49 protein-coding genes and 1 pseudogene are annotated in these 51870 nt (G+C 39.0%); 31 read left to right on the top strand and 19 right to left on the bottom strand.

The window, feature by feature from the left end; translation table 11 throughout:
* Positions 1-248 precede the first annotated feature (248 nt).
* Positions 249-1172, top strand: a complete 924-nt coding sequence (gene glsB, locus GQR55_RS13300) for a glutaminase B (protein ID WP_166420982.1) — start codon at positions 249-251, stop codon at positions 1170-1172.
* Between the two features lie 37 nt (positions 1173-1209).
* Here the strand turns inward: glsB and GQR55_RS13295 are convergent, their stop codons facing one another.
* Entirely contained in the window at positions 1210-2514 is a 1305-nt protein-coding gene (locus tag GQR55_RS13295) for an inosine/guanosine kinase (RefSeq protein ID WP_166420981.1), read from the bottom strand.
* A 178-nt stretch (positions 2515-2692) separates the two neighbouring features.
* Between GQR55_RS13295 and tadA the strand changes: the two genes are divergently transcribed.
* Entirely contained in the window at positions 2693-3208 is a 516-nt protein-coding gene (gene tadA, locus GQR55_RS13290; protein ID WP_166420980.1) for a tRNA adenosine(34) deaminase TadA, read from the top strand.
* 1 nt (position 3209) lies between these two features.
* On the opposite strand, the gene GQR55_RS13285 is transcribed toward tadA, so the two are convergent.
* Positions 3210-3377 carry a hypothetical protein gene (locus tag GQR55_RS13285; RefSeq protein WP_007584688.1) on the bottom strand — a complete coding sequence of 56 codons (168 nt, stop codon included), beginning with the start codon at positions 3375-3377 and terminating at the stop codon, positions 3210-3212.
* A gap of 163 nt (positions 3378-3540) precedes the next feature.
* Positions 3541-5067, bottom strand: a complete 1527-nt coding sequence (mltF, locus tag GQR55_RS13280) for a membrane-bound lytic murein transglycosylase MltF (protein ID WP_166420979.1) — start codon at positions 5065-5067, stop codon at positions 3541-3543.
* A gap of 211 nt (positions 5068-5278) precedes the next feature.
* Here mltF and purL point away from each other — a divergent pair, with 211 nt between their 5' ends.
* From purL to GQR55_RS13260, 4 genes are all read left to right on the top strand, one after another.
* The gene (purL, locus tag GQR55_RS13275) at positions 5279-9169 is read left to right on the top strand and encodes a phosphoribosylformylglycinamidine synthase (protein ID WP_166420978.1); all 3891 of its coding nucleotides are present in this window, start codon (positions 5279-5281) and stop codon (positions 9167-9169) included.
* 128 nt (positions 9170-9297) lie between these two features.
* Complete coding sequence (locus GQR55_RS13270) at positions 9298-11748, top strand: YdbH domain-containing protein (protein ID WP_166420977.1); 2451 nt, start codon at positions 9298-9300, stop codon at positions 11746-11748.
* A gap of 2 nt (positions 11749-11750) precedes the next feature.
* Entirely contained in the window at positions 11751-11948 is a 198-nt protein-coding gene (locus tag GQR55_RS13265) for a YnbE family lipoprotein (RefSeq protein WP_165729381.1), read from the top strand.
* Positions 11949-11959: 11 nt separating this feature from the next.
* The gene (locus GQR55_RS13260; protein WP_166420976.1) at positions 11960-12289 is read left to right on the top strand and encodes a YdbL family protein; all 330 of its coding nucleotides are present in this window, start codon (positions 11960-11962) and stop codon (positions 12287-12289) included.
* Between the two features lie 61 nt (positions 12290-12350).
* Here GQR55_RS13260 and GQR55_RS13255 read toward each other — a convergent pair whose 3' ends face one another.
* Positions 12351-12899, bottom strand: coding sequence for a DUF1415 domain-containing protein (locus GQR55_RS13255; RefSeq protein WP_165729383.1), 549 nt, complete (start codon positions 12897-12899; stop codon positions 12351-12353).
* A complete protein-coding gene (gene waaA / locus GQR55_RS13250; RefSeq protein WP_166420975.1) occupies positions 12896-14224 on the bottom strand; it encodes a lipid IV(A) 3-deoxy-D-manno-octulosonic acid transferase in 1329 nt (442 codons plus the stop codon). The genes GQR55_RS13255 and waaA overlap by 4 nt, the downstream gene beginning before the upstream one ends.
* A 182-nt stretch (positions 14225-14406) precedes the next feature.
* Between waaA and GQR55_RS13245 the strand changes: the two genes are divergently transcribed.
* Both GQR55_RS13245 and hldE read left to right on the top strand, forming a co-directional pair.
* Positions 14407-14997 (top strand): SIS domain-containing protein, encoded by a 591-nt coding sequence (locus GQR55_RS13245; RefSeq protein WP_002961065.1) that lies wholly within the window; start codon positions 14407-14409, stop codon positions 14995-14997.
* The gene (hldE, locus tag GQR55_RS13240) at positions 14997-16436 is read left to right on the top strand and encodes a bifunctional D-glycero-beta-D-manno-heptose-7-phosphate kinase/D-glycero-beta-D-manno-heptose 1-phosphate adenylyltransferase HldE (protein WP_166420974.1); all 1440 of its coding nucleotides are present in this window, start codon (positions 14997-14999) and stop codon (positions 16434-16436) included. Before GQR55_RS13245 ends, hldE begins: the two co-directional genes overlap by 1 nt.
* Positions 16437-16520: 84 nt before the next feature.
* On the opposite strand, the gene GQR55_RS13235 is transcribed toward hldE, so the two are convergent.
* Positions 16521-18041 carry a capsule assembly Wzi family protein gene (locus GQR55_RS13235; RefSeq protein ID WP_166420983.1) on the bottom strand — a complete coding sequence of 507 codons (1521 nt, stop codon included), beginning with the start codon at positions 18039-18041 and terminating at the stop codon, positions 16521-16523.
* 211 nt (positions 18042-18252) lie between these two features.
* Between GQR55_RS13235 and GQR55_RS13230 the strand changes: the two genes are divergently transcribed.
* Positions 18253-19323: a glycosyltransferase family 1 protein gene (locus GQR55_RS13230; RefSeq protein ID WP_165739968.1), complete on the top strand. Its 1071-nt coding sequence runs from the start codon at positions 18253-18255 to the stop codon at positions 19321-19323.
* Positions 19323-20411 carry a glycosyltransferase gene (locus tag GQR55_RS13225; RefSeq protein WP_166420973.1) on the top strand — a complete coding sequence of 363 codons (1089 nt, stop codon included), beginning with the start codon at positions 19323-19325 and terminating at the stop codon, positions 20409-20411. The genes GQR55_RS13230 and GQR55_RS13225 overlap by 1 nt, the downstream gene beginning before the upstream one ends.
* Here GQR55_RS13225 and GQR55_RS13220 read toward each other — a convergent pair.
* On the bottom strand, positions 20401-21126 hold the full coding sequence (locus GQR55_RS13220; protein ID WP_165741388.1) for a 3-deoxy-D-manno-octulosonic acid kinase: 726 nt from the start codon (positions 21124-21126) through the stop codon (positions 20401-20403). The genes GQR55_RS13225 and GQR55_RS13220 overlap by 11 nt on opposite strands.
* A gap of 122 nt (positions 21127-21248) precedes the next feature.
* Here GQR55_RS13220 and GQR55_RS13215 point away from each other — a divergent pair, with 122 nt between their 5' ends.
* The 6 genes from GQR55_RS13215 to glpG all read left to right on the top strand — a co-directional run bounded on the left by GQR55_RS13215 (position 21249) and on the right by glpG (position 26510).
* On the top strand, positions 21249-22307 hold the full coding sequence (locus GQR55_RS13215) for a glycosyltransferase family 9 protein (protein ID WP_166420972.1): 1059 nt from the start codon (positions 21249-21251) through the stop codon (positions 22305-22307).
* Positions 22307-22870, top strand: a complete 564-nt coding sequence (gmhB, locus tag GQR55_RS13210; RefSeq protein ID WP_166420971.1) for a D-glycero-beta-D-manno-heptose 1,7-bisphosphate 7-phosphatase — start codon at positions 22307-22309, stop codon at positions 22868-22870. The genes GQR55_RS13215 and gmhB overlap by 1 nt, the downstream gene beginning before the upstream one ends.
* A gap of 169 nt (positions 22871-23039) precedes the next feature.
* Positions 23040-24233 carry a glycine C-acetyltransferase gene (locus tag GQR55_RS13205; protein ID WP_165741391.1) on the top strand — a complete coding sequence of 398 codons (1194 nt, stop codon included), beginning with the start codon at positions 23040-23042 and terminating at the stop codon, positions 24231-24233.
* 50 nt (positions 24234-24283) lie between these two features.
* Positions 24284-25309 carry an L-threonine 3-dehydrogenase gene (gene tdh, locus GQR55_RS13200; RefSeq protein WP_002961053.1) on the top strand — a complete coding sequence of 342 codons (1026 nt, stop codon included), beginning with the start codon at positions 24284-24286 and terminating at the stop codon, positions 25307-25309.
* Between the two features lie 68 nt (positions 25310-25377).
* Positions 25378-25695, top strand: a complete 318-nt coding sequence (gene glpE / locus GQR55_RS13195) for a thiosulfate sulfurtransferase GlpE (RefSeq protein WP_077537084.1) — start codon at positions 25378-25380, stop codon at positions 25693-25695.
* The gene (gene glpG, locus GQR55_RS13190) at positions 25692-26510 is read left to right on the top strand and encodes a rhomboid family intramembrane serine protease GlpG (RefSeq protein ID WP_166420970.1); all 819 of its coding nucleotides are present in this window, start codon (positions 25692-25694) and stop codon (positions 26508-26510) included. The genes glpE and glpG overlap by 4 nt, the downstream gene beginning before the upstream one ends.
* Positions 26511-26513: 3 nt before the next feature.
* Here glpG and GQR55_RS13185 read toward each other — a convergent pair whose 3' ends face one another.
* Positions 26514-26912: a flagellar basal body-associated protein FliL gene (locus GQR55_RS13185; protein WP_149594114.1), complete on the bottom strand. Its 399-nt coding sequence runs from the start codon at positions 26910-26912 to the stop codon at positions 26514-26516.
* Between the two features lie 167 nt (positions 26913-27079).
* On the opposite strand from GQR55_RS13185, the gene GQR55_RS13180 reads away from it, so the two are divergent.
* Both GQR55_RS13180 and ubiA read left to right on the top strand, forming a co-directional pair.
* On the top strand, positions 27080-27631 hold the full coding sequence (locus tag GQR55_RS13180) for a chorismate lyase (protein ID WP_166420969.1): 552 nt from the start codon (positions 27080-27082) through the stop codon (positions 27629-27631).
* Positions 27628-28506, top strand: a complete 879-nt coding sequence (gene ubiA, locus GQR55_RS13175; protein ID WP_166420968.1) for a 4-hydroxybenzoate octaprenyltransferase — start codon at positions 27628-27630, stop codon at positions 28504-28506. Before GQR55_RS13180 ends, ubiA begins: the two co-directional genes overlap by 4 nt.
* A 38-nt stretch (positions 28507-28544) precedes the next feature.
* On the opposite strand, the gene GQR55_RS13170 is transcribed toward ubiA, so the two are convergent.
* From GQR55_RS13170 to GQR55_RS13160, 3 genes are all read right to left on the bottom strand, one after another.
* Positions 28545-29165: a 2OG-Fe(II) oxygenase gene (locus GQR55_RS13170; protein WP_166420967.1), complete on the bottom strand. Its 621-nt coding sequence runs from the start codon at positions 29163-29165 to the stop codon at positions 28545-28547.
* Positions 29166-29256: 91 nt separating this feature from the next.
* Entirely contained in the window at positions 29257-30141 is an 885-nt protein-coding gene (locus tag GQR55_RS13165; protein ID WP_166420966.1) for a LysR substrate-binding domain-containing protein, read from the bottom strand.
* A 376-nt stretch (positions 30142-30517) separates the two neighbouring features.
* On the bottom strand, positions 30518-30940 hold the full coding sequence (locus GQR55_RS13160; RefSeq protein WP_010554403.1) for a DUF2721 domain-containing protein: 423 nt from the start codon (positions 30938-30940) through the stop codon (positions 30518-30520).
* 75 nt (positions 30941-31015) lie between these two features.
* Between GQR55_RS13160 and GQR55_RS13155 the strand changes: the two genes are divergently transcribed.
* Genes GQR55_RS13155 through tsaD form a run of 3 tightly spaced genes read left to right on the top strand, consistent with a single transcriptional unit; the run spans position 31016 to position 33005 of the window.
* A complete protein-coding gene (locus tag GQR55_RS13155; protein WP_166420965.1) occupies positions 31016-31369 on the top strand; it encodes a DUF2007 domain-containing protein in 354 nt (117 codons plus the stop codon).
* Positions 31362-31952 carry a YjaG family protein gene (locus GQR55_RS13150; RefSeq protein ID WP_166420964.1) on the top strand — a complete coding sequence of 197 codons (591 nt, stop codon included), beginning with the start codon at positions 31362-31364 and terminating at the stop codon, positions 31950-31952. Before GQR55_RS13155 ends, GQR55_RS13150 begins: the two co-directional genes overlap by 8 nt.
* A 39-nt stretch (positions 31953-31991) precedes the next feature.
* Entirely contained in the window at positions 31992-33005 is a 1014-nt protein-coding gene (tsaD, locus tag GQR55_RS13145; RefSeq protein WP_166420963.1) for a tRNA (adenosine(37)-N6)-threonylcarbamoyltransferase complex transferase subunit TsaD, read from the top strand.
* Positions 33006-33016: 11 nt separating this feature from the next.
* Here tsaD and plsY read toward each other — a convergent pair whose 3' ends face one another.
* The gene (plsY, locus tag GQR55_RS13140) at positions 33017-33628 is read right to left on the bottom strand and encodes a glycerol-3-phosphate 1-O-acyltransferase PlsY (RefSeq protein ID WP_166420962.1); all 612 of its coding nucleotides are present in this window, start codon (positions 33626-33628) and stop codon (positions 33017-33019) included.
* A gap of 392 nt (positions 33629-34020) precedes the next feature.
* Here plsY and folB point away from each other — a divergent pair, with 392 nt between their 5' ends.
* Genes folB through GQR55_RS13125 form a run of 3 tightly spaced genes read left to right on the top strand, consistent with a single transcriptional unit; the run spans position 34021 to position 35666 of the window.
* A complete protein-coding gene (gene folB, locus GQR55_RS13135; protein WP_166420961.1) occupies positions 34021-34380 on the top strand; it encodes a dihydroneopterin aldolase in 360 nt (119 codons plus the stop codon).
* Positions 34381-34869: a 2-amino-4-hydroxy-6-hydroxymethyldihydropteridine diphosphokinase gene (folK, locus tag GQR55_RS13130; RefSeq protein WP_166420960.1), complete on the top strand. Its 489-nt coding sequence runs from the start codon at positions 34381-34383 to the stop codon at positions 34867-34869.
* Positions 34866-35666, top strand: coding sequence for an undecaprenyl-diphosphate phosphatase (locus GQR55_RS13125; RefSeq protein ID WP_121954390.1), 801 nt, complete (start codon positions 34866-34868; stop codon positions 35664-35666). Before folK ends, GQR55_RS13125 begins: the two co-directional genes overlap by 4 nt.
* A gap of 62 nt (positions 35667-35728) precedes the next feature.
* On the opposite strand, the gene GQR55_RS13120 is transcribed toward GQR55_RS13125, so the two are convergent.
* Entirely contained in the window at positions 35729-36517 is a 789-nt protein-coding gene (locus tag GQR55_RS13120) for a hypothetical protein (protein ID WP_166420959.1), read from the bottom strand.
* A 251-nt stretch (positions 36518-36768) separates the two neighbouring features.
* Here GQR55_RS13120 and mpl point away from each other — a divergent pair, with 251 nt between their 5' ends.
* The 5 genes from mpl to GQR55_RS13095 are packed head-to-tail and all read left to right on the top strand — an operon-like array spanning position 36769 to position 41114.
* Complete coding sequence (mpl, locus tag GQR55_RS13115; RefSeq protein WP_166420958.1) at positions 36769-38124, top strand: UDP-N-acetylmuramate:L-alanyl-gamma-D-glutamyl-meso-diaminopimelate ligase; 1356 nt, start codon at positions 36769-36771, stop codon at positions 38122-38124.
* Position 38125: 1 nt separating this feature from the next.
* Entirely contained in the window at positions 38126-38746 is a 621-nt protein-coding gene (locus GQR55_RS13110; RefSeq protein WP_002961027.1) for a flavin prenyltransferase UbiX, read from the top strand.
* The gene (locus tag GQR55_RS13105) at positions 38746-39675 is read left to right on the top strand and encodes an ABC transporter ATP-binding protein (RefSeq protein WP_166420957.1); all 930 of its coding nucleotides are present in this window, start codon (positions 38746-38748) and stop codon (positions 39673-39675) included. The genes GQR55_RS13110 and GQR55_RS13105 overlap by 1 nt, the downstream gene beginning before the upstream one ends.
* Positions 39676-40443, top strand: a complete 768-nt coding sequence (locus GQR55_RS13100) for an ABC transporter permease (protein ID WP_165739646.1) — start codon at positions 39676-39678, stop codon at positions 40441-40443.
* Entirely contained in the window at positions 40443-41114 is a 672-nt protein-coding gene (locus GQR55_RS13095; protein ID WP_166420956.1) for an SAM-dependent methyltransferase, read from the top strand. The genes GQR55_RS13100 and GQR55_RS13095 overlap by 1 nt, the downstream gene beginning before the upstream one ends.
* Before the next feature lie 6 nt (positions 41115-41120).
* Here the strand turns inward: GQR55_RS13095 and GQR55_RS13090 are convergent.
* Positions 41121-42991: pseudogene (locus GQR55_RS13090) on the bottom strand (GGDEF domain-containing protein).
* 264 nt (positions 42992-43255) lie between these two features.
* Here GQR55_RS13090 and panP point away from each other — a divergent pair.
* Complete coding sequence (panP, locus tag GQR55_RS13085; RefSeq protein ID WP_166420955.1) at positions 43256-44881, top strand: pyridoxal-dependent aspartate 1-decarboxylase PanP; 1626 nt, start codon at positions 43256-43258, stop codon at positions 44879-44881.
* Between the two features lie 57 nt (positions 44882-44938).
* Here the strand turns inward: panP and serA are convergent, their stop codons facing one another.
* The 5 genes from serA to metK form a co-directional block, all read right to left on the bottom strand.
* Entirely contained in the window at positions 44939-46168 is a 1230-nt protein-coding gene (gene serA / locus GQR55_RS13080; RefSeq protein ID WP_166420954.1) for a phosphoglycerate dehydrogenase, read from the bottom strand.
* Positions 46169-46177: 9 nt separating this feature from the next.
* Positions 46178-46831: a ribose-5-phosphate isomerase RpiA gene (rpiA, locus tag GQR55_RS13075; RefSeq protein WP_024600598.1), complete on the bottom strand. Its 654-nt coding sequence runs from the start codon at positions 46829-46831 to the stop codon at positions 46178-46180.
* A gap of 53 nt (positions 46832-46884) precedes the next feature.
* Positions 46885-47481: a 5-formyltetrahydrofolate cyclo-ligase gene (locus tag GQR55_RS13070; protein ID WP_166420953.1), complete on the bottom strand. Its 597-nt coding sequence runs from the start codon at positions 47479-47481 to the stop codon at positions 46885-46887.
* 18 nt (positions 47482-47499) lie between these two features.
* Entirely contained in the window at positions 47500-48048 is a 549-nt protein-coding gene (locus tag GQR55_RS13065; RefSeq protein ID WP_166420952.1) for a hypothetical protein, read from the bottom strand.
* A 175-nt stretch (positions 48049-48223) separates the two neighbouring features.
* Complete coding sequence (gene metK, locus GQR55_RS13060) at positions 48224-49375, bottom strand: methionine adenosyltransferase (RefSeq protein WP_166420951.1); 1152 nt, start codon at positions 49373-49375, stop codon at positions 48224-48226.
* A 303-nt stretch (positions 49376-49678) separates the two neighbouring features.
* On the opposite strand from metK, the gene tkt reads away from it, so the two are divergent.
* Positions 49679-51670 carry a transketolase gene (gene tkt / locus GQR55_RS13055; protein ID WP_165739638.1) on the top strand — a complete coding sequence of 664 codons (1992 nt, stop codon included), beginning with the start codon at positions 49679-49681 and terminating at the stop codon, positions 51668-51670.
* Positions 51671-51870: the final 200 nt, after the last annotated feature.

Below are 51870 nucleotides of genomic sequence, written 5' to 3'. Positions count from 1 at the left end.
ACCTGCATAAATCTTTGATCAATTTAACGAATTAAATTGCACTATAACGTCGTTAAAAGTTTTTTATTTAGAACAACTAGATACAAAAATTCTTGCCTAGTTCTAGCGTAATTTTCTTAACGTTAAGTAGACCCCATATATAAGCAGATTGGTATAAAGCCCACCTATAAATTCAACAACAAAACTAGGTGCACCTAATAGTGCGTGCTAAAATCCAATTTTTATGAATGATGATATAGAGGTCTAGATTGCCTACAGCTGATTACCAAAAGGTGCTTGATGAAATAGCACATGAAGTGCGTCCTTTATTATCACAGGGGAAAGTAGCTGATTATATACCGGCGCTTGCCGAGGTGGATCCAGAGCAATTTTCTATCGCTATTTATACAACGGATGGTGAAACTGTGTGTGCAGGGGATTGTTCTCAACGCTTTACTATTCAATCAGTTTCTAAAGTTATGACACTTACTATGGCACTACAGCGTTATGGTGATGAACTTTGGCATAGAGTTGGTAAAGAACCTTCAGGTACAGCCTTTAACTCGCTTACACAGCTTGAGTTTGAAAAGGGGATTCCTCGTAACCCATTCATCAATGCAGGCGCAATTGTAACGTGTGATGCATTATACAGCCGCTTATCTGCGCCAATGCATTCTATGCTCGAAACCTTTAGGTTATTAGCTGGTAATAGAGGCATAGTAATTGATAAAAAAGTTGCTAATTCTGAGTATGAATTTAGGCATCGAAATGCTGCAATGGCGCATCTAATGAAGTCGTTTGGTAATTTTGAAAATGAAGTTGATGATGTTTTATGGTCTTACTTTAACTTTTGTTCTATTGAGCTTAATTGTATTGAATTAGCAAAAGCTTATAATTTTTTAGCTAATAAAGGTGTTGATAATCGTTCGGGAAATCGTGTTCTAAGTAGCCGTCAAAACAAGCAGCTAAATTCGCTTTTATTTACGAGTGGTTTATATGACGCTGCGGGTGATTTTGGTTACAGAGTTGGCATGCCAGGTAAGTCGGGAGTGTCAGGGACTGTTTTAGCTGTGTTACCAAATAAGTTTACTGTAGCTGTTTATTCGCCGGGGCTTAATTCGTTTGGTAATTCTGTTGCAGGAATCGCAGCGTTAGAGCTGTTATCTAAAAAACTCGATATTTCTATTTTTTAGCTAAACGAAAGGGAGCAGTAATTGCTCCCTTTATTATTTATTGTTCCCAATAAACCTGCTCTAAACAATCTTCGCGTTCAGGTAAGCCACGAGATAAACGTGGAGAATGCTGAACTAATACTTCATAGCTGGCTCGGTTAGCATATTTACTAATTTGCGATAGTGACGAATAAGTAATAGCTTGTTGTTGATGCTTAGCTGAGTTTGCCACATTAAGTTTATGATAAACATTCGCTGATAAATCATGAAGCACAGCTGCTAATGCACAATCACCCGCACCATTGGTGTTTTTGATTGAATCAGGTCCACCCATAAATGGCGCTGTATGGCTATATGCTCTGATAGGCTCATCACATTCATCTTTGCGCATTGCTCGTGAAAATTCGTAACGGTTAAAATCAGGTATTGCACCTGGTAATAACGGATATTCGGTTTCACGCTTTAAACTTTCGTCAACGTAGCCGGCCATAAACAAGCCTTTTTCGCCAGCGGTGCAAATAACTAAATCTACCCAATCAAGTGCTTTATCAGCAGCTAAAAGAGGATCTTCAAAACCCGTAATAGCTAAACCTTCTTCTTCGTTCATAGCAAGAATATCAACATGCTTTTCAACGAAGCTTGCCCACCAGGTAGGGTCTTGTTCAATTAAAAACTTAGTACCAAGTGTAAGCACAACTGGCACACCTGCATCATTAGCGTATTTAACGGCTTGCATGGTGGCTTCAGTCATCGTTTCGCTACCTTGAGTACGCATAAGATAGGCACTGATCACTAACGCTGATGAGTTTTCAATAAGGTCTTTATCGATAGATTCAGGACGTAAGTGATTCATTAAGCCTGCACTTATTGCAAAAGTACGCTCACCGGTTTCATCAATTAATGTAAAACAACGGCCTACAGGCCCATCAACTGGTTGAAGGTAGTTTAAGTCTACACGGCTTGAGGTATTACATAAAAAACGGTAAGCGTAGCTACCTATTTTTATATTTTCGCTCATTACGCCTAATAAAACTGAGCGATCATCTGCAAGTACAGAGTAGTTGTGCATAGTGTTACCAATGGTTCCACCGGCAAACTCAAAATCAACCATATCGTTTAATTTTAAACGATCGTATAAGGCGTTTGTTGTGTCGCTATCAATAACTTGCGACATACCCCTACGTAGTTGAAATTCGTCAAGGAAAGCTTGATCAACTTTTGCCTCTATATCAACAACGATTTGATCGATACCCGTAATATAACTACGTTGTAATCGCTCTGTTGCGTTAAGTTGATTGGTAAGTGGATCTTTGGCTTCCACTGGAAAATAATGTTTATGCCTGCGGCGTCCAGGAAATTTCATTTGCTACCCGTGTTGTGAGCTAAATAAAAAAAGCGTGCGATTATAACGTAAATCAGCACTATTGAGCCATGACAAACAGGTAAATAGTGTTTTATTTTTGCAATAAAGTAATGAATGGCGCACTTTAGAGTGGTAACTAGGTATAATTACAGCATAAAAAGTTATTAAAGTAGAAATAATGAACGAACCATTTGATGACTCCTACTGGATGGAGCAAGCGCTTTTGTATGCAAAGCAAGCAGAGCTGCTTGATGAAATTCCGGTTGGGGCGATTGTAGTAAAAGATAACCAGCTTATTTCAGTTGGATATAACCGTTCAATTACCGATAACGATCCATCTGCACATGCTGAAATGATTGCAGTTCGAGAAGCAGGAAAGCTACTTAACAACTATCGTTTAATTGATTGTACGTTGTATGTAACGCTTGAGCCGTGTTCTATGTGTGCGGGATTGTTAGTGCACAGCAGAATTAAGCGTTTAGTATTTGGTGCGCTCGATGCGAAAACAGGATCTGCAGGTTCAATTATGAACTTATTGCAAGAACCAAAGCTAAATCATCAAGTAGAGGTGTGTGGTGGTGTTTTGGCACAGCAGTGCGGTGATACTATTTCGGATTTTTTTAAACGAAGAAGGGCGCAAATTAAAGCAGCTAAAAAAGCTGCTCGTGATGATCAAGTAAATAAGGCTTGCTAAGTTAACTGGCTATTGGCTCTATTTCTGATTCAGCCATTTGCTGCATAGCAAACATTCGGCGACGCCAGATGATTTTTTTATGAAGCTTACGTAACATAACACGACGACGTGTGGCCGTTGAATAAATGACATTGCGTTTTAATCTTTGTGTGCGTCTACGTTTTAGCATGTTTTCTCCTAATGCAAGAGTGAGAAAGGCACGGGTACATCTTATAAAGTATTGATATACAATTAACACACATTAGTGATCATTTGATGACAAGTAAACAGATATTTAATTTACTTAAATTTTGCTTAACGACATGCTCTAAAAACGGACACCTATATTAATCTTAGTTATTATTTTCACTTGATTGTTTGGGCTCAATTATAGGTTGTTGTTTTTGTGTTGAAGCTTCATCTGCCTCATTTTTTATCGCACTCTTTACTTCATTTTTCTCGTTTAGCTTAGGCTCTGTATCATCATCAGTGCTAAGCTCTTTAATTGGTTCTGGTTCAGGCGTTACGGCAATGGCATCATTCTCATCTAACCAGACAAGCGCATCGTAATAACGGCGTATATTATCTACATACTTAACTGCCACATCCCCACGAGCATAACCGTAACGAGTTTTACGGTAATAGCGTTTTTTAATTAATAGTGGTAAACGTTTTTTTACATCAGCCCACTTATCAGGGCTTGCACCTTGTTGCTCGGTAATTATACGTGCGTCGTTAACATGCCCCCAACCTACATTATATCCGGCCAGAGCAAGCCATGTACGGTCGGGTTGCGGGATACGGTCAGGAATGCGTTTAATAAGCTTGCTTAAGTATTTAGCGCCACCACGAATATTTTGCTCCGGTTCCAGCCTATTTGTTACGCCTACTTGTTTAGCTGTGCTGCGAGTTAGCATCATGATGCCGCGCACACCTGTTGGTGATTTAGCGCGAGGATTCCACATAGATTCTTGATAGCTTAGTGCCGCTAATAATCGCCAGTCAAGGCTACCTGCATATTGTTCAAACCATGGCTGGTATGTTGGTAAGGTTTCTTTAATTGCTTCTATATAAGCAAGGGTATTTACATAATTAAATTGGCGTACGTGACCAAAATACTTTTCTTCGAGTACGTAGAGCTGGTTACTTTGCTTAACGTCACCAAAAAATGGCACCAATAACGCATATAAAGAGTCGTCATCTGATTTATTGAGTATCCATGCAATAGGGTCGTTATGGCTAACTGAAAAACCGATGCTTAAATTGGGGTGATAACGGCGAAACAACGATAATGTATGTGTATCGGCTAGGGTGTAATCTATCTCGCCATCAATAACCGCTTGAAGTAATTCTTCTTCATCAAACTCTTCGCTCTCTATCCAGGTAAGGTCTGGATTGTTCTTCTTCATTTTTTGTAGAGTAAGCGAGTGGCTACTTTTAGCTATAACAGTAAAGTTACCGTCTAAATCGTCAAACTCTCGAGGACGAACGCGACCTTGCTTATAAACTAATTTTTGGCTAATTGTTCTGTAAGTTGGCCCAAAGCGGTATTGCTCTGCACGGGTTTTATTATAGGTAAGTCCTGAGGCTATTAAGTCTAAATCACCGCTTTCAAGGCGTTCAAACATATCAGATAAGTTAAAGAAGGGGACTATTTCAAGCTCTACACCTAAATATTCGGCAAAAGCTTGAGATAACTCATATTCAAAACCTTGCTCGCCTTGTACCGCTTGATAATAGTTACTGGCGCTGGCAAGCGTGCCAACGCGTATTTTATTTTGTTCTTTTATTTGGGCGAGTTGAGTTGGCTGTTCTTGCATATCACATGCACATAACAGCATAACTAAAGTAATGATAATTATTAGTTTTTCTTTGAACATTGAGTGCCCCTTAAGCTCGCCAGCCACCGTTATAGCAAAACTAAGCCATCGCGTCACTTTACGTTTTATTTTATTGTCTAAAGTAGGCTATAAATAAAGCTAAAAAGTTAATTTTATGAAAAGCGCAATTTGGAGTTAAATCTGAACGCTAATTGGACTATAATGCGTGCCTAAAATATCGTTCAATCCCTAACCCCGGATGAAATTATCTATGTTGATCCTTCGTGGTGCACCAGCACTTTCAGAGTTCAGAGTTAATAAAATTTTAGCGCGTTGCAAACAATCGCAACTTCCTGTTACTAACGTATACGCAGAGTATGCTCATTTTGCCGATTTAACATCGCCTTTAGGTGTTGATGAGCAAACCAAGCTTGAAAAGCTATTAACTTATGGTCCAACTATTGCTGAGCATACCCCAGCTGGCAAACTTGTACTTGTTACACCTCGCCCAGGTACCATTTCGCCTTGGGCATCTAAAGCAACCGATATTGCCCACAACTGTGGTTTAAAGCAGGTTCATCGCGTTGAACGTGGTATTGCTTATTATGTTGAAGGTGACTTAAACGCAGAGCAACTAGCACAAGTAACTGCGTTATTACACGACCGTATGACTGAAGCAACACACAATCAATTTGAAGATGCTGCTCAATTATTTCGTACTGATGCACCACGCCAAATGTCGTCTGTTGATATTTTAGGTGGTGGACGCGAAGCATTAGCAATAGCTAATATTGAGCAAGGTTTTGCCCTTGCTGATGACGAAATAGACTACTTGGTAGAAAACTTTATAAAGTTAGGACGTAACCCTAACGACATCGAATTGTTTATGTTTGCACAGGCAAACTCAGAGCATTGTCGCCATAAAATATTTAATGCTGACTGGACAATCGATGGAAAAGAGCAGCCAAAATCGCTGTTTAAAATGATTAAAAATACCTTTGAGCTAAATCCTGAAAATGTATTGTCGGCGTATAAAGATAACGCGGCAGTAATGAAAGGCTCAAAAGCGGGTCGCTTCTTCCCAAATGCGCAAGGTGAATATGCGTATCATCAAGAAGACATTGAAATACTAATGAAAGTTGAAACTCATAACCATCCAACAGCTATTGCGCCATTCTCTGGTGCAGCTACAGGCTCTGGCGGTGAGATTCGCGATGAAGGCGCAACTGGTCGTGGCTCTAAGCCAAAAGCAGGTTTAGTTGGCTTTACTGTATCAAACTTACGTATTCCAGGTTACGAGCAACCATGGGAAAGCGATTTTGGTAAGCCGAGTCGCATTGTTAACGCACTTGATATAATGACAGAAGGCCCTCTGGGCGGCGCTGCATTTAATAATGAGTTTGGTCGTCCTAACTTATTAGGCTACTTTCGTACTTACGAAGAAAAAGTAACAAGCCATAACGGCGAAGAAGTACGTGGTTACCACAAGCCAATTATGCTTGCTGGCGGTTTAGGTAATATTCGCTCTGATCATGTTCAAAAAGGGGATATACCTGTTGGCGCTAAATTAATTGCGCTAGGCGGACCTGCAATGAACATTGGTTTAGGCGGTGGTGCTGCATCAAGTATGGCTTCAGGTCAATCAAACGAAGATTTAGATTTTGCTTCAGTACAGCGCGAAAATCCAGAAATGGAACGTCGTTGCCAAGAAGTTATCGATAAATGTTGGCAGCTAGGTGACGAAAACCCAATTGCATTCATCCACGATGTAGGTGCTGGCGGTTTATCAAATGCGTTTCCTGAGCTTGTTAACGATGGCGGACGTGGTGGTAAGTTCCAATTACGTAGTATCCCTAACGATGAACTAGGCATGGCACCACACGAAATTTGGTGTAATGAATCACAAGAACGCTATGTACTCGCTGTTGGTGTAGAGGATTTTGATCGCTTTGAAGCTATTTGTAAGCGTGAACGCGCTCAGTACGCTGTTATTGGTGAAGCAACCGCTGAACCTCACTTAACCGTGTCAGATAGCCATTTTGAAAATAACCCTGTTGATTTACCGCTGGACGTATTATTAGGTAAAGCACCTAAAATGCACCGCGATGTAACGTCAAAGCAAGTTGTTGGTAAAGCGCTTGATACTACATTAATAAGTGCAGCAGATGCAGCGCAGCGCTTAATGCGTTTACCAGCCATTGCAGAAAAAACATTCCTAATAACAATCGGCGATCGCTCAGTTACGGGTTTAGTAGCGCGCGATCAAATGGTCGGTCCTTGGCAAGTACCTGTTGCTAACTGTGCAGTAACTGCGGCAACGTATGATACTTACCACGGTGAAGCTATGTCACTCGGTGAACGTACTCCTGCAGCATTACTTAATTACGGTGCATCTGCTCGTTTAGCTGTAGCTGAGTCGTTAACTAATATTGCCTGTGCAAACATCGGTAGCCTTGAAAACATTAAGTTATCAGCAAACTGGATGGCAGCAGCGGGTCACCCGGGTGAAGATGCTGGTTTATACGAAGCGGTTAAAGCCGTAGGCGAAGAACTTTGCCCTGCGCTTGGTTTAACGATTCCAGTAGGTAAAGATTCTATGTCAATGAAAACGACATGGAAAGATGAAGGTGACTCACAAGAGAAGTCAGTAACATCGCCGCTTTCATTGGTTATAACGGCGTTTGGTCGTGTTGACGACGTACGTAAAACAGTAACTCCACAACTGCGCACAGATAAAGGCGATACATCGCTTATATTAGTTGATTTAGGTGCGGGTAAAAACCGCATGGGCGCATCAAGCCTTGCACAAGTTTATAAGCAATTGGGTGATGTAACACCTGATGTTGATAGCCCTGAGTTATTAAAAGGCTTTTATAACGCAATGCAAGCGCTAGTGGCTGATAGTAAGTTACTTGCTTATCATGACCGTTCAGACGGTGGTTTATTTACCACGGTTGCTGAAATGGCGTTTACGGGTCATACCGGTGTAACGGTTGATTTAGCGGGTTTAACAGGTTCAGATATTGAAGCGCTTTATAACGAAGAGCTAGGTGCAGTAATTCAAGTTGCAAATAGTGATTTAGATGCAGTAAATACTGTGTTTGAACAACATGGTATTGCAGCAATTACTCACAACATCGGTACACTTAACAGCGACGATACGATTATATTTAACCGTGGCGAAAACACGGTACTTAATCATACGCGTACTGAGCTTCGTACTATTTGGGCTGAAACAACGTATCAAATGCAAGCGCGTCGTGATAACCCCGAGTGTGCTAAGCAAGAGTTTGATGCAAAATTTGATGCAAAAGATCCAGGCTTAAATGTAAAACTAAACTTTGATTTAAACGAAGACATAGCAGCGCCATACATTGCAACCGGTGCTAAACCGCAAATGGCTATTTTACGTGAGCAGGGTGTTAACTCTCATTTAGAAATGGCAGCAGCGTTTAACCGTGCAGGTTTTGCAGCCGTTGATGTACACATGAGCGACATTTTAGAAGGTCGTTTAACACTAGAGCAATTTAAAGGTTTAGTGGCATGTGGTGGTTTCTCATACGGTGACGTACTTGGTGCGGGTGAAGGTTGGGCTAAGTCTATTTTGTTTAACGACATGGCACGCGATCAGTTCCAAAACTTCTTCCATCGTGAAGATACCTTTAGCTTAGGTGTATGTAACGGTTGCCAAATGTTATCAACGTTAAAAGAGTTGATCCCTGGCACTGAGTACTGGCCGCGTTTTGTAACTAATAAATCAGAGCGTTTTGAAGCTCGCTTTAGTTTAGTTGAAATACAAGAGAATCCATCTGTGTTCTTTAACGGAATGGCTGGCTCACGTATGCCAATTGCGGTTTCTCATGGTGAAGGTCATGCTGAGTTTGCAAACGATGCAGCTACTAAAGCGGCGCTTAATAGCGGCACTGTAGCGGTTAAGTTTGTAGATAACTATGGTAACCCTACAACGCAGTACCCAGCTAACCCGAATGGTTCTCCAGAAGGTATTACAGGTATCACGTCTACTGATGGTCGCGCCACTGTAATGATGCCGCATCCAGAACGCGTATTTAGAAGCGTTGCTAACTCTTGGCATCCTGATGAATGGATCGAGGATAGCCCGTGGATGCGTATGTTCCGTAATGCACGTAAAAATGTAGGTTAATTACATTTGCGTTTATACAAGTTAGATTCATAATCTAGCTGTAAAATAAAAAAGGCTGCATTGTGCAGCCTTTTTTGATTAGTATGCTTTTTGCACCAAGTTAAAAGCACAAAGCATGTAAGGATAGTATGTTTAAACGAGTTGGTTTAATTGTTGGGGCTATATTGCTAAGTATCTTGCTGCTTGGTTATGTATTTCGTTTACCTTTATTACAGTGGGCTATAGCGCCTGAGCTTAAAAAAGCAGGCATTACGTTAAGTTGTCTCGACTTTTCAATTACGTCTGAGCTAAATATCTATGCTGATAAAGTGTGTGTGAATTATCAAAATCAACAGTTACAACTTACTGGTATTACTGCAAATACAAAACGTATAGATATTAAAAATGCTGTGCTAACGGTTAATCCTTTCCCTAAAAACGATAATGCTAATCAACTTGCTAAAAATCTCGATTTAGCGCTTCCTTCAACCCGTCCATTAATCAGCATTAAACAGCTTGCAGTAAAAAGTGAACAGCTCAATAAGCCACTAAAAATAAGTATATTGGAACCCACACTAAATCAGTTTAATGTCACTGGTGATATAAACGCGAGTGCGACTTTGACTGCTGATAAAGTAAGTGGTCAGTTTGCAGTAAATGACACTCTTTTAAAGCAAGTTATAAACACTAAAAACACCTTAATAGCTGGCGTTAATTTTAATACTCAGCAAGCGTTTAGCTTTGACGGTATAGAGCTTAAATTAAATGGCGATATTAGTGCCCAGTTAGCTTATATTTATGAGCAATGTCAGGTCAACGTATTAACCACTGGCAAGTTGGCAACTCATTTTAATTTAAACAGCCAAGCGTTAATGCTTAATACCGATTTGCTTAATAACAAAATTAATTTAACGCCAAGTTGTGCGAATTTAATTTCACCGAGTGAATATGCAGGTTTTGTGAGCAATCAAGTTCCTTTAAATTGGCAACTTAAACTCCCTCAATCAATTCGCTTAGAGGGTAGTGAGCTCAGTGTACCTGCAATTAATTTGGTGAGTGAGGGCGATAAGCAATTTGATATTTTAATGACAGATACAGCACTTAATATTAAATCGCCACTTGAAAACTTACAGACAAATTTATCAGCTCAAATAAGCACACCTGATATAAATAATATCAACGTTAATGCTCAGTTAGTGGGCACTGCGATTAAAGGCGATTACGCGGTTACGCTTGAAAGCTTGCCTGAATTTGTTCCTGCAACAGCGAATGGGCTTAGCCTTAGTGGTCGCTTTGATTTAAGTGAGTTTATTGACTCAAAACCAGTTGGGCTTATAAATGCTAAATTAACGCTCAATAGTGTAGATGCATTTGATATAAGCGCAGTGCAATACCAAGGTGATTTAACTGCAAAAATGGATAAGCAGTTAAACGCAGAAGTAACATTAACGCATCAATTTAAAAGCGCACAATATAAAGAATTTAAAGCAACGGATATAAGTAACACATTAACAGCAAATGCTAATTTAGGCGTGGGCGAGTTATTTGCCGAGTTAACAGCAAAAACGAATATAAAGGCTGTTAATAGCCCTGACATAAAACTTAATAATATAAAAGTAGAGTCTACGGGGCTACAAAGCCGTGCACTAAAAGCCAGTCATCACGCATTTATAAACGATGTCGAGTTAGTGATAAATCATCATGTATCGGCGCAAGCTCATCCGTTTGAAGTTATTATTCCTGAGCAAAGTGTGTTGCCGTTAAATACGTTTATTAGTCAATTTGAACCACTTGCGCAACTAACCGAGGGTAAATTTAATGGCTATATTAGTGGTGATGTAAACTTGCAAAACGCTTCATTCAATATAGGGGTTACTCACATAGGTGCACTTTATAACGATTACCTTGCGAGTGATTTGAATAGCGTATTTAGCGGGCAATATAATTCAGGTAAGCTTAATGTAAAACCAACTACCTTTAATTTAAATGAATTTAGAGCCGGTGCTGTTATAAAAAATATTAAAGGGCAGTGGCAAGTTAACGATAATAGCGCTCTAGTAAACGATATAACGGGCGATGTATTTGGCGGCGAGTTTTCGTTAGATACCTACACATTAGGTCAGCCAAACCAAGTTGCTAATGTTAAGTTTGAAAATATTGATGCGAGTAAACTCGTTACACTCGATGATAAGTCGGGCATTGTATTAACGGGACGCTTAGCAGGCACGTTGCCAGTCCACTTTAATAGTGGTGAAATTGAAATAATTGATGGCAGTTTATTTAGCCAAGGCACAGGTAATTTAAAAATTACTAATAACGCAGCGTTTGATTCGGTGATGCAGCAACAGCAAGAGTTGCAACCTGTGTTAGGATTATTAACAAATCTAGATATTCAAAAGTTAAATAGTAGTGTTGCACTAAAAAATGATGGCTGGTTAAAACTCGGTGTTAATTTACAAGGTTATAATAAAGCAGAGCAGCAGCAAGTTAACTTTAACTACAATCATGAAGAAAACGTATTTACACTTTTACGCGCATTGCGTTTAAGTGACGAAATTACACAAAAAGTTGAGCAACAATACTCACAAAAAGGAAACTAATAATGAGACAGTCGTTATCGATAAAAGTACTGCTCGCGCTGGGTGCTATTAGCGTACTAAGTGCCTGCACGCACCGTGTTGAGGTGTCTGCAAAAGAGCCTATTACAATTAATTTAAATGTGAAAGTTGATCACGAAATTCGCGTAAAAGTAGACAAAGAACTCGACAGTTTATTTAGTGACGACAGTGAGTTATTTTAAGGAGCCATAACATGAATACGAAGAAAAAATTAAATATTATTACATTACTTAGTGCTGTATGTATGTCGTTCTCTGCGTGGGCTATTAGCCTTGATGACGCCAAAAACCAAGGTTTAGTCGGTGAAGATAGCTCTGGTTATTTAGGGCTTGTTGTACAAAATGCAGAAGCAAAAGCGGTTGTTGATGACATAAATGCAAAGCGTAAAGCGCAGTACTTAAAGCTGGCTAAAAAGAATAACTTGTCACTTTCACAAGTAGAGGCACTCGCCGCTGCCAAAACAATTGAAAAAACCCAAAGTGGTCATTACGTTGAAGTTAATGGTAACTGGGTTAAAAAATAGCGATCCCAGCTAGCTTTACTTTGCTAAAGCTAAGAATAAAATCAAGAATAAAACCGAGCCTCTAAGCGCTCGGTTTTTTACAGCCTTCGAGTAACTGCTGCCAAAAATCAATACCCTTACGCCTTGCTAGGTTTATATTATGCTCTGGAATAGATTCAGGCTCGTTATAACTATCAAGCGCTTCGCTCATACTTGCTTCGCGGATTAAATGCAGAGTAGGAAAAGGCGCTCTATTTGTGTAGTTTGCGGCATCGGTTTCATCACTGTCGGCAAATACGTAATCAGGATGAAAGTTAGCAATTTGATACTTGCCTTCAAACCCTTGCGCGACTAAAAGCGCATTAGCTAAATCGACCAAGTCTAAAAAGTCTTCAAAATCACTAAAGCCGTTATCAAACATGATAAGCGTTGTTTCGCGCTCTGGTTCACGGTCAAGCTCAACACATTGCTCAAGCATATCCATTACGGCGTCATCCATGCTCGTTGCTGGGCTTACGATGTAATGAATACAATTATTTTCTACTTCTTTGCGGGCAAACGGGCAAAAGTTATATTTAACAATAACAGATGATACCCATTCGCGGGTTTGGCTTATGGCTATATTGGTCACGATTTTGGCTCTAAATATTGATTAATAATGTTAAGTGTTTTTTGTATAGCACCTTGGTTTTTAGCAACGCATTGAGCAGCTTTAATACCTAAGGTTTGGCATGCTTTTGTATTTTGGCTAAACGTTATAAGCTGTTTTGCAAGCTCGTCGTTATTATCAACCACTACAGCGCCTTTAAGCTTTATTAGCTCGGGGTAAACATGATCAAAATTGTATGTATGCGGACCCGTTATTACGCCCACCGAAAATGCTGCTGATTCTAATGGATTGTGCCCACCTCTGCGGATTAAGCTGCCGCCAATAAAGCTCACATTTGCAGCGCCATATAAACACTGTAACTCACCAAGCGTATCAGCAAGGAGGACTTGTTCATTGTTGTAGTTATTTTGTCTACGACGGCTAAAACTAAGTGGGCTTTGTGTTAAAAGCTCTGCCACTTTATCAAATTGCTCTGGATGGCGCGGAGCAATTATAAGTAATGCATTCGGTTGTTTTTTTAGTAGCTGTTGGTGAGCTGCCAATACCAATTCATGCTCTACAGGATGTGTTGAGCCTGCAACCCATACAAAGCGTTCGCCATTGTTGTGTTCAGTACTGCTATTTTCATTACTATTATTTTTATTAATACTATAAAGCTGTTTAAGGTTGAGTACCTTGGCTAATTGCTCTTCACTTGGCGTTATATCAAATTTTATAGAGCCCGTTACATGGCTTTTTGAAGTTTCGAGACCAAGCTCTATAAAACGCTCCGCATCTGCCTTGTTATGACTCGCAAGTACTGTAATTGAGCGCATAATAATATGCGTTAATTTAGCGACCTTTTGATAGCCTTGCTGCGACTTTTCAGAGAGTCTTGCATTGATGACAAGCACGGGTATGTTTTTTTTATGACTTATCGCCATTAAATTTGGCCATAGCTCGGTTTCTAAAATACATAATGCTTGTGGCTTTATACGTTTTAAAAATCGGGCTGTCGCAAACGGAAAATCGATTGGTAAGTAGCTACATGCTACTGTGTTTTTAAATTGGCTAAGTATTTGCTCTCTGCCTGTTGGAGTATTGCAGGTTATAAGTATATTTAAATTTGGATGCGCTTTTTGAAGCGCTTTAATAAGTGGCGTTGCGGCAAGTACCTCACCAACAGACGCACAATGAAAAACTAAAGGTTTAGCTTTAGTCGAAAATAAAGACTTACTGACAAACCCAAAGCGCTCTTTAAAGTGTGCACGATAGCCTTGGTTTTTTTTACCTCGTAAAATATAGAGATAAAATACAATCAGTGGGCTAATAAAAATTAATGCTAGAGAGTAAAAAATGCGTGCCATACTGATCTTTCTTAAAGGGAAGTGGCGTTAGTTTACCGTGAAATAGTCGTTTTCTAAACATACTCACAATAAAATATGGTCTGGGTTCAGTTATAACCCGATAAAATGCACACAATTAAATAAAATTATGGAATAATAGATTTAATTTTTCCCTGCTATTTCAGTTCCTAGAGGAATTTTTCATGTCAATTATCGATTCAGTGGCAACTAGCTACGTTGAAACATTAAACCGTCATCAAGCATTATTTGAAACGATGGAAGCTTATCATCAAGAATCTATGCAACTGTTAGAAGCATGCCACAGCGCATTACAAGCGGGTGGCAAGATTGTTTGGTTTGGTAACGGCGGTAGTGCAGCAGATGCTCAGCATTTAGCAGCCGAGTTTGTAGTGCGCTACAAATTAGAGCGTGGCCCACTTGCCTCTATGGCATTGACTACAGATACATCAATTTTAACCGCACACAGCAACGATTATCACTTTGATACGGTGTTTGAACGCCAAGTTCAAGCGCTATGTAAACCAGAAGATTTAGTTATAGGTTTAACCACATCAGGTACTAGTAATAATATTAATTTAGCATTAGAAGCTGCAAATAAACTAGGCGCTTTTACAGTGGCATTAACTGGACGTGATGGCGGTAAAGTAAAAGATATTGCTAAGTTACCTATTATTATAAAAAATGATGAAACAGCACGTATCCAAGAAGCTCACATGTTTATAGGTCACTGGTTATGTGAAGCCATGGATATGGTTGTTGCGGAGCAGCAGTAATGGATTTATCGTTATTAAAAAATTTATCGGCAGCACGAATATTGGTTGTTGGCGATGTAATGCTAGACCGTTATTGGTATGGCGATACAGGGCGTATTTCGCCAGAAGCGCCAGTACCTGTCGTTAAAGTAAGTAAATTCGAAGACAAAGCGGGCGGCGCAGCTAACGTTGCAAAAAATATAGCGCGGTTAGATGCAAAAGTCGGCTTGCTCGGTTTAATTGGTGAAGATGAAAGCGGACAAATTTTAGAAACAATTCTAAAAGGTGAAAAAATAAGTTCACAATTAGTCAGTGTATGTGATTTACCGACTATTTCAAAAATGCGTGTTATTAGCCGCCACCAACAACTGGTTCGTCTTGATTTAGAAGAAACATTTACCGAGCAACACAGCCAACTTTTATTAAACCGTTTAGAGCTTGTACTTGATGAATACGATTTTATAGTGTTCTCTGATTACAGCAAAGGATCTTTAAGCTTAATTAAAGAGATGGTAAGCCTTGCTAAAAGTGCAGGTAAAACAGTTTTAATCGACCCTAAATCACCTGATTTACATTTATATGAAGGTGCTGATTACATTACGCCTAATTTACATGAATTTAAGTTAGCGGGTGGTCAAACTGATTCAGAAGAAGCTTTAGCAGCAAGTGCTCGTGATTTAATTAGCAAAAATGGTATTAAGGCAATGTTACTTACGCGTTCTGAGCAAGGTATGTCGCTTATTAACGCAGATGAAAAGTTTGACTTTGCAGCGCAGGAACTTGAAGTAAGCGATGTTACTGGCGCTGGCGATACTGTTATAGCAACACTGGCGGTAATGCTTGGCGCGGGCATGGAACCTAAAGACGCTGTAGAGATTGCTAATTTAGCGGCAGGTATAGCGGTTAGTAAATTTGGAGCAGCTACGGTTTCGCCAGAAGAATTAAGTCGTAAGCTTGGACAGTATTTACATACTACTGGTGAGCATTACCAAACACCATTTGATGATGTACTTCAGCATATTGAATTTGCAAAACAAAACGGTGAAACCATTGTATTTACTAATGGCTGCTTTGATATTTTACACGCTGGACATGTACGTTATTTAGCGCAAGCTAAAGCACGTGGAGACAGACTCGTTGTTGGGTTAAATAACGATGAATCGATCACGCGTTTAAAAGGGGCAGATCGTCCTATTAATCCATTAGATGAGCGTGCGATGGTACTTAGTGCGCTTTCTTCTGTTGATTGGGTTATTCCATTTGGCAGCTTAGATGAAAATGATACACCAGCTAAATTAATCGAGCAGATAAGCCCTGATATTTTAGTTAAAGGTGGCGACTACACCGTAGAGCAAATAGCGGGTGCTGAGCATGTACTTCGCCATGGCGGAAAAGTTGAAGTGCTTGAATTTTTAGATGGGTGTTCAACATCAAAAGTAATTAGTAAAATTAAACAGTAGCTACAGATTTAACTTATTAAACAAATACAAAAAAGGGATGAAAACAGTGTTTTCATCCCTTTTTATTTTTAATAAAGTAACTTATTAAAAATTGAATTCGTACTTGGCAAATGCTGATGTATCATTATCTACGTCATCATTGTTTGATGCAAAAGCACCTAAAGTGACGCGGCCGCCCATAGAAAGCATTCTGTAACGTACTTCTAGCTGTTTAGAGTTAAACCCTGTTTTAGTAATGGTGTTACCTAAGTCAGGGTTGTTAGGATAAAGATCGCTGCTATCGCTATTGTAATCAACATTGCGTAACTTCACTTGCCAGTCATCCCCGTTAGAAAGTTGGCCAAGTAATGTTAAAACTACTGATTGTGTATCATTATCGTAAGTTGAGCCAATTGTACGGCCATGGTAGCGATAGCCTGATTTATAATTGCCATCTAAATGTTCATAGTAACAGTTTTCAGATTCAGTAAAAGTCTTACATGCAACTCCTGTATCTGTGTATTCTATATTTAATAATACGTTTTGGTCGTATATGCGTTGTGTAGTTTGTAAACCAAATAAATAAGCTCTATCTGATGGTTTAAATTGTGAGCTTGCGTCTTCTCCAATAGTACTGGCGTAGATCGCATATGGGCGCCCTAATAATGTGTCAGACCAACGAATGTCAAGTCCAGCTAATTGATTACCTATTTTGGACTCTAATCCACTATTTGATAAATCACAGTTTGTAGTTGCATCTACACATTCTGTTTTTCCAGTAATCAAATCAATAAAATCACCTGCAGAACTAGGTTGTCCATCGCCAGCCCATTGTGCAGACCAACTAAGTGCAATTTCTAATTGTTGAATAGGACGAAAATTAACACGAGTACTCCACAGTAATGCATCAGGAATAACACGTGTTGATTCAAGTTTTGCCATTTGTGCAGTAAAGCCCCATTGGCCGATCCAGCTTAACCATGGTGCTTCAAAAGCGGTACTTTTTTCTCGAGTAACACTCAACGCAGGGAGTGGTTTTGCATTACCAGACATTATTAAGCTGTTATCAACTCCAGGGCCCCAAAATTGTTCAACAGCACCCGCTCTAAAAATCCAGTTACCTAAACGGTAAGCTAAGTAACTATCATCAAGTGAGGTATCGTTACAATCGGTTAAAGCTTGCTCGTTGGTAACTATATCGTCAGTCATTTTTCCATCAACTAAACACTTTTTACCGTCTTTTCTATAATTTATAGCTACTTTAGCTGCAAAGTTATCGCCTAAATAAGCGTAAGCTGCAGAAAGCTCTGTTTCTTGAGTATTTGTTGCACCAAAGCTTGTTGCTATGATTGGATCTGTGGCTGCAAAAGCTGATAATTGAAGACTATGTGAGCTACTATTTTCTGATTTATATCGATGTTTAACGCGAAGTAAAGCATCTTGTAAGCTTGGAGATAATTGCTCCAGCGGCATACTTTCCACATCGCTTATAAAACTTTTCCACATAAGCGGATAGGTAGTTACAGGAGCTAAAATAACACCGGCATCAGCTAATTGTTGAATATCAGCTCTTAGACCATAATCATCGGGTTTTACCCATGGCTCAGCATTAACTGATGCGCTCATAGCGCAAAAAAGAGTAGAAAGTAGAAAAATTCTGTTTCGCAAAGTTCAGATCCTTGTGATTAAGATTGCGGCTAAGTTTATCAATCTAAGTCTGCTATTGCAGTAAATAATCAAATATATAGAGTTAATTTAATATATTAAAATGTAACCTGTCTATCGTAATAAGTATCTGATTGATATACTGGAGCTCAAATAGGACATTGAGAATGCAATGAGCAACAAACGACTTTTATTTATTCCAGTATCATCACCAGAAGGCATTGGTGAATATATGCGCTCGTTGTTGTTGGCTCAAAGTTTAAAGGCAGAACTTGCAGATTCTCTCGATATTCACTTTATATTAAATAAGCATACAAGCTACGCAAAAGATTGTCCTTTTGAAGCCACACTACTCGAACACTCAGCGACTAAAGAGCTTGATTTTGTTTGCGACTTTATAGAGCAATTTAAACCTGATGTCGTTGTTTTTGATTGTGCAGGACGTGCAGGGCATATGAAGGCGGCTAAAAAGGTAGGCGCTAAAGTTATATTCATTTCTCAGCATGCAAAAAAACGTGCTAAAGGCTTAAAACTTAACAGAATTAATTTAATTGATACACATTGGGTTGTACAGCCTGATTATTGTATTGAGCCACTTACATGGGCTGAAAGTACTAAGTTAGACATGTTTCCCTTGGCACATCCTCGAAATGTAGGTCCTTTTGTTACATTTGCCTCTTGCGCGCAAAAACGTGATGTTTTAAATCGCTATAACTTAGTATCGGAAGGCTATTTTATTGTAAATGCTGGCTCAGGCGGACATGTATTAAATAACCTTAATTGCGCTGATGTTTACTTTAAAGCCGCGCTTAAAATTACTAAGCACACTGGTTTAAAAGCAGTTGTTGTGTTTGGTCCCAATTATAAGAAAGCCATTCCTGAAAGTGATGAGGTTACTTGTTTAGCAAGTCTGCAAAGTACTGATTTTTTGGCATTAATGAGCCAAGCTAAAATCGCATTACTTAGCGGTGGAGATACTTTACTGCAAGCAATTGCAGTTCAAACCCCCGTTGTGGCATGTGCTATCTCAAAAGATCAAAATACACGTTTGGATCATTGTGTTAATGCAGGTGTTGTCATAAAAGCAAATCTTGATATTGATGAAATCACTACGAAAATAGCTCAAGTTATTAGCGAGCCTTTCTATAATGAATTCGTTGCTAAATATAGCCAACTTGATAATACACATAGCTTCGATGTGATCACTAATGGCATAAAAAATATGCTTATAGGGGATCGCTAATGAATATAGTGATTGTAATTGATTCCCTAGTGGGTGGTGGTGCTGAAAAAGTAATGCTTACCCTTGCTGAGGAAATGGCCAAGTTAAAGCACCGAATCACTATTTTGTCTCTTGCTAACTCTATTGAATATAATATCCCTGAAGTACTTAACGTGGAGAGTTTATTCGCACATAGGGCATCAAAAGTAGATCGATTTTGGCAGCGTAAAAATAGCATTTTAACACTACAAACTTGGTTTGAAAAAAAACAAAGCGAGCTGGGCAATATTGATTTAGTGCTTTCTAATCTTGATAGAAGTAATAACTTGCTCGCGCGTAGTAATATCAAAAATGTTCATTTTGTTATTCACAACTCAGTTAATGCAGAACTTGCACGTCAAAAAAAGTTAGGTCCATTTTCATACTTATATCTTAAAAAAAGTAAGCAAAATTTAAATGGTAAATCACTTATTTGCGTATCAAAGGGTGTTGAAAAAGAAATAATACAAGGGGATTTAATTAACCCAAGTGCAATTGCGACTATTTACAACCCGTTCGATTTTGAAAAAATAAATCAGCAAGCAAATGAGCAAAATAACAATATCCCAAATGAGCCCTACTTAATTCATGTAGGAAGACTCGCCAAACAAAAACGCCACGATATATTATTTGCAGCATTTGCAAAGCTTGATAAAAAATACAAGTTAGTACTTTTATGTAATAAACCGGCTAAAGCGCTAAAGCTTGCACAGGAATACGGCATAGAAAAACAGTTAGTAGTGCCAGGATTTCAACAAAACCCGTACAACTGGATTAAGCAGGCTGAAGCATTATTGCTTAGTTCTGATTTTGAAGGGTTTGGGAATGTAATTGTTGAAGCTTTGGCTGTGGGCACCCCCGTAGTTAGCACTAATTGTACATTTGGACCAAGCGAGATATTAACAGGCGAGCTAAGTAAATATTTAGTACCTGTTGGACAAAGTGAGGCATTAGCCAATGCCATTAAGCAGGTGCTAGCAGATAAGCCAAATGTAGAAAACGCAGATATTCTAAAACAAGTGCAGGCAGAGCACGTTGCTCTGCAGTATTTAGCATTGGCTATACATTAGCTAGCGCTTTAAGGTAGTTGCTGTGCAGAGTCTGCCAGTCACTTACTTGCCAATTAAATGATTCGTTTCTACCCTGTTCTTTTAAAAATGAGCGCTCAAGACGTGCCATATTGCTTTGTTGCCATTGTGGATTGGGCGTTTTTATTTCACCTCTATCAAAGTCGATAATATACACATCACCAGTATCATCAAACAAAATATTATTAATGTTTAAATCAGCGTGGTATACACCTTTTGAATGAAATAGTGCGATTGTTTTAGCAATGCGCTCTAACTCATCTTGAGTCAATGGGCGTTCAATTAATACATCGAGTACACTTTTAGCGCCTGTAACGGCCTCGGTAATAATATCACCACGATAAATTAACCCGCTGCGAGTTATTTTAGCTGCTATAGGAGCTGGTACATTTAAACCAAGTTCTATAAGTTTACTCATTAAGCTAAATTCTTTATAAACACGGGTTTGTTCAAGCCCTGGGTATAAATATTGATCGCTTAGCAATTTACCGACCAAACCACCGCGCCAATAATGCCTAAGTACGGCTGTTAAATTATCTTGTTTAAAAAACCACGCTGTTGCTCTGCCTTTTTTAGCACCCACAATTTTATTTTGTTTTTGCCAAAAGTTGGCATCAAACCAATCAAGAGTAATTTGGCTTGTGTATTTGGGGTGGCTTAATACAGTGTGATTGCCTTGCACGTGTTGTTTAAACATAGCTCTGTGTAATTGCTAAATAATGTGTCTATATTAGCGCGTTTTAAAGCTCAGGATAAGTGCTTGCAATAGCGTGATTATAATTTAAGATCGGCTTTTGTATTTAATACCTAAGGGAATGTGTGACTCAAGCTCCTAATTATTCATCTATTTGTATATTAAGACTCTCAGCCATTGGTGACGTATGTCATGGTGTGAGTGCTGTACAAGCCATTCAAAAAGCACACCCAAATGCAAAAATCACGTGGGTTATTGGTAAAATAGAAGCGATGTTACTTGCCGACTTACCGGGTGTTGAGCTGGTGGTATTTGATAAAAAACAAGGAAAAGCCGCACTTAAAAGCTTAAAGCAACGCTTTAAAGATCAACAGTTTGATGTACTACTTAATATGCAAGTTGCATTAAGGGCTGGGTTTGTAGCGCGTTGTATTCCGGCAAAAGTAAAAATAGGGTTTGATTGGGCGCGTTCAAAAGAATTGCACAGCTTGTTTATTAATAAACGAATAGCCCCAGAAGCTCAGGCGCATGTGCTTGAAGGCTTTAAAGGTTTTGCAAAAGCCATTGGTGTAGCTGATTATAAACCGAGTTGGGACATGCCATATACAGAGCAAGACCAAGCGGTTGCTGATGAGTTACTAACACCAAAGTACCTAACTAATAAACTGTTAGTAATATCGCCAGCAGCAAGTAAAGCACAGCGCAATTGGCTCGCTGATCGTTATGCAGCATTGGCTGATTATGCAAATGAGCAAGACTTTAAGGTGGTATTGACAGGGGGGCCAACAGAACTTGAAATTAACCTAGCAAATAGTATTGTTGAGTATAGTAAAACACCTATTTTAAATTTAGTGGGTAAAACGAAACTCAAAGAGTTGTTGTGCGTGTTAAAGCGTGGCAGCTTAGTGCTTGCGCCCGATACGGGTCCTGCACATATGGCGGTAACGGTTGGTACGCCGGTTATTGGTTTATACGCACATTCAAACCCAGCACGCACAGGTCCTTACTTATACCAAGACTACGTGGTAGAGGTTTATCATCAAAATTTGCTTAAGCAAACTGGTAAAACAGCTGAGCAAGTGCCGTGGGGTACGCGCGTAAAAGGCGATGATTTAATGAGCCAAATTACAGTTGATGACGTAAAAGCGATGTTTGATCATGTTGTACAAAAAGAGTCTTTGTAATGAATGCACAAAAAAAAAATAAAGCACTTTTTTTAGACCGAGATGGCGTAGTAAATGTTGACCATGGTTATGTGTATCAAAGCGATAAATTTGAATTTATTGAAGGTGTTTTTAGTACTTGTAAAGCATTTTATGATGCGGGCTATAAAATCATAATCGTCACTAATCAATCTGGAATTGGCCGAGGTTATTACACCGAAACTGATTTTTTAGCACTAACTGATTGGATGAAAACCCAATTTAGCGATCACAGTATTGAAGTTGCCGATGTGTACTTTTGCCCTCATCACCCTAAAAAAGCGCACCCTGAATATTTGAAAAAGTGCAGTTGCAGAAAGCCTGCGCCAGGGATGTTATTGCAAGGCATACAAGAGCATAACATCGACCCTGCTTGCAGTATAATGGTGGGCGATAAACTCAGTGATATGCAGGCTGCGAAAAAAGCAGGGATCACTACCCGCGTTTTAGTGCGTTCAGGTCAAAGCTTTGATGAAAGTGCCAAGCAAGAGGCTGATTTAATTATCGATTCTATAAACAGTTTACCTGCACTTTTAAAGACATAAATAGACTAAACAGATTAGCCTGTAAACTGGCAGGAATTCCTTCCAGTTTAGGGCGTTTGCGACGAACTGCAAACCGTGCATTTTCCCCATTAAACTTTTACAATACCCCCCATAATAAACAGTCGCTTAAATGTGGTCGTTTACCCGTTCAAATAAATGGAGAACACAGATGAGAGCATCTGCTTTTTTTAGCCAGCTACAACAGCAAATTGAAGACGTAAAAACCGAAGGTTTGTATAAAAACGAACGTATTATCAAGTCCCAGCAGCAAGCTCAAATCGAAGTTGCATCAGGTAAAGTAATCAATTTTTGTGCTAATAACTATTTAGGTTTAGCTAATAGCCCAGAGTTAATTGAAGCGGCGCAGAATGGTTTAAATAATCATGGTTTTGGTGTGGCTTCAGTACGTTTTATTTGTGGCACTCAAGATATCCATAAAACACTAGAGCAAAAAATCAGTGCGTTTTTAGAAACAGAGGATACTATTTTATATTCTTCATGTTTTGATGCAAACACAGGTTTGTTTGAAACTATTTTAGGCGCAGAAGACGCTATTATTTCTGATTCATTAAATCATGCATCAATTATTGACGGTGTACGTTTATGTAAAGCTAAGCGTTTTCGTTATGCAAATAACGACATGGCTGATCTTGAAAAGCAACTTATTGCAGCAGATGAAGCTGGCGCTAAAACTAAACTAATTGCTACCGATGGCGTGTTTTCTATGGATGGCGTTATTTGTAATTTAGAAGCTGTGTGCGACCTAGCTGATAAATACGATGCACTTGTAATGGTTGATGACTCTCATGCAGTTGGCTTTGTTGGCGAAAACGGTAAGGGTACACCTGAGTACTGTAATGTATTAGACCGTGTAGATATTATTACCGGCACATTAGGCAAAGCGCTAGGCGGCGCTTCAGGTGGTTATACTTCAGGTAAAAAAGAAATTGTTGAGTGGTTACGCCAACGTTCGCGCCCATACTTGTTCTCAAACTCATTAGCGCCTTCAATTGTTACTGCATCAATTAAAGTACTTGAAATGCTAGAAAATGGCGGTGAACTTCGCGCTAAACTTTGGTCAAATGCTAAATATTTCCGTGAGCAAATGGAAGCTGCTGGTTTTACGTGTGCAGGTAAAGATCATGCAATTATTCCAGTAATGCTGGGAGATGCAAAAGTAGCCTCGTTAATGGCTGATAAGTTACTTGTTGAAGGTATTTACGTAACGGGCTTTTCATTCCCAGTAGTACCAAAAGGGCAAGCCCGCATTCGTACACAAATTTCAGCGGCGCATAGCATTGAGCAACTCGATATTGCTATTGATGCATTTACCCGTATTGGTAAAGAAATGGGCGTTATTTAATTTTATTTTAAACCGAAGCCTCGCTTCGGTTTTTTAGTTGAGTGTGAATTATGAAAGCATTATCTAAATTAAAAGCAGAACCGGGCATTTGGATGACAGATGCGCCAAAGCCAGAAGTGGGTCATAACGACTTACTAATTAAAATTCGCAAAACAGCTATTTGTGGTACCGACGTACATATTTACAAATGGGATGAATGGGCAAGCAAAACTATTCCGACTCCAATGGTTGTTGGTCACGAATATGTTGGTGAAGTAGTTGATATGGGACAAGAAGTTCGCGGCTTTAAAGTTGGCGACCGCGTATCAGGTGAAGGCCATATTACCTGTGGTCATTGTCGAAATTGTCGTGCAGGGCGTGTACATTTATGCCGTAATACAACAGGTGTTGGCGTAAATCGTGAAGGTGCATTTGCTGAATATTTAGTTATTCCTGCATTTAATGCATTTAAAATTCCAGATAATATTTCTGACGAATTAGCCTCTATTTTTGACCCATTTGGCAACGCCGTTCATACCGCATTATCGTTCGACTTAGTTGGCGAAGATGTGCTTATTACCGGTGCAGGTCCAATTGGTATTATGGCAGCGGCTGTTGCAAAACACGTGGGTGCTCGCCATGTTGTTATTACCGACGTGAACGAATACCGCCTAGACTTAGCACGTAAAATGGGCGCGTCACGTGCTGTAAATGTGGCTAACGAAAAGCTTGAAGATGTAATGAAAGAGCTAGGTATGACAGAGGGCTTTGATATTGGCCTTGAAATGTCAGGTGTGCCAAGTGCTTTTAATTCAATGCTTAACAACATGAACCACGGCGGCAAAATTGCCATGCTAGGTATTCCACCATCAGATATGGCGGTTGACTGGAACCAAGTTATTTTTAAAGGCTTAGTGATTAAAGGTATTTACGGTCGCGAAATGTTCGAAACGTGGTACAAAATGGCAAGTCTTATTCAGTCTGGTCTTGATTTGAATCCAATCATTACACATCAGTATTCTGTGGATGACTTCCAAGCTGGCTTTGATATGATGATTTCAGGTCAGTCAGGTAAAGTAATTTTAAACTGGGATTAACTCCCACCTAAATTACAAGAAGGGCGGCTTTAGCCGCCTTTTTTATACTATTAATTAAAGAGACTTCAATGGCATTTAAACATATTTCTATAGCACAAACGTTAGAACTTTTAGATAAAGAAGACGTTGTAATTGCAGATATTCGCGATCCTAATTCGTATCAAGCAGGTCATATCCCAGGTTCTGAGGCACTTTCTAACGGTAATATTGCCCAGTTTATGATGGAAAAAGAATTCGATCAGCCAATTATAATTGTGTGCTATCACGGTATGAGCTCTCAAGGCGCCGCTAGTTATTTAGTTGAGCAAGGTTTTGAAGATGTGTACAGCATGGATGGTGGTTTTACCGCTTGGGAAGCAGCTTACAGCGAGAAAGTAGAGCGATGATAGAGCTTGGCAGTTTAAATAACCCGCGCGCCGCACAAGGCTTTATAGATTATTTAAAAAGCCAAGGTTTAGATGCAAAGATACACTCGGGAGATGGCAGTAATGTCATTATTAGCGTGACTGAGGAGGACTTTCATCAAGTTCAGCCTCTATGGGCTGAATTTACACAAAACCCTAATCATGAAAAATACCTACAAGCATCTTGGGATGTAGGTAGCACGCAATCGCCGCTTAAATATCAAGGGCAATCACTCAATCTAATAGCCCGTTTTAAAGCGCTCAGCTGGTTAAATCAAACTGTAAGTATTGTAAGCGTTATAATTTATTTTGCTTTTTTACTAGGTGGTTTTGAGACCATTTACACTATGATGCAGTTTAAACCTACGCAGCCTTTAAGTTGGTTAACGCCCGCCCTCGTACATTTTAGCGCGATGCATATAGTGTTTAACTTAATTTGGTGGATGTCGCTTGGTGATAATATCGAAAAACAATGCGGAAAACTAAGCTTAATAGGCTTGTTTTTAGTGACTGCACTTATTAGTAATTGGGCACAATATTTAATGGTTGGTCCCAACTTTGGTGGTTTGAGCGGTGTGGTATATGGGTTACTTGGTTTTTGTTGGATTCATAGCTTTTTAAATCCGAACAAACCTGCGCTGGTTAGTACCGCAATTATTGGCTTTATGTTGATTTGGCTAGTACTTGGTTTTGCAGATGTATTGTTTGTTGGTATGGCTAATTGGGCGCACTTAGGTGGGTTAGTTAGCGGCATGGCTTTTGCCTATACCGCTAAAATATTTAACGTTAACCGTTAAATACTAATGATATAAATATTTAGTGAACAAGACTTCACGGATGATCTCTTGTCCTGTTTCTTCTTTTAACAGGCTTTTTAGTTTTTCGGCGCACTTTGCACGTATTTCTTCTCGACCAGTAAGTGATTTTATTTTCTCTTCAGACTCTTTTGAAAATATTTCTACTAAGGCATCGCGCAGTAAAGGGGTGTGGTGCTCTACTATTGCAATATCTGAAGTGTCATTAAGCATTAAATCTATAGTTACGCGCACATAGCCCATTTTTTTACTTGATGGGCCAATATAGTTAGTAATTATATCTGGCTCAAAACCAAAATAACCAACTGTGGATTCAGCTCGAGCTGTAAAGCTTATAACGCTTACAAAGAATGTAAAAAGACCTGCGTATACTATTTTTTTCATATTTAAAGCGTTTCTAAAAACCTGTTGTAAATAGTTTATACCCAATGGTGTGTAATAAACAGCGCCAAGCAGTTATTTATCTTAGTTATTTATGGCAGTAAATCATCACTTTTTCAAATGCATTGGCAATGTTATTATTGCTCCGGTTTTTATTTAATTGAGCAATTGTGACTACTTTTCCTATTTCTTTGTCTGCCAATTGGCAACATACTTCACAAGTAAGTGGCTTAACAGCGACTGAGCGTGATTGGCTATTTGAGCCTCATTCATTAACGGCTAAATTAAAAAGTCGATCGCAAAACTTCTCTGTAAAAGTGCTCAGTGAGCAAACGTTTGATTTATCGGTTGAGCAACAAAAATTACTTAGTTGCACAGCCGTATCGGCACTAAATAGAGAAGTAATTTTGTTATGTGATGATAAGCCAATGGTCTACGCACAAAGTTGGCTACCCGACAATAAACGACAAGATAAATCGGATAATCCTCTGCTTAACATGGGAGAGCGACCTCTTGGTGATGTTATTTTTCAAGACCCTCAATTAGTGCGCACTGATATAGAAATAGCATGTTTTAACAGCGAACATTCATTGCAGCAGTTGGTGTCTCAATTAAATTTATCTAAACAAAACTTACTAGGTCGTCGAAGTGTGTTTTCGCTACGAGATTATAAGTTTTTAGTGTGTGAAGTATTTTTACCCGGGGCGTATTTGTACTCATGAGATTAGCTACTTTAAAGCCAAAACATATTCCTTACTACATACAGCTAATGCGTATAGATAAGCCTATAGGTACCTTGTTATTACTTTGGCCAACATATTGGGCTTTGTGGTTTGCTAATAGCGGAATGCCTAGCTTACTCAACTTTATCGTATTTACATTAGGTGTGGTTGTTATGCGAAGCGCAGGGTGCGTAATTAATGACTTTGCAGATAGGAAAATAGATGGCTCGGTAAAGCGTACTGCTCAGCGGCCGCTAGCTTCAGGGCGGGTTAGTAGTGGTGAAGCACTTAGCCTATTTTTACTGCTCATAGTTATTGCGTTTATTTTAGTATTAATGCTTAGCGTTAATACTATTTTGCTTTCTTTTGGGGCTTTGGCTTTAGCCTTTTGTTATCCCTTTATGAAGCGCTATACACAATTACCTCAAGTCGTTTTAGGAGCTGCATTTGGTTGGGCTATTCCAATGGCATATATGGCTTCAATAAATGCATTACCGCAGCAGGCATGGTTATTATTTATAGCCAACATTTGCTGGACAGTCGCTTATGACACTATGTATGCCATGGTTGATAGGGATGACGATTTAAAAATAGGGGTAAAATCAACCGCTATTTTATTTGGTAAATTCGACCGCCACATAATCTTTTTACTTAATGCTGTATTTATATCGCTGGTTGCGTTTATTGGTATAAGTAATCATTTAAGTGTCGCGTTTGGCGTTGGTTTGAGTGTAGCAGCTGGTTTATTGGCCTACCAACAAACGCTTATTCATAAACGTGAAAGAGATGCCTGCTTTAAAGCATTTTTAAATAATCATTATGTGGGTTTGGCTATTTTTATAGGGTTATTATTTTCGTACCCAATGGCATTTTAAAAGCCTCAATAAAGGCTGTTAAAATACTTAATTTAGAGCTATCGGGGCGGATCAATAATGCCGCTAATAGAGGCGTTTTTTCTAAACCATCCAGCAATAGAATAGCGTTCGTCAACTGCAGGAAGCACTTCATGAGCAAAACGTTCGCTTTCAAACATAACCAATGTGCCAGCAGTTGGTTTAATGGTTATTTCTACTTCTTTACTTTTAGGTTTATATATAACAAGTTCGCCACCTTGCTCTGGCGTATTCAAATAAAGCACCGTTGTAAATACTCGATTAGAGCGACCTTTAAATGCATCTAAGTGTTTTTTGTAAAAGTCCCCCTGTGTATATTTTGCATAATGGCATTCGTAATCAAATAGCCCCATAAAAAAGCTACGATTTAACGTGGTTTTTATACTTTGCATTATTGCTTGATACGTAAGCTGTGCTTGAGAGCTGCCGTCAAACCAATAGGTTTTGTCAGTGCGAATAGTTTTATCTATTTGTAAGTTATTTAATCGACCAATACCGGCAAGGCTAAAGTGGGGGTTTATACGGTGGCAGTCTGCAACTAAATCGTTAACTAAATCGGCAATAAGCGCGTTATGAATTACGGTGTATCCTTGGCGTTCTATATCATCTAAATAGACATCAGGACAAAAAAGTGTGTTCATCCACATCAGCTGTTTAAAAAAGGTGCGACAGTGTAGCCGAAAAGCGATTTAAAGCTACTGTTTATTATGCCGCACTTTTTAAAATATAGGATTAGCTAAATGTAGCTCCCGCTTTCTTTATAAGCGATAGTAAATGCTCTACATGTTCAGTAATAGAGGTTTGCTGGCTTGTTTGTACAACGAGTTGTTCGTGGTTTAAATCTTTATTTGTTTTCAGTTGCACGAGTTCAGGGTTTTCTGCGATTGTGTTTGCATGTTCAATGCTTGCAATAGCAAAATGATCTGATTTAACTACGCCAGCCATTACTTGCTCGATACTGCCCACTTTAATACTTGATGATTTATTTAAAGAATCAATAGCTTCATTAAGCATCGTTTGCACTTGTTTCGATTGAGAGAAGCAGCCAAACATAGGGTAGCTATCAAGATTTTGCTTACTTATATCGTTTTTATGTGCAAGAGGATGATTTTTTGAAACAAATAATACAAGCTGATCAGGTAAGTGAATATCACTGCCAATACTATTAATCGCTTGAGAGTATACACTTATGTCTATTTCTCCTTGTTGGAGTTTACGTGTTAGCTCTTGCTGATCTTGTAATTGCATTTCAATTTTTATATGTGGATATTGAGCTAAAAACTGCCCACAAGAAATAGGTACTATGCTGCTTGCCTTATTGGTATAGCCAATAACCAGCTTTTCGTTAGCATTACCGTTTACTAATTGAAAAATCCGTTTTTTCGTTAGCTCAAGCTCCGATAGAGTCGTTTTAGCATATTCAAGAAAAAGTTCGCCTTCTGGCGTTAATTTAACTGAACGTGTTGAGCGTTTTACTAACTCATATCCCATTTCATTTTCAAGTGTTTGAATGCTGCGCGTTAGCGCTGAAGTACTGATTTGGGTTTGTTCAGCTGCTTGTCTAAAGTGACGTAACACTCCAAGTGCTACAAATTGCTCTAATTGTTCAAATCTCACTTTATAGTCCTTTTTTATAAGTAAGTCGCAGATACAGCGGACATCAAATATATTAATTTTTATTCTAAAGTTTAGTAAAATTTTATATTGAAATATATTTGCTAGTTCATACGTGTTTCCAGCAGGATACCCCCCTTTTAGTATTAATTAAAGAAAAAAGCGACCAAATAGTATTACTTTTTTAATTGAAGACTAGTTGTTTATTGCTCTTTATCGACATTTTTGCAATTGACTATTTTCATAAAGTTATTCTTAGTCAATAGGTTAATTGGATAATTGGAGTCTGATTGTTCTAAATAATAAAAAAGTATGTCCCAAAATGGGGCATACATATAAGATTATTGTGACAAATAATAGGGAGGCGATAAATACAAATTTATTTCACAAAATTCCGACTAATCCTATTGCTTAATGGTTTGTTTTCAATGCTTTGCAGTTCTATTTCAATTGCATCGCAGGAAATATGTATTTCAAATAAAGACGTTAATAACGATAGACTTAAACAAGCTAAACTAACACCAAATAAAATAATGCCCGTGGTATTAAATTCAATAAATAAAGCAAACATTGAAAATGTACACAGTAGAAAAGAGGCGACTCCGTATACTTGCATTGTTCTAATTAGCTTAATGCGTTTACGTAAATTAGTGATTTGAGCCACTACAACAGGGCGAATAGATTCACCCTCGCGCGTATTTAACTCCCTAATTAATTGCGCTAAAACTAAAAATCGGTTTGTATAGGCTAGTAATAGCAGCGATATGGCCGGGAAAAGTAGGCCCGGGGTTGTAAGTGTCATGTTTATTCCTTAAAAGTGCAGCATGCTAGTAATCTAGCGCAGGATATTGTTAACACAAAATAAATGAGGTGAATATTGCAAAATATTAATAATAAAAAATCAACAGATAGCTCCTTTCAATGGGTTACAATTTATAAAGCCGAAAATACCCTTGAAGCTAATATTATTAAAGGTTTAATACAAACCAGTGGCATTGAATGCAAAATAAAAGGTGAGATGCTCCAAGGCGCAATGGGAGAAATTCCATTTGATCAAACACAAGTTAGTGTGCAGGTTTATGCGATAAAAGAGCGCCATGCGCGACAAATATTGGTAAACTATCAACAAGTAAAACAATCCGCTCCAGATTGGGTATGCCCTAACTGTAATGAGCATAATGGATCAACATTCGATTTTTGTTGGTCGTGTGAGACGTTAAAGAATGACTAAAGCAAATAATTTTCAGCGTATTAGAGAGCTTAACTATTTACAGAAAGCCGTTTTAGCGAGTGCTTTAATAGAGCGAATGCTGCCAAATTACGGTTTATTTAGCGAAGCAACGGGGTTTGGTGACGAAACCTTATTACGTAGTTCGCTTAATGTTTGTTGGGAAAAAATATTACTGCCAAAGAGTAAAATAGATCTCGAAAAACAAGTTGAAAAAATAGAACCTAATGTTCCTGAGCTTGCTGATTTTGATATGTTTGGTGCTTACCCTGCTATTGATGCTGCAACGTCTTTACTTAGCTTAATGCACGGTTTAATGGCGCAAGATGAGCAAGAGTTCATTAGTGTTAGCAAAATATCTCAAGCAACCGTAGCGCGCTTTATTGAATATCAAATGACGGTTGAGGGCGAGGTTGCAGATAACACTGCAGTTAGAGAGCATCCATTAATGCAGTATGAAATTGAAGTATTAGGTGAGCTAATTGATTTTGTAGAAAATATGGGGCGTATTACCTCTGATAGCGTAAAGGCACTTAAAAAGTTTGCCCTTGAAGATGGCCAAACAAATATTGGTCTTACGTTATAAAAGTAGCAAAGTAAAAATTTAAAAGGCAGGAGAAGTACTGTGCGAATTTTAGGCATTGAATCGTCATGTGATGAAACAGGTATTGCAATATACGATGACGAAAAAGGCTTGTTAGCTCATCAATTATACAGCCAGGTAAAAGTACACGCTGATTATGGCGGTGTAGTACCGGAACTTGCATCACGCGATCATGTTCGTAAAACGCTGCCACTTATAGACGCTGCTTTTGCACAAGCGGGTTGTGGCCCCGAAGATTTAGATGGCATTGCTTATACCGCAGGCCCAGGTTTAGTTGGTGCATTATTGGTAGGCACTTCTATTGGTCGCTCGTTAGCGTATGGTTGGGATATTCCTGCTGTTGCAGTTCATCATATGGAAGGGCATTTACTTGCTCCCATGCTTGAAGAAAACATCCCTGAATTTCCGTTTATAGCACTACTTGTATCGGGCGGTCATACCATGATGGTTAAAGTAGCGGGTATTGGCCAATACGAAGTATTGGGCGAGTCAGTTGATGATGCCGCAGGTGAAGCATTTGATAAAACCGCTAAGTTACTTGGTCTTGATTACCCTGGAGGTCCGCGCTTAGCTAAAATGGCCGAACAAGGCGTTGCGAAGCGCTTTATTTTTCCTCGCCCGATGACTGATAAACCGGGCCTTGATTTTAGTTTTAGTGGTTTAAAAACTGCGGCATCAATCACTATTCGTGAAAACGACGATGATGAGCAAACTAAAGCTGATATAGCGCATGCATTTCAAACTGCAGTTATTGATACGCTGGTTATTAAGTGCAAGCGAGCGCTTAAACAAACGGGTATTAAGCGTTTAGTAATCGCCGGTGGTGTAAGTGCAAATACACAACTACGTTTACAGCTTGAACGCGTAATGAAAGGTATGAAAGGTGAAGTCTTTTATCCGCGTACTGAATTTTGTACCGACAACGGTGCAATGATTGCGTATGCCGGAATGCAACGTTTAAAAGCAGGGCAATTTGCCACGCTTGATATGAAAACAAAACCTCGTTGGCCAATAGATAGCCTTGAGCCGATTTAACTGCTCATATTTTAAAGATTTTTGTTTTCATCAGTGGGTGCTTTTTTAGCGCCCACTTTTGGTTCGTCTCCACTAAATAGTCTAATAACATTAGTACGATGACGAAATATAATTAACAGCGTAATAAAAGCAACAGGAAGTGTATAAAGTGGTTTTATCAGCCATGTATATAAAGGCGCTAAGGATACAGCTACAAGCGCTGCAAGTGATGAATAGCGTGTTATTGCTACAACAACAAGCCAAGTGCATACAAGCAAACCAGCTAACGATAAGCCAATAGGTAATAATGATCCAAATGCAGTTGCTACAGCTTTACCGCCTTTAAAGCTAAAAAACAGTGGGTACATATGGCCCAAGCAAGCTGCTACAGCGACTAAACCTAGCTCTAAAGGTTCAACTTCTAAAAAATAAGCGCCCCAAACCGGAATAGTCCCTTTTAAAATATCAAACACTAAAACCAAGCAAGCCGGAAATGCTCCGCCTAATCTATAAACATTTGTAGCGCCTGGGTTGTTAGAACCGCTATTACGAGGGTCGGGGAGTTTGAACAACCGCGACACTAAAATAGCCGACGAAATCGACCCAAGTAAATAAGCTAAAACAAACATTATAGTGGCTAACACACGCTTCCTTATTTTTTAATTGCTATACCAATTGATAGTACTTTTAAGCTATTATTGGCAGCAAAATTTATCGTGAAAATTATTAACAGGCTATTTAATAGCTAGTTTATACCAACCTGCATAAATCTTTGATCAATTTAACGAATTAAATTGCACTATAACGTCGTTAGAAATTTTTTATTTAGAACAACTAGATACAAAAATTTTTGCCTAGTTCTAGCGTAATTTCCTTAACGTTAAATAGACCCCGTATATAAGCAGATTGGTATTAGTTATTTTGCTATTGTAGAAGTTATTTTTACATATTTAAACACTGGTTAAACCATAGTCAGTATTAATTTTATTAATGCTTTGTATAGTTGCTTAGTAGTTTGTTGTTATTTGGAGTATCAATGGATAAGGTTTTTATATCTCAATTGCACGTCGACACCATCATTGGAGTGTACGACTTTGAAAAAGAAAGTAAACAGAGCCTTTATTTTGATATTGAAATGCTCAGCGATATTAAGCCTGCAGCCGAAAATGACGATATTAATTTAGCACTCGATTACTCAAAAGTAAGTGAGCGAGTTATTGAGCACTGCACTTTAAAACCTGTAGAGTTGCTAGAAACTTTAGTTGAACAATTAGCGCATATTATTTTAAGCGAGTTTAATACGCTACAAGTTACTATAAGAGTAAGTAAACCAGCAGCAGTAGCACAAGCGCAAACTGTAGGTGTTGAAATTACACGTGTTAAGGCAACTGACTAAATGGCTAAAATTTATATCAGCCTAGGGTCAAATATAAATAAAGCGCATTATATACAATGTGCATTAATTGCACTTAAGCAGCACTTTGAACATATTGTACACTCGTCTGTTTTTGAAAGTGAAGCAGTTGGGTTTGCTGGCAATAATTTTTATAATTCAGTGGTTGGTGCATCAACGGATATGCCATTGGTTGATGTATGCGCTTTATTAAAGCAAATAGAGCGCGATAATGGTCGTAATGCAAGCGACAAAAAATTTAGTCCACGAACGCTCGATTTAGATTTACTATTTTATGATGATGTAATTTGCGATTCCCCTGCGCAACTACCACGAGATGAAATAACTAAAAACGCATTTGTATTACAACCTCTTAGCGAGGTTGCCCCAGATTTCTATCATCCTGTAGCTAAACAAACAATTGCCCAGTTATGGAATGAATATAATAATCCTCAACAAAAACTATGGAAGGTGGAGTTTTCTAACCCATGAGTATCATCGAAATAATTATTTTAGCCCTCATACAGGGATTTACTGAGTTTTTACCAATATCGAGTTCGGCGCATTTAATTCTCCCATCGCAAATTTTGGGCTGGGAAGATCAAGGGCTTGCGTTTGACGTAGCAGTACATGTTGGTACTTTAATTGCTGTTGTTATTTATTTTCGCAAAGAGGTCGTCGACATACTCAGTGCGTGGTTTAAATCCTTTGGTGCTCAAGGTACTACCGATGACAGTAAATTAGGCTGGTGGATTATACTAGGTACAGTGCCTGCCGCTATTTTAGGTTTACTTTTAAAAGACTTTATTGAATTGTATTTGCGAAGCGCTTGGGTCATTGCCACAACAACCATCGTATTTGGTTTACTACTTTGGTACGCCGATGCAAAAGGTAAGCAAATTAAAACTATTTACCAGCTCAATTGGAAAACGGCACTTATTATTGGCTTTGCGCAAGCTGTTGCAATGATCCCGGGTACTTCTCGATCAGGTATCACGATGACCGCTGGTTTAATGTTAGGTATGAATAAGCAAAGCGCAGCGCGTTTTTCGTTTTTATTGGCGATTCCTATTATTTCAATGATGGGGCTTTATTATATTGCAGAGCTTGCACTGGGTGATCATGTAGTTGATTGGAACACATTATTACTTGGTGTGGTGTTATCGTTCTTATCGGCTTATGCGTGTATATTTATGTTTTTAAAAGTAATAGAGCGAATGGGTATGTTGCCATTTGTGATATATCGTTTATTACTCGGTGTAGGTTTGATTGTATTTTTAACGCTATAAACAAACCTAATCAGTAAAACCAAAAAAGCACCTAGAGGTGCTTTTTTGGTTTTAAACTCAGCTTATAAATTTAATAAATAAGCTTCAATAAAGCGGCGTTGGTTAGCGGCTTTTGGCGCTGTTTTAAATATAAGTGTATTACCATTTTTACGTAGTTTTAGCTCATTAGTAAATTTACATTCGATAGCATTGAACTGCGCTATGTCATTTTTAAAGCTTTGGTCGTTTTCACACATGCTTGCCATTTCGTTTGCTACTTGTGCACAAAATGAACCTACTGCATACTCTTTTAGGTTTTCATCATCAATGTTTTCCCAATCAACATTGGTATTTATTTTTAACCCGCATTGCTTATCTATTTCGCTATTAGCGGCAGCTATATTTTTTTGCTGATACCCTAAATGCTTTTCACGATTAAACTTTGCAAGTTTAGCTTGAGTGCCTTTACTTAATTGTTGCTCGTATTGCGCTTTTAAATCTTCAACAATAGCAGGATTCGACTCTTCTTTTTTTGATAAGTAAGTACCATCACGAGTGTCTGGAATATAAAGGTTGTAAGAGCAACAGCGGTAGCCTTCTTCAACACTTACTAAACTTCTTTGTGTACCATCGTAAGTATATTTGTACGCTTTATTACTACCATGAGGTTTTAAATCGGTTAAAAATACAATCCCATCAATATCATGGTTTATGCCTGTTACTTTTACTAAAGCTTGTTTTTTATCTGTTGTTGGGGCAATAACAACATTAACGCCTTCGCCCGAACTTAGTTCTATTGGGTACTTAGCAAATTCCAAAGCAAAGCTTTTTTGACTAAGTAAAATACAGGCTATAAAGAATAGTTTTTTCATATTAAGTCCTTTTTAAGTTTTAAAGTTATACAGCAAGCTGGTTTATAACATTGATAATAATTGATTAAAAGAAATACAAGGTAAGTGAACTTGCCTATTTTAAAGTTTTTAGCGTTTAAAAAACTAATTAACGTGTTTTTGGCACGAGTGAATTGTGCAGACGTACATAGTAACTAAGCACGAATTTTGGCATTATAGCGCCATTAAACTTTGCATAGCTGTAAAGTGAGCATACGATTTAAGGAAAGTATATGCATATACATATTTTGGGCATTTGTGGCACGTTTATGGGTGGCATTGCAGCCATTGCTAAATCATTGGGTCATAAAGTAACGGGTTCTGATCAAAACGTTTACCCACCAATGAGTACGCAACTTGAAGAGCTTGGCATTGAACTGACTCAAGGCTACAACGTATCTCAATTAGAGCCAAAGCCAGATATGGTAGTTATTGGTAATGCAATGAGCCGTGGTAACTCATGTGTTGAGTATGTGCTTGATAAAGGCTTGCCTTATACTTCAGGCCCTGAATGGCTTAAACATAATTTATTACAAAACTCATGGGTACTTGCTGTAGCGGGTACCCATGGAAAAACGACCACTGCGAGTATGCTTGCATGGGTTTTAGAATATGCGGGTTTAAAGCCTGGTTTTTTAATTGGCGGCGTTGTTCAAAATTTTGGTGTATCTGCCAAAGTAGGTGAAACGCCATTTTTTGTTATTGAAGCGGATGAGTACGACACTGCATTTTTTGATAAGCGCAGTAAGTTTGTGCACTACCTTCCGCGTACACTTATTTTAAATAATCTTGAATTCGATCACGCTGATATTTTCGAAGATTTAAACGCAATAAAAAAACAATTTCATCACTTAATGCGTACATTACCTCAAAGCGGCAAGGTAATTTGGCCTAAGCAAGACGTAGCGCTTAATGACGTAATAGCACAAGGGCTTTGGAGCGAAAGCGAAACACTCGGTGATGATTGGAGCTATGAATTAATAAAAGCCGATGGTAGTGAGTTTAATGTGCTTTTAAATAACGAAAAGCAAGGCACTGTTCGCTGGCAAGCAATAGGCGAGCATAACGTTAAAAATGCAATTATGACTATCGCAGCAGCGCGCCATGTGGGTATAGCCATTGATCATAGTATTGATGCCTTAGGAGAATTTATTAGCCCTAAAAGACGCATGGAACTAAAAGCCGATATTAATAATATTAAAGTGTATGACGATTTTGCGCATCACCCAACAGCAATTAAAACTACGCTTGCAGGACTGCGCGCAAAAGTAGGCGATGAAAAAATTATCGCTATTTTAGAGCCGCGCTCAAATACTATGAAAATGGGTGTGCATCAATATACATTATTAGATTCACTGCGTGATGCTGACGACGTACTGCTTTTTGAACCAGAGAATCTAAATTGGTCGCTAAAAGAGCAAGCAGATAAAGCGGGCATGCAATGCTTTAGCAGCACACAAACAATTATTGATACGGTGCTTGAAAATATTAAGCCAAATCAACATATTTTAATTATGAGCAATGGCGGTTTTAATGGCCTTCATCAACACCTTGTTGATGGTTTAGCTGATAAATACAGCGGAGAATAGTGTGCAATTTAAAGATAGAATTACGCTCGCTTTTAGCGGTGCATCAGGTGCGCCTTATGGTTTAAGATTACTTGAGGTATTACTAGAGCAGCAATTTCAAGTTTACGTACTAATCTCAAGTGCGGCACGAGTGGTGCTTGATACAGAATCAAATATCAAGCTCTCTGGTAATGAAGATAAAGCCACAGAGCAGTTAAGTACGCTGTTTAATGCCAAACCTGAACAGCTAAAAGTATACGGTAAAGATAACTGGTTTAGCCCTGTGGCTTCGGGCTCTGCTGCCCCCAAAAAAATGGTAGTATGCCCGTGTAGTGCTGGGTCGGTTTCTGCAATTGCAGTAGGGGCGTCAGATAACTTATTAGAGCGAGCAGCCGATGTAGTTATTAAAGAACGCGGACAGTTAATTTTAGTGCCGCGCGAAACACCGTTTAACGAAATTCATTTAGAAAACATGCTTAAGTTATCTCGTTTAGGGGTGACAATTATGCCAGCAGCCCCTGGTTTTTATCATAAGCCACAAAGTATTGAAGACTTAGTTGATTTTATGGTGGCGAGAATTTTAGATCATTTAAACATTGAACATAACCTAACAAAACGTTGGGGTTATGGTGAGGGTAAGTAATGAATAAGCAAAATATTGCTTTAAATATAGAAGGCCTTACCAAGGTTTATAAAAATGGTGTTGAGGCTATTAAGGGCGTTGATTTACAAGTTCATGAAGGTGATTTTTTCGCTTTGCTTGGTCCAAATGGAGCCGGTAAATCAACCACGATTGGTGTTATTTCGTCGCTTGTTAATAAAACAAAAGGCAAAGTAGAAGTATTCGGTTGCGATATTGATACTGATTTAGAAGCTGCAAAAGCGCATTTAGGCTTAGTGCCACAAGAGTTTAACTTTAGTCAGTTTGAAACGCTTAGCCAAATACTTGTTAATCAAGCTGGTTATTATGGTGTACCGCGTGGTGAAGCGCATAAACGTGCTGATAAATACTTAGCGCAGCTTGGCTTATTAGAGAAAAAAGACAAACAAGCGCGTACGCTTTCAGGCGGTATGAAACGCCGATTAATGATTGCGCGTGCCCTTATGCACGAACCCAAGTTGCTTATACTTGATGAGCCAACGGCAGGGGTAGACATAGAACTTCGTCGTTCAATGTGGGACTTTTTACGCCAAATAAATGAGCAAGGCGTTACCATTATTTTAACCACGCATTATCTTGAAGAAGCAGAGCTGCTGTGTAAAAACATCGCTATTATTGATTCTGGTCGAATTGTTGAAAACACGACCATTAAAGCACTGCTTGCAAAGCTTGATAAAGAAACCTTTATTTTAGATTTAAAAATGCCAGCAAATCCTGTAACGCTTGATGGCTACAAATTTACCATGGCGGACGATCATACAATTGAAGTCGAAGTAGCTAAATCACAGGGCTTAAACGCGGTATTTAGCGCATTAACAACTCAAGGTAATACAGTATTGAGCATGCGAAATAAAGCAAACAGACTAGAAGAATTATTTGTAGAATTATTAGAGCAAGGGCGGGGCGAATAAATGTTTAAATATGGCGTAGCCTTAAAAAGTTTATGGATTAAAGAATGTATTCGTTTCTTACGTATTTGGGTGCAAACCTTAGTACCGCCAGCAATTACGATGAGCTTATATTTTGTTATTTTTGGTAACTTAATTGGTTCACGAATTGGCGATATGGGTGGCTTTAGTTATATGGAGTTTATTGTACCTGGCCTTATAATGATGTCGGTTATTACTAACTCTTATTCCAATGTAGCCTCTAGCTTTTACTCAACAAAGTTTCAAAAAAGCATTGAAGAGCTTTTAGTTGCACCTGTACCTAACTACATAATTGTACTGGGTTATATGGGTGGCGGCATGACACGTGGCATTATGGTGGGCTTTATAGTTACCTGTGTGTCGTTATTATTTGTTGATATTCAAATTCATAATATTTTTGTAATTATGGCAACGGTTATTTTAACTTCCGCTGTATTTGCTTTAGGTGGTTTGATTAATGCGATTTATGCAAATAGCTTTGACGATATAAGCATTATCCCCACCTTCATTTTAACGCCATTAACTTACTTAGGTGGTGTATTTTATTCGATTACCTTATTGCCTGAATTTTGGCAAAATGTATCACAAGTTAACCCAATTATTTACATGGTTAACGCGTTCCGTTATGGCTTTTTAGGCGTGTCGGATGTTGATTTAAGCGTGGCTCTTGGGGTTATTTTAGTATTTATAACAGCGTTATTTACATTAGCGCTTACATTGATTAAAAAAGGTGTGGGGCTAAGACACTAATGAGTGATGCAAATTCACGTAGTATTGTATCTAATCAAGCGGGTATTCACGAAAAGCTTGATGAAATAGTAAATAAGCACTTAGATGCTGAGTTTAAAAAGCCAATTGCAGCGCATACTCAAGCTGCGTTTGACGAGGTTAATGCTAAAGTACAAGCCTTTAATGGCCCGCTTATTTTAGACTCGTGTTGTGGCGTGGGTGAAAGCTCAGCTAACTTAGCTAAGCGCCATCCAGATGCCCTTGTTATTGGTATTGATAAATCGTCGCACCGATTAGATAAGCACGATGTTGAGTATAAGCAAACCGACAGTGGGCAGTACATCTTAGTTCAAGCAGACTTAAACGACTTTTGGCGCTTAGCGGTTGCTGCTAATTGGCAACCTACGCACCATTATTTGTTGTATCCAAACCCGTGGCCTAAATCTAAGCATATTCGTAGGCGCTGGCATGGAGCAGCTATTTTTCCGTTTATCGTTAAGTTAGGTGGGCAATTGGAAGTGCGCAGCAATTGGGATATTTACGTGAAAGAGTTCGCAAGGGCGCTTGAACTAACTGGCAACCCTTGCGATGTAACTCTTTATGAGTCAGACGACGCAATAACGCCTTTTGAGCGTAAATACTGGGCCAGTGGCCAGCAAAGCCACCGACTCGTTATTAACTTACCTCGCTAAAGTAAGTCAAAGTGCTAATTCTTCTTCTATAACCGTATTAACATGTGGTACTGGGTGGGCAAAATAGTTGCCTTGCATTAGTACCACATTCGCTTTTTTAAGCGCGGTTACTATGGTTGCGTTTTCTACCGACTCGGCCATTAGTTGCAAACCAAGCTGATTAGCAAAACTGGCTATGTGTTCAATAAACAAGTAAATGTCTTTGTCATTCACTATTTGCTTTATTAGCGCGCCATCAAGTTTAATACCATCCACTTCTAGCTTAAGTACGTTTGATATATTTGAGTAACCACTACCAAAGTCATCAATAATAACCTTAACGCCTTTTGTTTTAACCATACCAATAAATGCTTTTACTTCAGAAAAGTTGGCAATAGCTTGGGTTTCTAAAAGCTCTAACGTGATGTTGCTTGGGTGCGGGTAACGCTTTAGTTCATCAGCAATAAACTCGCTCAAATTAGGATCGAGCATATCTTGTGCTGTTATATTTAAACTCCAGCAAATATCGGTTTTTCTAAAGCGGCTAACACATTGTGAAAATATAGTACGGGTAAGTATTCCGTCCATTCTTGAGCGAGTCACTACATTTAAAAATGCATCAGGTTTTAACACTTCCCCTTGCGCTGTTACCATTCGAGCTAAACATTCGTACTGAACAACTTTATTGGTATTAGTATCAATAATAGGTTGAAAGTAAGGCACAATACGGTTGTTATCAAACGCTTCACGTACTTCTTTAGCCATTTCTACATTGTATTGATATTGTGTTTTTACATCGTGTAGTGCTTTTGAGTAGTTAACGACGTTGTGTCTACCTTGCTTAGCCTGTAGGGCCGCTATATGCGCGTTTTCGAGTAATAGCGATTTATTACCACTGGCAATACCTGCACAAAGGGTTATATAAATAAAAGGGTCGGTTAATACTGGCGTATTAAAGTTATAAGTTTTTACTAGGTCAGTAAATTCGTCATTACCCATTTCTTTAGGCGCGAGCAATACTATTTTGTTGGTTGCTAATCTGTATATATAGCAATGTGCAGAGCTTCTAAGCTTAAAGTGAGTAAGTAAGTTTTTCATTACTTTATCGCCCACTTCAGTACCATAAAAGCTGTTTATATCTTCTATTTCATTAACCCAAATAACGGCTAATTGCATGTGATGGGCATTACTTTTTTTAATGTAGTATTCAAGCGCGATATGATTTGAAAAGCCAGTACTTGAGTCAGTTGCTAAAGAGCGCTTTAGTAAATAAATGTATATGGCGGCAACGAGTATCGCGATAAAAAAGAAGAAGCTAGCCATTGCAGCAGCCTTCGATACGCTTTCTTTAAGTTGTAAATAGTTATATCGGCGCCCGTTAAATAGGTATTGCCGTTATTTGGGTCAACGTAAGGAATAAAAATAGTTTTAAAATGACCCCACTGATCGCTCGATATTTCAAATACAGGCTCTGTTGAATAAAAAGCACTTAGGTTGGCATCGGTGGCTTCAGGGTAGAGATCTAAAAATTGTGTTACTTTGCCATTATTTTGATCGTCTTGCGTGTAGCTTGATGAGCTAAAAAGAACCTTACCGTCTTTTAAAATCATTGAATATACGTAGGCAATATCAAGTGCTTGAGCAAACTCAGACAGTTGCTTACTTTTATTTTGATAGTAAGAAAAGCTTATATTATCGCCTTGATTAACAGCACTTAAATAATCCTCACCTAAAATATGTTTAACGCTGGCGGCGGCGTTAAGTAAGCGATTATCAACCGACTGCATTATTTCAGCACGCGTGGTTTGGTAAGTGTAGTAAACATAGGTAAGCAAGCTTATTAAAAATAAGCTAAAGCCTGCCACTATCCAACTAACTTTGACTCTTCCTTCTGGCATATGTGTCCCTTTTTTGTTATCAAATTTATTATACCCAAAATAAGTAAATGCCCAATAAATAATTAGGTTTGGAAGAGTTTTAATTAAATTATCATTTTTTTGTCATCGCTTTGATTGCTTTTATAGGTTTAAACGAGACATTTTAGTTATATTGCAGTAAAGTTAGCGCAATTTTTAAAGAAACACGATTGCTCTAAATGTCCTAATAAGTAGGCGTTTTTGATGGGTAAGCGCGTGTTTTAGCTACACACACTAGGTATTGAGATGGATCAAAAGCGTTGTGCCGTCGCCTCTAAAGAAAGCCTTAAGCGTATATTTACTGTACCTGAAGCGCCAGACTCAACTTTAAGCAAAATCGAGCTTGAAATTTCGAGTAATTTAGCAGGTTTTCTAAACGAAAATATAGCGGCAATTGAAAAACCATTACATGAAATCGAAAAAGATTTTCAGTCGGCAGTGATCCCAGAGGATCCAACGTTTGTATCTGCTTATGCCCAAGACATAATGGAGCAACTTGTTGCACATTCTGTGCATACAGCTGCGCCTAGCTTTATTGGTCACATGACCTCTGCCTTGCCGCATTTCTTATTACCGCTGTCAAAATTGATGGTAGGGCTAAATCAAAATCTAGTAAAAATAGAAACGTCTAAAGCGTTTACGCCTCTTGAGCGTCAAGTGCTTGGAATGATGCATCATTTAGCTTATGGGCAAGAAGATGCGTTTTATTCTAAATGGATGCATAGTGCTAAAACCTCATTAGGTGCATTTTGCTCTGGTGGAACGGTTGCTAATATTACTGCGCTTTGGATTGCTCGAAACCGCTTATTAAAACCCGATGGCGATTTTAGAGGTATCGGCGCACAAGGCCTAATTGCCGGTATGCTGCATTACGGCTATAAAGGTTTAGCAGTATTAATATCAGAACGCGGACATTACTCATTAGGTAAATCGGTTGATTTACTCGGTATTGGCCGCGATAACTTAATTGGTATTAAAACCGGCGAAAATAATAAAGTAGATGTAAAAGCTATGCGCGAAAAAGCACGTGAGCTTGAATCGCAAGGCATTAAAGTAATGGCGATTATTGGGGTAGCGGGTACAACCGAAACCGGTAATATTGACCCACTTGATGAAATGGCCGACTTAGCACAAGACATTAACTGCCATTTTCATGTAGATGCGGCATGGGGCGGAGCAACGCTTTTATCAAACACGCATCGTCCTTTACTCAAAGGAGTTGAGCGAGCAGATTCAATTACTATTGATGCACATAAGCAAATGTATGTACCAATGGGCGCGGGTTTGGTGTTATTTAAAGACCCCGCTGCAACCGATGCAATAGAGCATCACGCTGAGTACATATTGCGTAAAGGTTCAAAAGACTTAGGTAGCCACACACTTGAAGGTAGCCGACCAGGTATGGCAATGTTAGTACATGCTTGCTTACGTGTTATTGGCCGTAAAGGTTACGAAATGCTGATTGATCGAAGCATCAAAAAAGCACATTACTTTGCTGATTTAATTAAAGCTGATGAAGACTTTGAGCTTATTTCAGAACCTGAATTGTGTTTATTAACGTATCGTTATGTACCTAAGCAAATTAAACAAGCAATAGCCGAAGCAGATGCTGCAACTCGGTTAGATATTTTTGCCTCTCTGAATCGTTTTACTGCCAGTATGCAAAAACGTCAGCGAGAGTCTGGTCGCTCATTTGTATCACGTACTCGTTTAACGCCTTCTAAATACGACAATCAACCTACCGTTGTATTTAGAGTGGTACTTGCAAACCCGCTTACCTCAGGCGCTATTTTAAAAGAGATATTAGCTGAGCAAAAAGAGTTGGCTGCAACAGATCCGGTATTCAAAAAATACTTAAGAAAGTATATGTAATCTAAATACAAAAAAGGGTCACTTTGAAGTGACCCTTTTTAATATAAAAAGTATTTATTAATGTAAAATACGTGCTCTAATTGTACCCTCAACAGCGCTTAGTTCTTTAAGTGCTACCTCAGATTGATCTGTATCTACATCAATAACTACATAACCAATAGATGCGTCTGTTTGCAGGTATTGCGCAGCAATATTAATACCGTGCTGTGCAAACGCTTGGTTAATTTGCGTTAGTACACCAGGGCGGTTGTGGTGTACGTGTAATAAACGGCTACGATTAGCAAGCTCAGGCAGCGATACTTCAGGGAAGTTAACCGCAGTAATAGTTGAGCCATTATCTGAATATTTAGCCAGTTTACCCGCTACTTCAATACCTATGTTTTCTTGTGCTTCTTGTGTTGATCCACCAATGTGCGGTGTTAAAATAACATTGTCGAATTGGCGCAGTGGCGATACAAATTCTTCATCGTTAGATTTTGGCTCAGTAGGGAATACATCGATTGCTGCACCACTTAGTTTTTTCTCTGTTAGTGCTTCTGCAAGTGCATCAATATCAACAACAGTTCCGCGTGAAGCATTGATCAAAATAGATCCCTGCTTCATAACAGCAAGTTCTGCGCTACCTATTAGGTTTTTAGTTTGCGGTGTTTCTGGTACGTGTAAGCTAATAATATCAGAGCGTTGTAACAGCTGAGTTAGGTTGTGCACTTGCTTTGCATTACCCAGTGATAACTTATCTTCGATATCGTAATATTCAACGTTCATACCGATGTTTTCAGCCATAATGCCTAGCTGAGTACCAATGTGACCGTAGCCAATAATACCTAAAGTTTTACCACGTGCTTCAAACGAACCATTTGCTGTTTTTAACCAGCCACCACGATGAGCCGCTGCATTACGCTCTGGAATACCGCGTAATAAAAGTAGGATTTCACCAAGTACAAGTTCAGCAACTGAACGAGTATTAGAAAATGGAGCGTTAAATACAGCAATACCGCGTTCGCGTGCTGCATCTAAATCAACTTGGTTTGTACCAATACAAAAACAACCTACAGCAACTAGCTTTTCAGCTGAGTCTAGTACGGCTTGGTTAATATGAGTACGAGAACGAAGCCCTACAAAGTGAACATCTTTAATGCGCTCTTTTAGCTCGTCCTCAGGTAAGGATGTTTTAACGTAGTCGATATTGCTATAGCCGTTACGTTTTAGCGTTTCAACAGCGCTTTGGTGAACACCTTCAAGCAAGAGAATTTTAATCTTGTCTTTTGCTAACGATACCTTACTCATAACCTCATCCTATTTAATTTGTGGCCCATTTTTAGTACCGATAATCACTTTATCAGCACCACGCATCGCAAATAGGCCGTTGGTAACTACGCCAACAATTGAATTTATTTGTGCTTCAAGTTGTTTAGCATTGGTAATTTTTAAGTTAAATACATCTAATATAACGTTACCGTTATCGGTAACAACACCTTGGCGATAAACAGGGTCACCACCAAGTTTTAATAATTCTCGTGCAACGTAGCTGCGCGCCATCGGGATAACTTCTACCGGAAGCGGAAAATCACCTAATGTATCTACTAATTTGGTGTCATCAACAATACACACAAATTGCTTAGCAACAGCAGCTACTATTTTTTCGCGAGTAAGGGCTGCACCGCCACCTTTAATCATTTCGTTCTGAGCGTTTATTTCGTCAGCGCCATCAACGTATACATCTAAAGCAGCAACATTATTAAGCTCAAATACTTCAATACCTAACGCTTGTAGTCGCGCAGTTGAAGCTTCTGAGCTAGATACCGCGCCTACAATAGTGTCTTTTACTGAGCCAAGAGCATCAATAAAATGGTTAACAGTAGAGCCTGTACCTACGCCTACAATGGTGTTTTCTTTTACAAACTCGAGTGCTGCCCAAGCAGCTGCTTTTTTTAATTCGTCTTGTGTCATTGCTTTGTGCTCATATATGTCAGAAATATGCGGTTAGTAACTAAATTTAAATGTTACCAACTGTATGTTTTATCTGGGGTGATAATGGTTTTAAGTGGTACATCCCACGATTCTATTGGTAAAGTTTCAACTTTTTGGCATTCATGTGCAAGGCCAATTAGTTGCGGTTTTTGCCAATTTTGTTCGTGTAAACGTGCCAATGTTCTGTCGTAAAACCCACCTCCCATTCCTAGGCGATTACCTTGTTTGTCAAATGCAACTAATGGCATAAGGAGGTAATCAAGCGCTGGTAATGGGCATATTTGAGAGCAGTTCAGCTTAGGCTCCAAGATACCATAGCGATTTGCTCTCATGGGTGAGTTTTTCTCATAGCGCTGAAATAGTAAATTAGCGCCATTAAATGGGTGTATTATAGGTAGGTGAATAGCATGCTTTAAACTCCATAATTCTTTAATTAACAATGAGGTGTCTAGTTCTCCATCGTTACTTAAATAAATGGCAATATGCTTTGAATTCGTTGTTTTTTCGCTTTTTAGATGTTGAATAAAATTCATTTTTAGCGATTGAGCAGCAATTACTTGCTGATTATTTGACAAGTTATTACGAATTTCACGAATATCAGTTCTTATTTGTGCGCGCTTATTGCTCATTAAATTATTAAACCGCTACTAAAAAGAGAATAAATCAGGAAAAACTAAAAAAATAGCCAACACTATTAGCAACGTTGTGGCAGTAGCAATTAGTGAATACAAAAGTAAGTTGCTACGTTTTTTAGGTGTTGCTAAGTCATCATCTAGCATTAGGTCGTCATCTTGCCATTCGTCAATATTTTCGTCTGGTGCTTTTAATTGAGTTTCAGGAAGACGTTGCTCTAACTCATCTAGTTTTTCTTCAAGGCGAATTAAGCTGCTAGTGATGTAATCGAGTGCATCAAAAATACGTTCATCACGTTGGTTGTTATTTGCAGCAGGGTTTGAGCCATTTTGAATGATGTTTGAAACAGCTTGAAGCTTACTTTTAATGCCTAAGCTTGCTAGTAATTTAGCCTGTTTTAACGCTTTGTCTTTATCGCTTGGTGTAAACAGTGGCTTACCTTTAAAAAAAAGAGCTACTTTTTCATCTGACGTTTTTAATTTTGCAGCTAAGTTTGCGCACGCTGTTTTTATGTCAACGTTATCGGCAAGTCCTGAAAATATAACACGAAAGTTATCGGCCATTTAACTGTCCCTAAAGCTTTTATAATGAAATGAGTATATACCTAAAGTACAAAAGAATTCGAGGTCGATTTAATAGTTATTTTGTCGGCGCTCTACAAACAATATAGCGAATAAGTTTTAGATGTAAAAACGGCCCTTAAAAGGGCCGTTTTTAATTTACTACAACAATTTTGGCTTAAAGGCCAGCAGCTGCGCGAAGTGCGTCTGCTTTATCTGTACGTTCCCATGGGAACTCTTCACGACCAAAGTGGCCGTAAGCCGCTGTAGGAAGGTAGATAGGGCGCTCTAAATCAAGCATTTGAATTAAGCCGTAAGGGCGTAGGTCAAAGTGTTCACGAATAAGCTCGATTAAACGGCTTTCTTCTAGCTTGCTTGTACCAAACGTTTCAACGCTGATAGAAGTTGGCTCTGCAACACCAATTGCGTAAGAAACTTGTAGCTCACACTTATCAGCAAGGCCAGCAGCCACTACATTTTTAGCTACGTAACGTGCAGCGTATGCAGCACTACGGTCAACTTTTGATGGATCTTTACCAGAGAAAGCACCACCACCGTGACGAGCCATACCACCGTATGTATCTACAATGATTTTACGACCAGTTAAACCACAATCGCCCATTGGTCCGCCAATTACAAAGCGACCTGTTGGGTTAATGAAAAACTTAGTTGCACTTGTAATAAGTTCTGCAGGAAGTACCGGCTTGATGATTGTTTCCATCACCGCTTCTACTAAATCTTTTTGTGAAATATCTTCGCTGTGCTGAGTAGAAAGTACTACAGCATCAATACCTACTGGTTTGCCATTTTCGTATGCAAAAGTAACTTGAGATTTTGCATCTGGGCGTAACCAGTTAAGCTCGCCGCTTTTACGAACCTCAGCTTGGCGCTGAACTAAACGGTGTGAGTAAGTAATTGGAGCAGGCATTAGTACTTCTGTCTCGTTACATGCGTAACCAAACATTAAGCCTTGGTCGCCAGCGCCTTGTTCTTCTGGGCTAGTACGGTCAACACCTTGGTTAATGTCAGGAGACTGTTTACCAATAGTGTTTAAAATTGCACACGAGTCTGCATCGAAACCCATGTCTGAATTTGTGTAGCCAATGTCACGAATTGTTTTACGTGTAATTTCTTCGATATCAACCCATGCGCTAGTAGTGATTTCACCACCAACCATAACCATACCGGTTTTTACGTAAGTTTCGCATGCAACACGGGCATGAGAGTCTTGCTCTAGGATAGCATCAAGTACCGCATCAGAGATTTGATCGGCGATTTTATCCGGATGACCTTCAGAAACTGATTCAGAAGTAAATAAATGTTTTGCCATTGTAATTCTGCTCACAAATATTGCGCTTCACAAACGTCGGTATTAGCGCTAAAAAATTAAGGGGCGTATTTTATCGAAAACAAAACACCTTGCATAGTGTTTTTACGCCTAGACGTCTAAATAAAATGTATAATAACTTTTTGGTCTTAAAAAATATTCATAATGCCTCATTTTTATGGGGTTTTTAATTGCACACAGCCCCCACAATAAGTAAGAATGGTGCCATAAAAGCTCTTAAGTGACTTATGAGCATAAACGATTACATAAATACCCGCGCAAATACACATAAAGGTAGGAGAATTCATGCCATCTCGCAAAGAACTTGCAAATGCTATTCGCGTCTTGTCAATGGACGCAGTACAAAAGGCCAAATCTGGTCACCCTGGAGCCCCTATGGGCATGGCCGATATCGCAGAAGTACTATGGCGCGATTATCTAAAGCATAACCCAACAAATCCAGAGTGGGCTGACCGTGACAGATTTATTCTTTCAAACGGCCACGGTTCAATGCTTATCTATTCTCTATTGCACCTAAGTGGTTACGATTTACCATTGGACGAAATTAAAAACTTCCGTCAAATGCATTCTAAAACACCAGGTCACCCTGAATACGGTTATGCACCAGGAATCGAAACTACTACGGGTCCATTAGGTCAAGGGATCACAAATGCCGTAGGTATGGCAATTGCTGAAAAGGCGCTAGCTGCACAGTTTAACCGTGAAGGTCACGATATTGTTGATCACTTTACCTATGCATTTATGGGCGACGGTTGCCTAATGGAAGGTATTTCTCATGAAGCGGGTTCACTTGCTGGCACATTAGGCCTTGGTAAACTTGTTGCATTTTGGGATGACAACGGCATTTCTATCGATGGTGAAGTAGAAGGTTGGTTTACAGATGACACGCCAGCTCGTTTTAAAGCCTACGGTTGGCATGTAATTAGTGGTGTTGATGGTCACGACAGCGATGCTATAAGTGCTGCAATTAGCGAAGCAAAAAGCGTTACCGATAAACCTTCACTAATTTGTTGTAAAACAATTATTGGTTACGGCTCACCTAATAAATCTGGTAGCCACGATTGTCACGGTGCACCACTAGGTGATGACGAAATTAAAGCGTCTCGCGAATTCTTAGGTTGGACTGGCGATGCGTTCGAAATTCCTGATGATATTTACGCACAATGGGATAGCAAAGAAAAAGGTCAACAGCTTGAATCAAGCTGGGACGAAAAATTTGCAGCATACGCAAAAGCATACCCAGAGCTTGCAGCTGAATATAAGCGTCGTATTAATAACGAACTGCCTGGCGATTGGGCTGAAAAATCTCAAGCGTATATTGAGCAATTACAAGCAAACCCAGCAAACCCAGCGTCTCGTAAAGCGTCGCAAAATGCATTAAATGCGTTTGGTCCGTTATTACCAGAATTTATGGGTGGCTCAGCCGATTTAGCTGGCTCAAACTTAACAATTTGGGATGGCTCTAAAGGTTTAACACGCGATGATGCAAGCGGTAACTACATTTATTACGGTGTGCGTGAGTTTGGTATGTCAGCAATTATGAATGGTATTGCCCTTCATAAAGGCTTTATTCCTTACGGTGCTACGTTCTTAATGTTTGTTGAATATGCAAAAAATGCCGTACGTATGGCTGCATTAATGAAGCAACCAAGCATTTTTGTATACACGCACGATTCAATTGGTTTAGGTGAAGATGGTCCAACTCACCAACCAGTAGAGCAAATTGCAAGCATGCGTTTAACGCCTAACTTATACAACTGGCGTCCGTGTGACCAAGTTGAGTCGGCAATTGCATGGCAACAAGCTATTGAGCGTAAAGACGGTCCTACATCGTTAATCTTTACTCGCCAAGGTCTTGAGCAACAAGCGCGTGACGCACAGCAATTAAGTGACGTTAAAAAGGGTGGTTACATCCTTAGCTGTGACGGCAATCCAGAGATTATCTTTATTGCGACGGGCTCTGAAGTGCAACTAGCACAAGATTCAGCAAGCGAACTACGCAGCCAAGGTAAAAAGGTACGTGTTGTATCTATGCCTTGTACTGATGCCTTTGAAACGCAAAGCGCAGCATACAAAGAAAGCGTATTACCGGCATCAGTTTCACGCCGCGTAGCAGTAGAAGCGGGTATTGCTGACTACTGGTACAAGTACGTAGGCCTAAACGGCGCAGTAGTAGGTATGACTACTTTTGGTGAGTCAGCACCTGCAGGCGAGCTGTTTGAGCACTTTGGTTTTACAGTGGCAAACATTGTAAGCAAAGCAAACGAGCTTTTTTAATAGTATTTGATTAAATAAAGTAAGTAATTGAAAAGCCCGCACTGTGAAAAACAGCGCGGGCTTTTTTGTTTGAATAACTGTAAAAGCGTTGCTTTAAAACGCCAGCAAGCTGCGCGTCTTGTATCTCTCATTGATAAATGATTAGCTATCATTTATCACATCGAAGTCAGTGAGCTTGCCTGTGCGTCTAGTATTTAATA

The sequence above is a fragment of the Pseudoalteromonas sp. Z1A8 genome, from assembly GCF_011378855.1.
Lineage (GTDB): Bacteria > Pseudomonadota > Gammaproteobacteria > Enterobacterales > Alteromonadaceae > Pseudoalteromonas.
This window is presented reverse-complemented; position numbering and strand designations above follow the sequence as displayed.

Excerpts from the sequence above, each read along its gene's own strand:
- GQR55_RS13170 (WP_166420967.1), bottom strand. The coding sequence starts at position 29,165 with ATGAACACACTTTTTTGTCCTGATGTCTATTTAGATGATATAGAACGC.
- tadA (WP_166420980.1), top strand. The coding sequence starts at position 2,693 with ATGAACGAACCATTTGATGACTCCTACTGGATGGAGCAAGCGCTTTTG.
- tdh (WP_002961053.1), top strand. The coding sequence starts at position 24,284 with ATGAAAGCATTATCTAAATTAAAAGCAGAACCGGGCATTTGGATGACA.
- GQR55_RS13270 (WP_166420977.1), top strand. The coding sequence starts at position 9,298 with ATGTTTAAACGAGTTGGTTTAATTGTTGGGGCTATATTGCTAAGTATC.
- purL (WP_166420978.1), top strand. The coding sequence starts at position 5,279 with ATGTTGATCCTTCGTGGTGCACCAGCACTTTCAGAGTTCAGAGTTAAT.
- ubiA (WP_166420968.1), top strand. The coding sequence starts at position 27,628 with ATGAGATTAGCTACTTTAAAGCCAAAACATATTCCTTACTACATACAG.
- waaA (WP_166420975.1), bottom strand. The coding sequence starts at position 14,224 with ATGGCACGCATTTTTTACTCTCTAGCATTAATTTTTATTAGCCCACTG.
- GQR55_RS13065 (WP_166420952.1), bottom strand. The coding sequence starts at position 48,048 with ATGGCCGATAACTTTCGTGTTATATTTTCAGGACTTGCCGATAACGTT.
- GQR55_RS13285 (WP_007584688.1), bottom strand. The coding sequence starts at position 3,377 with ATGCTAAAACGTAGACGCACACAAAGATTAAAACGCAATGTCATTTAT.
- GQR55_RS13095 (WP_166420956.1), top strand. The coding sequence starts at position 40,443 with ATGAGTGATGCAAATTCACGTAGTATTGTATCTAATCAAGCGGGTATT.
- GQR55_RS13220 (WP_165741388.1), bottom strand. The coding sequence starts at position 21,126 with ATGTTTAAACAACACGTGCAAGGCAATCACACTGTATTAAGCCACCCC.
- GQR55_RS13100 (WP_165739646.1), top strand. The coding sequence starts at position 39,676 with ATGTTTAAATATGGCGTAGCCTTAAAAAGTTTATGGATTAAAGAATGT.
- panP (WP_166420955.1), top strand. The coding sequence starts at position 43,256 with ATGGATCAAAAGCGTTGTGCCGTCGCCTCTAAAGAAAGCCTTAAGCGT.
- GQR55_RS13185 (WP_149594114.1), bottom strand. The coding sequence starts at position 26,912 with ATGAAAAAAATAGTATACGCAGGTCTTTTTACATTCTTTGTAAGCGTT.
- gmhB (WP_166420971.1), top strand. The coding sequence starts at position 22,307 with ATGAATGCACAAAAAAAAAATAAAGCACTTTTTTTAGACCGAGATGGC.
- GQR55_RS13160 (WP_010554403.1), bottom strand. The coding sequence starts at position 30,940 with ATGACACTTACAACCCCGGGCCTACTTTTCCCGGCCATATCGCTGCTA.
- GQR55_RS13205 (WP_165741391.1), top strand. The coding sequence starts at position 23,040 with ATGAGAGCATCTGCTTTTTTTAGCCAGCTACAACAGCAAATTGAAGAC.
- GQR55_RS13150 (WP_166420964.1), top strand. The coding sequence starts at position 31,362 with ATGACTAAAGCAAATAATTTTCAGCGTATTAGAGAGCTTAACTATTTA.
- tkt (WP_165739638.1), top strand. The coding sequence starts at position 49,679 with ATGCCATCTCGCAAAGAACTTGCAAATGCTATTCGCGTCTTGTCAATG.
- GQR55_RS13105 (WP_166420957.1), top strand. The coding sequence starts at position 38,746 with ATGAATAAGCAAAATATTGCTTTAAATATAGAAGGCCTTACCAAGGTT.
- GQR55_RS13295 (WP_166420981.1), bottom strand. The coding sequence starts at position 2,514 with ATGAAATTTCCTGGACGCCGCAGGCATAAACATTATTTTCCAGTGGAA.
- GQR55_RS13265 (WP_165729381.1), top strand. The coding sequence starts at position 11,751 with ATGAGACAGTCGTTATCGATAAAAGTACTGCTCGCGCTGGGTGCTATT.
- GQR55_RS13230 (WP_165739968.1), top strand. The coding sequence starts at position 18,253 with ATGAGCAACAAACGACTTTTATTTATTCCAGTATCATCACCAGAAGGC.
- GQR55_RS13225 (WP_166420973.1), top strand. The coding sequence starts at position 19,323 with ATGAATATAGTGATTGTAATTGATTCCCTAGTGGGTGGTGGTGCTGAA.
- GQR55_RS13260 (WP_166420976.1), top strand. The coding sequence starts at position 11,960 with ATGAATACGAAGAAAAAATTAAATATTATTACATTACTTAGTGCTGTA.
- GQR55_RS13245 (WP_002961065.1), top strand. The coding sequence starts at position 14,407 with ATGTCAATTATCGATTCAGTGGCAACTAGCTACGTTGAAACATTAAAC.
- GQR55_RS13070 (WP_166420953.1), bottom strand. The coding sequence starts at position 47,481 with ATGAGCAATAAGCGCGCACAAATAAGAACTGATATTCGTGAAATTCGT.
- folB (WP_166420961.1), top strand. The coding sequence starts at position 34,021 with ATGGATAAGGTTTTTATATCTCAATTGCACGTCGACACCATCATTGGA.
- hldE (WP_166420974.1), top strand. The coding sequence starts at position 14,997 with ATGGATTTATCGTTATTAAAAAATTTATCGGCAGCACGAATATTGGTT.
- mpl (WP_166420958.1), top strand. The coding sequence starts at position 36,769 with ATGCATATACATATTTTGGGCATTTGTGGCACGTTTATGGGTGGCATT.
- glpG (WP_166420970.1), top strand. The coding sequence starts at position 25,692 with ATGATAGAGCTTGGCAGTTTAAATAACCCGCGCGCCGCACAAGGCTTT.
- GQR55_RS13235 (WP_166420983.1), bottom strand. The coding sequence starts at position 18,041 with ATGAGCGCATCAGTTAATGCTGAGCCATGGGTAAAACCCGATGATTAT.
- GQR55_RS13120 (WP_166420959.1), bottom strand. The coding sequence starts at position 36,517 with ATGAAAAAACTATTCTTTATAGCCTGTATTTTACTTAGTCAAAAAAGC.
- folK (WP_166420960.1), top strand. The coding sequence starts at position 34,381 with ATGGCTAAAATTTATATCAGCCTAGGGTCAAATATAAATAAAGCGCAT.
- glpE (WP_077537084.1), top strand. The coding sequence starts at position 25,378 with ATGGCATTTAAACATATTTCTATAGCACAAACGTTAGAACTTTTAGAT.
- GQR55_RS13125 (WP_121954390.1), top strand. The coding sequence starts at position 34,866 with ATGAGTATCATCGAAATAATTATTTTAGCCCTCATACAGGGATTTACT.
- serA (WP_166420954.1), bottom strand. The coding sequence starts at position 46,168 with ATGAGTAAGGTATCGTTAGCAAAAGACAAGATTAAAATTCTCTTGCTT.
- mltF (WP_166420979.1), bottom strand. The coding sequence starts at position 5,067 with ATGTTCAAAGAAAAACTAATAATTATCATTACTTTAGTTATGCTGTTA.
- metK (WP_166420951.1), bottom strand. The coding sequence starts at position 49,375 with ATGGCAAAACATTTATTTACTTCTGAATCAGTTTCTGAAGGTCATCCG.
- rpiA (WP_024600598.1), bottom strand. The coding sequence starts at position 46,831 with ATGACACAAGACGAATTAAAAAAAGCAGCTGCTTGGGCAGCACTCGAG.